The 57,671-nt window shown below is 33.7% G+C and carries 55 protein-coding genes (1 of these 55 running past the window's edge); 21 read left to right on the plus strand and 34 right to left on the minus strand.

The annotated features are described in order from the left end of the window. Positions 1-80: 80 nt before the first annotated feature. On the minus strand, positions 81-998 hold the full coding sequence (locus J0383_RS01200) for an EamA family transporter (protein WP_207296634.1): 918 nt from the start codon (positions 996-998) through the stop codon (positions 81-83). A 96-nt stretch (positions 999-1,094) separates the two neighbouring features. Between J0383_RS01200 and J0383_RS01205 the strand changes: the two genes are divergently transcribed. Next, entirely contained in the window at positions 1,095-2,519 is a 1,425-nt protein-coding gene (locus J0383_RS01205) for an aminotransferase-like domain-containing protein (protein WP_207296635.1), read from the plus strand. Between the two features lie 65 nt (positions 2,520-2,584). Here the strand turns inward: J0383_RS01205 and J0383_RS01210 are convergent, their stop codons facing one another. From J0383_RS01210 to aspA, 6 genes are all read right to left on the minus strand, one after another. Beyond that, positions 2,585-3,532 (minus strand): bestrophin family protein, encoded by a 948-nt coding sequence (locus J0383_RS01210; RefSeq protein WP_207296636.1) that lies wholly within the window; start codon positions 3,530-3,532, stop codon positions 2,585-2,587. A gap of 176 nt (positions 3,533-3,708) precedes the next feature. Beyond that, positions 3,709-4,431: an adenine nucleotide alpha hydrolase family protein gene (locus tag J0383_RS01215; protein ID WP_207296637.1), complete on the minus strand. Its 723-nt coding sequence runs from the start codon at positions 4,429-4,431 to the stop codon at positions 3,709-3,711. An 83-nt stretch (positions 4,432-4,514) separates the two neighbouring features. Then, on the minus strand, positions 4,515-5,912 hold the full coding sequence (locus J0383_RS01220) for a sensor histidine kinase (RefSeq protein WP_207296638.1): 1,398 nt from the start codon (positions 5,910-5,912) through the stop codon (positions 4,515-4,517). A gap of 1 nt (position 5,913) precedes the next feature. Continuing rightward, positions 5,914-6,588, minus strand: coding sequence for a response regulator transcription factor (locus tag J0383_RS01225; protein ID WP_207296639.1), 675 nt, complete (start codon positions 6,586-6,588; stop codon positions 5,914-5,916). A gap of 151 nt (positions 6,589-6,739) precedes the next feature. Further along, positions 6,740-7,357, minus strand: a complete 618-nt coding sequence (locus tag J0383_RS01230) for an outer membrane beta-barrel protein (protein ID WP_207296640.1) — start codon at positions 7,355-7,357, stop codon at positions 6,740-6,742. Positions 7,358-7,537: 180 nt separating this feature from the next. Continuing rightward, complete coding sequence (gene aspA / locus J0383_RS01235; RefSeq protein WP_207296641.1) at positions 7,538-8,947, minus strand: aspartate ammonia-lyase; 1,410 nt, start codon at positions 8,945-8,947, stop codon at positions 7,538-7,540. 156 nt (positions 8,948-9,103) lie between these two features. Here aspA and J0383_RS01240 point away from each other — a divergent pair, with 156 nt between their 5' ends. After that, on the plus strand, positions 9,104-9,682 hold the full coding sequence (locus J0383_RS01240) for a pentapeptide repeat-containing protein (protein ID WP_207296642.1): 579 nt from the start codon (positions 9,104-9,106) through the stop codon (positions 9,680-9,682). A gap of 13 nt (positions 9,683-9,695) precedes the next feature. On the opposite strand, the gene J0383_RS01245 is transcribed toward J0383_RS01240, so the two are convergent. The 4 genes from J0383_RS01245 to glyA form a co-directional block, all read right to left on the minus strand. Further along, on the minus strand, positions 9,696-10,193 hold the full coding sequence (locus J0383_RS01245; RefSeq protein WP_207296643.1) for a GNAT family N-acetyltransferase: 498 nt from the start codon (positions 10,191-10,193) through the stop codon (positions 9,696-9,698). A 1-nt stretch (position 10,194) separates the two neighbouring features. After that, a complete protein-coding gene (locus J0383_RS01250; RefSeq protein WP_207296644.1) occupies positions 10,195-11,235 on the minus strand; it encodes a GMP reductase in 1,041 nt (346 codons plus the stop codon). A gap of 321 nt (positions 11,236-11,556) precedes the next feature. Continuing rightward, on the minus strand, positions 11,557-12,150 hold the full coding sequence (gene miaE, locus J0383_RS01255; protein WP_207296645.1) for a tRNA-(ms[2]io[6]A)-hydroxylase: 594 nt from the start codon (positions 12,148-12,150) through the stop codon (positions 11,557-11,559). 138 nt (positions 12,151-12,288) lie between these two features. Further along, the gene (gene glyA / locus J0383_RS01260; RefSeq protein ID WP_207296646.1) at positions 12,289-13,563 is read right to left on the minus strand and encodes a serine hydroxymethyltransferase; all 1,275 of its coding nucleotides are present in this window, start codon (positions 13,561-13,563) and stop codon (positions 12,289-12,291) included. 109 nt (positions 13,564-13,672) lie between these two features. Between glyA and fahA the strand changes: the two genes are divergently transcribed. Beyond that, on the plus strand, positions 13,673-14,959 hold the full coding sequence (fahA, locus tag J0383_RS01265; RefSeq protein ID WP_207296647.1) for a fumarylacetoacetase: 1,287 nt from the start codon (positions 13,673-13,675) through the stop codon (positions 14,957-14,959). A 192-nt stretch (positions 14,960-15,151) separates the two neighbouring features. On the opposite strand, the gene J0383_RS01270 is transcribed toward fahA, so the two are convergent. After that, complete coding sequence (locus tag J0383_RS01270; protein ID WP_207296648.1) at positions 15,152-16,192, minus strand: agmatine deiminase family protein; 1,041 nt, start codon at positions 16,190-16,192, stop codon at positions 15,152-15,154. A 186-nt stretch (positions 16,193-16,378) separates the two neighbouring features. Between J0383_RS01270 and J0383_RS01275 the strand changes: the two genes are divergently transcribed. Continuing rightward, entirely contained in the window at positions 16,379-17,905 is a 1,527-nt protein-coding gene (locus J0383_RS01275; protein ID WP_207296649.1) for a choice-of-anchor I family protein, read from the plus strand. A 195-nt stretch (positions 17,906-18,100) separates the two neighbouring features. Further along, the gene (locus tag J0383_RS01280; RefSeq protein ID WP_207296650.1) at positions 18,101-19,363 is read left to right on the plus strand and encodes an OmpA family protein; all 1,263 of its coding nucleotides are present in this window, start codon (positions 18,101-18,103) and stop codon (positions 19,361-19,363) included. A gap of 290 nt (positions 19,364-19,653) precedes the next feature. Here J0383_RS01280 and J0383_RS01285 read toward each other — a convergent pair whose 3' ends face one another. From J0383_RS01285 to clpB, 5 genes are all read right to left on the minus strand, one after another. Beyond that, positions 19,654-20,544 carry a carbon-nitrogen hydrolase gene (locus tag J0383_RS01285; RefSeq protein ID WP_207296651.1) on the minus strand — a complete coding sequence of 297 codons (891 nt, stop codon included), beginning with the start codon at positions 20,542-20,544 and terminating at the stop codon, positions 19,654-19,656. A gap of 207 nt (positions 20,545-20,751) precedes the next feature. Then, positions 20,752-21,162 carry an adaptor complexes medium subunit family protein gene (locus J0383_RS01290; protein ID WP_207296652.1) on the minus strand — a complete coding sequence of 137 codons (411 nt, stop codon included), beginning with the start codon at positions 21,160-21,162 and terminating at the stop codon, positions 20,752-20,754. A gap of 173 nt (positions 21,163-21,335) precedes the next feature. After that, the gene (locus J0383_RS01295) at positions 21,336-21,746 is read right to left on the minus strand and encodes a hypothetical protein (RefSeq protein ID WP_207296653.1); all 411 of its coding nucleotides are present in this window, start codon (positions 21,744-21,746) and stop codon (positions 21,336-21,338) included. 345 nt (positions 21,747-22,091) lie between these two features. After that, entirely contained in the window at positions 22,092-22,976 is an 885-nt protein-coding gene (locus J0383_RS01300) for a DUF808 domain-containing protein (RefSeq protein ID WP_207296654.1), read from the minus strand. A 380-nt stretch (positions 22,977-23,356) separates the two neighbouring features. Further along, on the minus strand, positions 23,357-25,963 hold the full coding sequence (gene clpB / locus J0383_RS01305) for an ATP-dependent chaperone ClpB (protein WP_207296655.1): 2,607 nt from the start codon (positions 25,961-25,963) through the stop codon (positions 23,357-23,359). A 207-nt stretch (positions 25,964-26,170) separates the two neighbouring features. Here clpB and ytxJ point away from each other — a divergent pair, with 207 nt between their 5' ends. Both ytxJ and J0383_RS01315 read left to right on the plus strand, forming a co-directional pair. Next, complete coding sequence (gene ytxJ, locus J0383_RS01310) at positions 26,171-26,563, plus strand: bacillithiol system redox-active protein YtxJ (protein WP_207296656.1); 393 nt, start codon at positions 26,171-26,173, stop codon at positions 26,561-26,563. 14 nt (positions 26,564-26,577) lie between these two features. After that, entirely contained in the window at positions 26,578-27,120 is a 543-nt protein-coding gene (locus J0383_RS01315) for an HD domain-containing protein (RefSeq protein WP_207296657.1), read from the plus strand. A gap of 179 nt (positions 27,121-27,299) precedes the next feature. Here J0383_RS01315 and J0383_RS01320 read toward each other — a convergent pair whose 3' ends face one another. The 12 genes from J0383_RS01320 to J0383_RS01375 form a co-directional block, all read right to left on the minus strand. Beyond that, positions 27,300-28,487, minus strand: coding sequence for a hypothetical protein (locus J0383_RS01320; RefSeq protein ID WP_207296658.1), 1,188 nt, complete (start codon positions 28,485-28,487; stop codon positions 27,300-27,302). After that, positions 28,484-29,434: a DUF2157 domain-containing protein gene (locus tag J0383_RS01325; RefSeq protein WP_239023212.1), complete on the minus strand. Its 951-nt coding sequence runs from the start codon at positions 29,432-29,434 to the stop codon at positions 28,484-28,486. The genes J0383_RS01320 and J0383_RS01325 overlap by 4 nt, the downstream gene beginning before the upstream one ends. 195 nt (positions 29,435-29,629) lie before the next feature. Then, a complete protein-coding gene (gene argH / locus J0383_RS01330; RefSeq protein ID WP_207296660.1) occupies positions 29,630-30,910 on the minus strand; it encodes an argininosuccinate lyase in 1,281 nt (426 codons plus the stop codon). A gap of 162 nt (positions 30,911-31,072) precedes the next feature. Next, positions 31,073-32,143, minus strand: coding sequence for a M20 family metallo-hydrolase (locus J0383_RS01335; RefSeq protein WP_207296661.1), 1,071 nt, complete (start codon positions 32,141-32,143; stop codon positions 31,073-31,075). A gap of 246 nt (positions 32,144-32,389) precedes the next feature. Further along, the gene (gene argB / locus J0383_RS01340; protein WP_207296662.1) at positions 32,390-33,166 is read right to left on the minus strand and encodes an acetylglutamate kinase; all 777 of its coding nucleotides are present in this window, start codon (positions 33,164-33,166) and stop codon (positions 32,390-32,392) included. 95 nt (positions 33,167-33,261) lie between these two features. After that, positions 33,262-34,215, minus strand: a complete 954-nt coding sequence (locus tag J0383_RS01345; protein ID WP_207296663.1) for an N-acetylornithine carbamoyltransferase — start codon at positions 34,213-34,215, stop codon at positions 33,262-33,264. Positions 34,216-34,382: 167 nt separating this feature from the next. Continuing rightward, the gene (gene proB, locus J0383_RS01350) at positions 34,383-35,144 is read right to left on the minus strand and encodes a glutamate 5-kinase (protein ID WP_207296664.1); all 762 of its coding nucleotides are present in this window, start codon (positions 35,142-35,144) and stop codon (positions 34,383-34,385) included. A gap of 215 nt (positions 35,145-35,359) precedes the next feature. After that, the gene (locus J0383_RS01355) at positions 35,360-36,553 is read right to left on the minus strand and encodes a glutamate-5-semialdehyde dehydrogenase (protein ID WP_207296665.1); all 1,194 of its coding nucleotides are present in this window, start codon (positions 36,551-36,553) and stop codon (positions 35,360-35,362) included. A gap of 85 nt (positions 36,554-36,638) precedes the next feature. Beyond that, positions 36,639-37,778, minus strand: coding sequence for an aspartate aminotransferase family protein (locus J0383_RS01360; RefSeq protein ID WP_207296666.1), 1,140 nt, complete (start codon positions 37,776-37,778; stop codon positions 36,639-36,641). 156 nt (positions 37,779-37,934) lie between these two features. Further along, positions 37,935-38,912 (minus strand): N-acetyl-gamma-glutamyl-phosphate reductase, encoded by a 978-nt coding sequence (argC, locus tag J0383_RS01365; protein WP_207296667.1) that lies wholly within the window; start codon positions 38,910-38,912, stop codon positions 37,935-37,937. After that, on the minus strand, positions 38,905-40,098 hold the full coding sequence (locus tag J0383_RS01370; protein ID WP_207296668.1) for an argininosuccinate synthase: 1,194 nt from the start codon (positions 40,096-40,098) through the stop codon (positions 38,905-38,907). The genes argC and J0383_RS01370 overlap by 8 nt, the downstream gene beginning before the upstream one ends. 54 nt (positions 40,099-40,152) lie before the next feature. Next, the gene (locus J0383_RS01375; RefSeq protein ID WP_207296669.1) at positions 40,153-40,800 is read right to left on the minus strand and encodes a GNAT family N-acetyltransferase; all 648 of its coding nucleotides are present in this window, start codon (positions 40,798-40,800) and stop codon (positions 40,153-40,155) included. A 201-nt stretch (positions 40,801-41,001) separates the two neighbouring features. Here J0383_RS01375 and J0383_RS01380 point away from each other — a divergent pair, with 201 nt between their 5' ends. After that, complete coding sequence (locus J0383_RS01380; protein WP_207296670.1) at positions 41,002-41,169, plus strand: hypothetical protein; 168 nt, start codon at positions 41,002-41,004, stop codon at positions 41,167-41,169. Between the two features lie 211 nt (positions 41,170-41,380). Here J0383_RS01380 and J0383_RS01385 read toward each other — a convergent pair whose 3' ends face one another. After that, complete coding sequence (locus tag J0383_RS01385) at positions 41,381-43,651, minus strand: M1 family metallopeptidase (protein ID WP_207296671.1); 2,271 nt, start codon at positions 43,649-43,651, stop codon at positions 41,381-41,383. Positions 43,652-43,837: 186 nt separating this feature from the next. Between J0383_RS01385 and J0383_RS01390 the strand changes: the two genes are divergently transcribed. From J0383_RS01390 to J0383_RS01400, 3 genes are all read left to right on the plus strand, one after another. After that, complete coding sequence (locus J0383_RS01390) at positions 43,838-44,689, plus strand: aldose 1-epimerase family protein (protein WP_207296672.1); 852 nt, start codon at positions 43,838-43,840, stop codon at positions 44,687-44,689. Position 44,690: 1 nt separating this feature from the next. Continuing rightward, a complete protein-coding gene (locus J0383_RS01395) occupies positions 44,691-45,239 on the plus strand; it encodes a GNAT family N-acetyltransferase (protein ID WP_207296673.1) in 549 nt (182 codons plus the stop codon). 119 nt (positions 45,240-45,358) lie between these two features. Then, positions 45,359-45,916, plus strand: coding sequence for a DUF3575 domain-containing protein (locus tag J0383_RS01400; RefSeq protein WP_207296674.1), 558 nt, complete (start codon positions 45,359-45,361; stop codon positions 45,914-45,916). Here the strand turns inward: J0383_RS01400 and J0383_RS01405 are convergent. Then, entirely contained in the window at positions 45,913-46,143 is a 231-nt protein-coding gene (locus J0383_RS01405) for a VF530 family protein (RefSeq protein ID WP_207296675.1), read from the minus strand. The genes J0383_RS01400 and J0383_RS01405 overlap by 4 nt on opposite strands. A 105-nt stretch (positions 46,144-46,248) precedes the next feature. Next, entirely contained in the window at positions 46,249-46,905 is a 657-nt protein-coding gene (locus J0383_RS01410) for an outer membrane beta-barrel protein (protein ID WP_207296676.1), read from the minus strand. 139 nt (positions 46,906-47,044) lie between these two features. Between J0383_RS01410 and smpB the strand changes: the two genes are divergently transcribed. The 3 genes from smpB to J0383_RS01425 all read left to right on the plus strand — a co-directional run bounded on the left by smpB (position 47,045) and on the right by J0383_RS01425 (position 49,308). Continuing rightward, complete coding sequence (gene smpB, locus J0383_RS01415) at positions 47,045-47,500, plus strand: SsrA-binding protein SmpB (protein WP_207296677.1); 456 nt, start codon at positions 47,045-47,047, stop codon at positions 47,498-47,500. 74 nt (positions 47,501-47,574) lie between these two features. Next, a complete protein-coding gene (locus J0383_RS01420) occupies positions 47,575-48,213 on the plus strand; it encodes a hypothetical protein (protein ID WP_207296678.1) in 639 nt (212 codons plus the stop codon). Between the two features lie 87 nt (positions 48,214-48,300). Next, positions 48,301-49,308, plus strand: coding sequence for a helix-turn-helix domain-containing protein (locus J0383_RS01425; protein WP_207296679.1), 1,008 nt, complete (start codon positions 48,301-48,303; stop codon positions 49,306-49,308). Between the two features lie 28 nt (positions 49,309-49,336). On the opposite strand, the gene J0383_RS01430 is transcribed toward J0383_RS01425, so the two are convergent. Next, on the minus strand, positions 49,337-49,978 hold the full coding sequence (locus J0383_RS01430) for a protein-L-isoaspartate(D-aspartate) O-methyltransferase (RefSeq protein ID WP_207296680.1): 642 nt from the start codon (positions 49,976-49,978) through the stop codon (positions 49,337-49,339). A 338-nt stretch (positions 49,979-50,316) separates the two neighbouring features. Here J0383_RS01430 and J0383_RS01435 point away from each other — a divergent pair, with 338 nt between their 5' ends. From J0383_RS01435 to J0383_RS01465, 7 genes are all read left to right on the plus strand, one after another. After that, complete coding sequence (locus J0383_RS01435) at positions 50,317-51,282, plus strand: Gfo/Idh/MocA family protein (RefSeq protein WP_207296681.1); 966 nt, start codon at positions 50,317-50,319, stop codon at positions 51,280-51,282. 87 nt (positions 51,283-51,369) lie between these two features. Further along, positions 51,370-52,263, plus strand: a complete 894-nt coding sequence (locus tag J0383_RS01440) for a 3-hydroxyacyl-CoA dehydrogenase family protein (RefSeq protein WP_207296682.1) — start codon at positions 51,370-51,372, stop codon at positions 52,261-52,263. Positions 52,264-52,275: 12 nt separating this feature from the next. After that, a complete protein-coding gene (locus J0383_RS01445) occupies positions 52,276-52,929 on the plus strand; it encodes a YggS family pyridoxal phosphate-dependent enzyme (protein WP_207296683.1) in 654 nt (217 codons plus the stop codon). A 75-nt stretch (positions 52,930-53,004) separates the two neighbouring features. Beyond that, positions 53,005-54,366 carry an exonuclease domain-containing protein gene (locus tag J0383_RS01450; protein WP_207296684.1) on the plus strand — a complete coding sequence of 454 codons (1,362 nt, stop codon included), beginning with the start codon at positions 53,005-53,007 and terminating at the stop codon, positions 54,364-54,366. Positions 54,367-54,396: 30 nt separating this feature from the next. Then, entirely contained in the window at positions 54,397-55,236 is an 840-nt protein-coding gene (locus tag J0383_RS01455; RefSeq protein WP_207296685.1) for an ion transporter, read from the plus strand. A gap of 152 nt (positions 55,237-55,388) precedes the next feature. Then, the gene (miaA, locus tag J0383_RS01460; RefSeq protein WP_207296686.1) at positions 55,389-56,309 is read left to right on the plus strand and encodes a tRNA (adenosine(37)-N6)-dimethylallyltransferase MiaA; all 921 of its coding nucleotides are present in this window, start codon (positions 55,389-55,391) and stop codon (positions 56,307-56,309) included. 77 nt (positions 56,310-56,386) lie between these two features. Further along, entirely contained in the window at positions 56,387-57,133 is a 747-nt protein-coding gene (locus J0383_RS01465) for an acyl-[acyl-carrier-protein] thioesterase (RefSeq protein ID WP_207296687.1), read from the plus strand. Positions 57,134-57,304: 171 nt separating this feature from the next. Here the strand turns inward: J0383_RS01465 and J0383_RS01470 are convergent, their stop codons facing one another. Then, on the minus strand, positions 57,305-57,671 hold the 3' portion of the coding sequence (locus J0383_RS01470) for a hypothetical protein (protein WP_207296688.1). It continues 167 nt past the right edge of the window; the window shows 367 of its 534 coding nt (coding positions 168-534); the start codon falls outside the window, past its right edge — the gene reads right to left on this strand; its stop codon occupies positions 57,305-57,307.

Consider the following 57,671-nt stretch of genomic DNA (forward strand, 5'->3'; position numbering starts at 1 on the left):
AAAATACTCATTCCTGTTTTAAAACCCTGTTAAGATTCTCGTAATTTTATACCTTAAACCAATAAAAAATACAAGATTAGCTATTGAGAATCTTTAGACGACAGGATATATTTTTGCTTTATGGCAAAAAGATGATGTGAATTAAAAATTAACACGGCAATAAATACTAATGCGTAAGCTGCAATTTGTAACGGACTTATATTTTCTTTAAAGAAAAAAGCAGCCAGCATAAAAGCAATCATCGGATTGATATTCAACAACATTCCCACAGTTGAAGAATTGATTCCTGAAAGTGCATACAAATTGAGAAATAACGGAATTATAGTAAAGACAATGGCAATAGTTTCAATGAAGAAATAAAACCTGAATTCAGTTGGCACTGGTCCGCTGTATGTTGGATAAAAAGGCAATAAAACCAAAGCTGACAAGGTAATGTGAAAAGTCAGCATGATGAATTTATCAAAACCTTTATTTATACGCTGGCTCACCAAATAACACGCATATGTAAGTCCGATAATGATTCCGAAAAACATATCCATAATATCAGCATACGACAAAAGCAGAATCCCCAATATACTTAGACTTACCGCCAGCCATTGTGTTTTCACTAATTTTTCTTTTAATATAAAAAAGGCTAGTAAAGTGGTTAAAATCGGGCAGACCAAATACGCCAGCGATGCAGCTTTTACGGTTACGTGATTCATGGCATAAATAAACGTAAACCAGTTTGCCATCAAAAAGAAGCTTCCGCCAATGTTTAGCAAAACTGCTTTTTTCTTTTCGGGAGCAGAAAGTGATTTGAACAAAACTACTGTTTCTTTTATTTTGTTTCTTTTGAATAACAAAGCAATCAAGAGCATTAAAATACTGCAGCTAAAAACTCTGTAAAACAAAATATCAATTGACGCGTAATCATGAATTGGTCGTAAAACCAGACTGAAAAATCCCCAAGTTGTAAAGGCGGCAATAGCGGCTATATAGTATTTTGTTGTTTTCACGATTTGTATCTCTTTTTGATGTGACAAATTTCTAAAAAATAAAATAGCAATACAGATACAGTTTTTGTAAATTGCAGCGTAACAGTTTTATTTTTTATGAAGAATTCGACTTACTTGTATTTGCAGTTTGCTGATGTTATTGAGAAACAGATAAAATCAGGGCTTTTAAATGTTGGTGACAAACTGCCTTCTATTAGAGAAGTATGTGCCGAAACGGGTTACAGCATGAGTACTGTAAGCAAGGCTTATTATGAGGTAGAAAGCAGATCGCTGATAGAATCTCGTCCGCAATCTGGTTATTATGTGAGTAATATTTCGGCGCGAATTATTACAGAACCTTCTGCGAGTTCGCCTGTTTTGAGCGTTGAAAACATTGAAAGAGAAGACTTAATTGATTTGGTTTACGGCGATATGCGCGCCAAAGATGTTACAATGCTTTCGCTTGGTTTTCCTTCTAATGAATTACTTCCCATTGCAAAGTTGAATAAAGGAATGGTTCAAGCTATGCGTCAGCTGCCCAACAGCGGTACGAGTTATGAGGAAATTCAAGGAAATAGTAATCTTAGAAAAGAAATTGCGCGCTGGTCATTTACTTGGGGCGGTTCTTTAACGGAAGAAGATATTATCACTACTCCCGGCTGTATTTCTGCAATTTCCGATTGTCTGCTGACTTTAACCAAACCGGGAGATACGATTATTACCGAAAGTCCGGTGTATTTTGGTATTCTTCAATTGGCACGATCTCTCGGATTATATGTGATGGAACTACCAACCAATATGACCACAGGAATCGAACTGGAAGCGGTTAAAAAAACGCTGGCTTCTAACAAAGTAAAAGCCTGCGTTTTGATGAGTAATTTCAGTAATCCATCAGGAAGTATGCTGCCAAATGAGCATAAAAAGGAAATTGTACGATTGATGGAATTTTACAATGTTCCTTTAATTGAAGATGATATTCACGGGGATTTGTATTTTGGCACCAGCCGTCCGACGAATTGTAAAACGTATGATGAAAGCGGCATTGTACTTTGCTGTAGTTCGGTTTCTAAAACGCTGGCTCCGGGATATCGCGTGGGATGGGTTTCTGCGGGAAAATTTAAAAAAGAGATTTTGAGAACCAAATTGTATCATACGATCTCCTCTCCTACTATTACACATGAAGTTGTGGGTGATTTTTTGAAAAACGGACGTTACGAAAATCATCTCCGAAGAATCCGGCAGATTTTAAATCGAAATTGTAATAATTATATCAATACCGTTTTAGAATCTTTTCCGGCAGGAACAAAGGTAAGTCAGCCGCAGGGCGGTTTTTTCCTTTGGGTTGAATTAGATCAGAAAATCGATACGGCTTCATTGTATCATTTGGCTATGAAACACAATATTAGTATTGCGCCTGGAAGGATTTTTTCTTTTCAAAATCAATTTTCAAATTGTATGCGTTTGAGTTTTGGTCTTCCGTGGACAAACGAATTAAGAAAGTCCATTCAGACTTTAGGGAAACTGGCTGAAAAACAATTATAAATAAAAAAACTGGACAGTACAACTACTTACTGTCCAGCCAACAATTAAAGAGACCAAACTAACAATTATAAGACGAAATAGGCATCTTTTTCGACTTTTTTAGGTTCCTCTTTCAAATCAAATTCTTTCAGAATATCAAACTCACTTTGATACTCGTTAAGCATTTGTTTGATGTTTTTCTCTATTGTATTTGCTATAGCAGTTACAGGCGTATCGGTTGGTCGGTTTTCAAACGGATCTTGCAAATGAATCGCCATTCTCTCGATCAAAAAGAAAGCACCTCCAATGGCAGTAATCAATGGAATGGCAAACCAGCTCAACACACTTGTTAATCCAAAAGGCAGTAAAAGGATAAACAGACACAATGTTAATCGAATATACATGCTGTATGTGGTTGGAAAAATCGTGTTTTTAATTCGCTCACATTTTCCCATTTCATCACACAATCTTGATAGTGTATTGTCAATTTCTACCTGCTGGTAAGTATTGATGCGTTTATCATTTAATGCATTTCGTAAATCTCTGGCGTGCAGCATTAAAATAGCATTTGGCACGTTTTGATGATTTTTAATGTATTTGATTTCTTCTTCACTCATCAAACCATCTAGAGGTTCTACAGCATTTTTATTTCGAAGAGATTGACCTAAACTATAACACCATGCAATTTGTCTTTTGGCAAAATTTTCTTTGAATTCACTGGCTTCCACAGAAAAATCAGGGTCTTTATAAAAGGTCAATACCTGACGAATTAATGTTCTTGAATCGTTTACGACTGCTCCCCAAACAATTCGGGCTTCCCACCATCTGTCATAAGCCTGATTGGATTTAAAGGCTAACAATAGCGATATAATGGTTCCAATTATAGTGGGAATCGCAATTGGAATATCAACAGGAAGAGTGATAAAATAGTGATGAAAAATTTCAAACACTAAGGTATAAGCTAATACAAGTACTATTTCTACTTTAATTTTCCCGAGAACGTACTTCATTGGTATTCTTTTCTTTAATAACATATTATCGGTTTTAAATTAAATTAATATTGCTGTTTAAGTGTTAGTTGTTAGTGATTAGTTGTTAGTTAGTTTTTACTTAAAAAATCAAAAAACAGAATATCGCTATGCGGTATATTCACTTTTCCACTTTTACTAATTACTATTCACTTTTTACTTTTTACTATTCACTAAAAGACTTAAGCCATTTCTTCATACAATGAAAGAACCGGAAGTCCGAGTTTTTCATTGATATTTTCTTTTTTAACTTTTTTGAATTTGATTTTTTCTCCTTTACGGGTTTCTACTAAAAGGTCAATTTCATATTTAGAAATCGCTTCGGATAAATAAGGCGCTAAGGTTTCGTAATTATCATCAATTTTAGAAGTCTGGCTTACGATTTCGTATGAGAAATTCTCATTTAAAAACTGCTGAACATCTTTTACGTGCATATTGGCACTGCTGTTTTCGATGTAAAGTGCTTTTGTAAAGTGTTCTTTGAAATGTTCGCTTCCTAAATGCAGGATCGGACATTTTTGATTTCCAGCCAATTGCACTAAATATTGATGAATGCGCTTGGTTTCTTTTTTATAAGAATGCGTCAGGATTACCAATTTTACAGAGAAGTGTTCGATTATTCCTCTAAAAATAGGCGATGAAAGTCCGTATTGATTATGAATTTTAATTCTGCAGTTTTTAGTATGATTAATCATATATCTGCAGGTTTCTAACACTTCTTCTTGGCTTTTGGTAAGTCCTGTGCGCATTTCACGCAGGAAATTAGAAGCCGAAAAAGCATCTGGTGTTTCAGAAACCATCATTAAAACAATTTCGCAGTCCGATTCTTTGGATTGATTAATCGCTGATTTTACGGCAGAAATTGTATCATCTTTTAAAGTTGTAGGTATCAGGAAATTTTTCATATGTATAATCTTTTAGTTTATACATACAAAATAACTACCTGATTATTAGAAGGGTATTAATCTAAAATTAGAATTTTCTAAAATTAAACATTAGAATTTTTAATGTTGGCTTTCTTGGTACTGGTTTTCTTGAAAATAATGGTTACAATCGTTCCTTTATTTTGTTCGGATTGAACTTGTATTTCACCATCGTGCATGCGAATTATTTTAGAAGCCAATGGAAGTCCCAAACCATAACCAATATATTTGGCCGCAATTTTTCCTCTAAAGAAAGGTTCGTACAAATGCGGAATATCTTCTGGTGGAATCCCAATTCCGATATCATTAATAGAAATCTTAATCGCTTCCTGATTCGCCGAAAGTGTTACAAAGACTTCGTTGTTATCTGAATATTTTACGCCATTGGTAATAATATTATTGATGGCAAGTTCTAAAAGTGGTTTATTGCATGGAATTAAAAGCAGATTAGAATCGTTTGGCGCAAAATTCAATTTGATACTCACACGGTTATCAGGAAAAATTTTATCCAAATCTGATTTTACATCCAATAATAGTTCATCAATTCGGGCAATGTCGAGAACTTGTTTATTTCCATCATAACCGGTTTGGGTTAGTTTTAATAAACTTTCTGTCAAATTCCCTAATCTTGATGCTTGGCTGTAAATATTCTGAAGAGATTCTACATATTCTTCTTTTTCACGTTCTTTTAAAAGCATAATTTCAGCTTCGGCAATAATCGTGGTTATAGGCGTTTTTAACTCGTGTGAAGCATTATTGATAAAATTGGCCTGAATCTCAAATGAAGTTTCAAGTCGGTCAAGCATATCATTAAACGTCTCGGTTAAATCTGAAATTTCATCGGCATTTTTTACTTCTGGAAGTCGGTTATGCAGATTTGAAGCACTGATTCGGTTTACTTCTTTTGTAATTCTGGCAACTGGATTAATCACACGTTTGGCTAGAAAACGTCCTAAGAAGAAAGCGAGCAGTATAAATCCAATTCCTCCAAATAATAATATTTTTACAATATAAACGGTTGTCGTCTTCCCTCTTCGGTCTCGGGCACCAACAATTACAATATATTTCTGATTGCTTTCTGTAAAAACCTGGCCTAAATAATATTTGCTGTTGACTTCGAAATAATCCTTTCCAGTTTTTAGAATATTGGTATAGAATTCATTCGGAAGATTAAGTTTTGTATTGTAATCAAAACTATTGGCGCTGTTGATTTTCAGCACATATTCTTCTTCCTCGATAAGTTCTTCAAGTCCGTTTTTCTTAAGATTACTGTAGTATTTTATTTTTTCAGGATCATTCTGAAAATGTATAGAAGCAACAATTTTCGCTCGGTCTTCGAGTCTTTTTAAGAAATGGTAACGGTTATTTTCTCTAAATAAAACGAATACAATCACACTCAATAGCAAGGTACTAAAGGTAGATAATGCTACATAAGTGAAAGTAATTCTTTTTCTAATATCCATTTTATTGTTTTATAACATAACCTAAACCTTTCATGGTATGAATAAGTTTGGTGGTATACGGTTTATCTATTTTTTTTCTCAGGTAAGTGATATAAACATCGACCACATTGGTGTTCATATCAAAATTAATATCCCAGACATTATCCAAAATCTGATCTCTTGAAACAATTCTTCCGGCGTTTTTTCCGAGATAATACAGTAATTTGAACTCTTTTGCCGTTAAAATAATAGGTTCGCCGTCTCTTTTTACAGTTTTGGCACGTCCGTTTATTTCTAAATCACCAATAGTAATAACGTCAATTTTATCGGTTTCCTGATGTGCTCTTCGGTGTAAGGCATTAACTCTTGCGTCAAGTTCACCAAATTTAAAAGGCTTTACCAGATAATCATCAGCACCAGAATTAAGACCGGTTACAATATTTTCTGAAGTTCCTAAAGCAGTTAAAAGCAAAATAGGCACAAAATTCTTGCTGGCGCGAAGTCTTCTGCAAATTTCGATTCCGTTAATATCCGGTAACATAACGTCTAAAACGACAACATCAAAGTTATAATTGTGGATCATCTCAAGGGCAGTTTTGCCATCGAGTGCCACGCTTACTTCGTTATTATTTTCTGCAAATCCTTTACGTAAAATCGACAAAAGATTTGGCTCGTCTTCGACTATTAGTAACTTCATTTTAATTTGTATATACAACAAAAATAACGATTGACTAGAAAAATAGTATTCTAATTCGTTATAAATTATGATTTAATTATGAACAATTGCGACATCCACAATAAAAAAAGCAGCCAAATAGCTGCTTTCAAATATTATCTATGAAAAATTTCTAATTCTTAAAATTAAAGCTCAAAACAGCTCCTAAACCAAACTGAAAAGTTGACACATAATCTTCTACTCCAACCGGCCCAAAAGATGTCCAATAATAACTGTTTCCAACCGCAGCCGACATCGATTCGAGGTAAGCATTTATATTTACAGAAACTAATGAAGCGGTTTTGATTTTAACTCCGCCTTTTACATCCCAGGCAAAATAAGTTCCACTACCACTTTGAGGTGTTTCAACAATTCCGACACCCGCACCTGCACCTAAATAAGGAAGCAGATTTGATCCTGTATCAAAATAATGCGTATAATCAGCTAAAACATAATTAAAAGCACCTTTGTCATCACCTGCATTAAGCTGATTTCCAGCAGGACCATAAAAGGGTATTTTGGTATCTGCCCTTAGATATTTTACCTCAACCGAATTGTTTGTTGAAAAGAAGTACTCAAATCCTGCACCGTATTGAAAACCATCTTCTACTGTTGCACGATAACCATCATAATCAAGGTCGTCTGAAAAATTATATCCACCATACAAATTAAGTGAAAAAGACCTTGCATCCTGAGCCTGCATTCCCATCACCGATAGGAATAAAGCAACTAATAAACTGTACTGTTTCATAAATTGATTTGTTTGAAAGTTAAATGGTAAACCAAATTTAAGTATTTTCTTTCAAATAAATCATTTACTACAATATAATTTTCACATAATCAATAACTTATAAACAAAATAGAATCTCATAAAAACCTAAACAGGTTATCATGAGTGTATAGTGTGATATAATACAAATTATAGCATATTTTATTTTGTAATAAATTTAGGATGGATCAAATTTTCTAAAGAATATATTTCATCCCATTTTTCCTGAGTAATCAGTTTTCTTTCAACCACCGCAATTTGATGTACACTTTTGTTTGTTTTTAAAGCTTCTCCGGCTATGCTGGCACTTTCTTCATAACCAATAATTGGATTTAATTGGGTTACGATTCCAATACTATTCATAACCATATTGTAACAATGATCAACATTTGCTGTAATACCGTTGATGCACTTATCAATTAAAGTTTGAATGGCATTTGAAAGATAGTCCAATGAAGTGAACATGGCAAAAGCAATAACCGGCTCCATTACATTTAATTGCAATTGTCCTGCTTCCGCCGCCATTGTTACCGTTAAATCCTGACCTATTACATAAAAACAGGTTTGATTTACGACTTCTGGAATTACTGGATTTACTTTACCCGGCATAATAGATGAACCTGGCTGACGTGGTGGAAGGTTAATTTCATTAAATCCGGTTCTTGGTCCAGAACTTAACAATCGTAAATCGTTACAAATTTTCGAAATTTTAACCGCAGAACGTTTTAAAGTTCCCATAATCTGTACGTAAGCCCCAGTGTCGACTGTTGCTTCAATTAAATCTGGAGAAAGCGTTAACGGAATTCCAACTTCTTCAGCCAGATATTTTACACAAAGTTCGGGATAACCTTCAGGAGCATTTACTTTGGTCCCAATTGCAGTTGCGCCCATGTTAATTTCCAGCAATAATTCCTGAGCATTTTTTAAACGCTGAATATCTTCGCCAATTGTTGTGGCATACGCTTTAAATTCCTGTCCTAAAGTCATAGGAACTGCATCTTGCAATTGCGTTCTTCCCATTTTTAAAACTTCCTTAAACTCCTCGCCTTTTTTAGCAAAAGCTACTTCTAAGCCTGCAAAAGTTTTAATAAAGCTTTCCATTTTTAAATACAAAGCAATTCTAAATGCCGATGGATAAGCATCGTTTGTAGACTGAGAACAGTTTACATGATTATTAGGATGAAGAAAATTGTATTCTCCTTTTTTATGACCTAAATATTCCAGTCCGATATTGGCAATAACTTCATTGGCATTCATGTTTACAGAAGTCCCTGCGCCGCCTTGAATCAAATCGCTTACAAATTCCTGATCAAATTTACCTGCAATTACCTGATCGCTTCCGTAACAAATGGCTTCTGCCAATTTTGGATCAATCGCATTGCAATCTTTATTGGCTAGAGCAGCCGCTTTTTTCACATAACCTAAAGCCTTAATAAACAAAGGTTCTTTTGAAATGGGAATTCCGGTAATGTTGAAATTTTCTACCGCTCTAAAAGTTTGGATTCCGTAGTACAGATGATTGGGAATTTCTAGTTCTCCTAAAAAATCATGCTCCTTTCTTGTTGGTTCCATATCGATAATGATGTATTTTAAACTTAAAAATAAGTGTAAAGCTACAGCATTTTATGCATAAAAAATGTGAATGAAATCAAAATGATTTATGATTTAAGAGGAATATTTTATGGTAAAGTATTACCTTTTCGGTCTCAAATATTTATCATTTTAAACTTGAAGAAACAGCACGAATATTTTCTTGATAAAGAATACAATAGCATTATTTACGCAAAAGAAGATCTGAATTTTAAAGATTTTGAAGGCTGCGTTTTTAATCGTTGCAATTTCTCTGCGTGTACTTTTCTGGCGGTTACTTTTATTGATTGTGTTTTTAATGATTGTATTTTCAACGAAGCCAAAATTAATTACGTTGCTTTTAGAACTGCAGCTTTTAACCGATGCGAAATTAAAGACGTTAATTTTGCCATGTGCGATAAATTGATTTTTGAAATTGGTTTTAACGATTGTATTCTGGATTTTTCGAAGTTTTATACTTTAAAACTAAAAGGAACAATCTTTACCAATTGCAGTATTATTGCAGTCGATTTCATGGCTGCCGATCTTACAGGCGTCATATTCGACAATTGCGATTTGTACCGCTCCGAATTCTCGAAAGCCATTGCCAACAAAGCCAATTTTAAAACGAGTTATAATTATACTATTGATCCATCAAAAACTAAATTGAAGAAAGCCGTTTTTTCTTTGAATGAAGTGAAAGGATTGTTATTTAAGTATGATGTAATTGTAAAATAGCTTCCCCAATAAATTAAATCTGCTTCCCCATCACATAATCCTCCATCAAATAACCGTTTCCAATTTCTATATCAACTGTTTCTTTAATTTCGAAACCTAATTTTTTATAGAAGTTCAAAGCGGTATTGAAGCGATTCACGTTTAGTAAAAGCGTTGCAGAATTGTTTTCTAAAGCCATTTTACCGATTTCATCAAAAACCATTTTACCGAAACCCTTCCCTTGTGTTTCTGGCAGAAGATAGATTTTATGAATTTTAGTTATCGCTTCATTTTTATAATTGTGCTCAATCCCGATAAAACCAATTACGGAATCAACATCTGAGATTAAATAAAACAACTGCTCTTTATTCTGAATCTGCTTCGAAAGTGTTTCATCAGAATAAATTAAATCTAACATATACTCCAATTGTTCTTTCGTTAGGATTTCTCCGTACGTAATGGGCCATGTTATATGTGCAATCTCTTGAATTTTGGCAATATCTTTAAGAGCTGCTTCGGTAATTTGAATCATATTATTTTGTAAAAACTTGATTTTCTTGTTCGCTTACGCGGATGAAAGTGGTTCGTTTAGTTAATTCTTTTAATCTTGAAGCTCCAACATACGTACAAGTGCTTCTTATTCCGCCTAAAATATCCAAAACAGTATGAATGACGTCTCCTTTAAACGGAACTTGAACTGTTTTTCCTTCGCTTGCTCTGTATTCAGCAACGCCGCCAGCGTGTTTGTCCATAGCAGTTTTCGAACTCATTCCGTAAAATTGTTTGAATTTTTCTCCATTTACTTCAATCAGTTCTCCTCCGCTTTCGCTATGTCCTGCCAGCATTCCACCTAACATTACAAAATCGGCAGCAGCGCCAAAAGCTTTGGCAACATCGCCAGGAGTTGTACAGCCACCGTCGCTTATGATGTGACCGCCTAATCCGTGGGCGGCATCGGCACATTCTATAATAGCAGAAAGCTGCGGATAACCTACACCTGTTTTTACACGCGTTGTACAAACAGAACCTGGTCCAATTCCGACTTTTACGATATCAGCGCCAGCTAATAAAAGTTCTTCTGTCATTTCTCCTGTCACAACATTTCCGGCAATGATAATTTTATCTGGATATTGTTTTCGGGTTTGCTGTAAAAACTGCACAAAATGTTCTGAATAGCCGTTTGCTACATCAATACAAATAAATTTCAGTTTTGGATTTGCTGTAATAATCTGTCCGATTTTTTCAGAATCTTCTTTTCCGGTTCCAGTACTTACTGCAATATAATTATAGAAATCTGGATTAACATCTTTAAGGAAATTGTTCCATTCTTCTAAAGTGTAATGTTTATGAATCGCTGTAAAAAGCTTTTCTCCTGCCAAAACCTTAGCCATTTCAAAAGTTCCTACAGTATCCATATTGGCTGCCATAATCGGAATTCCTGTCCAACTTGCAGTGCTGTGCAAAAATTTGAAATTCTGTTCTAAGGACACTTCCGACCTGCTTTTAAGTGTTGATCTTTTAGGTCTAAACATTACATCTTTAAATCCTAATTTTAAATCCATTTCAATTCTCATAGTTCGAGATTTTGGTTACTCTCAAATTTACGGAATTTTAGGTTTTAGATTGTGGATTTTAGATTAACAAAAAGCTGAACTTTTAAACAATTTGAACGCTGATAAAAGTGACAAACTTGAAACTTCAGATTTTGAACGCTGATAATACCGATTCACTTTCGCGAAAGCGCGGATTAAAATGGATTTTTATTTTTAAAATTTGATATACTTTGTACGGGCTACGACTTGGCTAAGCCTGACAAACTTGAAACTTGAAACTTTAAACCTGAAACAGAACAATCAAAAAAACTGAAAACTGCGACTGCGACTGAACACTAAAAACTACCCGTGAATCGTCTCACCTTTTCCGTAATTAGTAATAATCGATTCTTCAAAAGTCAGCCATTCTCTCCAGCGTTTTTCAACGTCGATTCCTGTTCCGTATTTACGTGCGTACGTAATGAAGGTAGTATAATGCCCTGCTTCGCTTTCCATTAATTCTCTGTAGAAAAGTGCTAATTCTTCGTCTTTAATATTTTCAGAAAGTACTTTGAAACGTTCACAACTTCTGGCTTCAATCATTGCAGAAAAAAGCAATCGTTCAACCAGACCAGAAACACGGCTTCCGTCTCCGCTTCTTTTCATGTATTGGTATAGTTCGTTTACGTAATCGTCTTTACGTTCGCGTCCTAGTTTCAATCCTCTTTTGATAATGATATTGTGAACTTGCTCAAAATGATCGATTTCTTCTTTGGCGAGAGCCAATAAATCTTTTACCAAATCCTGATGTTCAGAGTTATTGGTAATAATTGTAATTGCGTTTGTTGCTGCTTTTTGCTCGCACCAAGCGTGATCTGTCAAGATTTCTTCGATGTTTTTCTCAACGATATTTACCCATCTTGGGTCGGTTGGCAATTGTAATCTTAATACGCCCATCTTTTAATTTTTTGTTTGTTTTGTTTCAGGTTTATTTTGTTTCAAGTTACTCTTAAAGCTAAAAAAGTTTAAAGTCTTGTAACACGTTTATTTTCGCGTTACAAAACTTTAAACTTGAAACCTTAAACTTTAAACTAATTAATATGCAAAAATTGGTCTTTCGCTCATTAATTCGTTTACTTCTTCAGCAACTTCTTCGATAATATCTTCATTTGTATGATTAGATAAAACTTTATCGATTAAAGCTACGATAGTTTCCATATCTTTTTCAACTAAACCACGAGTTGTGATTGCAGCTGTTCCAACACGAATTCCAGAAGTGATAAATGGAGATTTATCGTCAAAAGGAACCATGTTTTTGTTTACTGTAATTTCAGCTTTTACTAATGCATTTTCAGCTTCTTTACCAGAAATGTTTTTGTTTCTTAAGTCAATAAGCATCATATGGTTATCTGTTCCGCCAGAGATAATGTTGTAACCTCTTTTTACGAAAGCATCAGCCATTGCATTTGCATTTTTCTGCAATTGCATTGCGTAAGTAAAAAACTCATCTTTAAGCGCTTCACCAAAAGCAACTGCTTTAGCAGCAATAATATGCATTAAAGGTCCACCTTGATTTCCTGGGAAAACAGCTAAATCTAATAAAGATGACATCATTCTGATTTCTCCTTTTGGAGTTGTTAATCCTTGTGGGTTTGGGAAATCTTTCCCCATTAAAATAAGACCTCCACGTGGTCCTCTTAATGTTTTGTGAGTTGTGGTAGAAACAATATGGCAATGTGGAATTGGATCACTTAATAATCCTTTTGCGATAAGACCTGCTGGATGAGAAATATCAGCAAATAAGATCGCTCCTACACTGTCAGCAATTTGTCTGAAACGAGCAAAATCCATATCACGAGAATAAGCAGAAGCTCCTGCGATAATTAATTTTGGCTGTTCTTTAGTTGCAATTTCTTGAATTTTATCGTAATCTAAACGACCCGTTTCAGCATCTACACCGTAGAAAACTGGACGGTATAAACGTCCTGAAAAGTTTACTGGAGAACCGTGAGTTAAGTGCCCACCGTGAGATAAATCGAAACCTAAAATAGTATCACCAGGATTTAAACATGCATGGTAAACAGCAGTGTTTGCCTGAGAACCTGAGTGAGGCTGTACGTTTGCATATTCAGCACCAAACAATTCTTTTGCTCTATCAATAGCGATCTGTTCAATAACGTCAACTACTTCGCAGCCTCCGTAATATCTTTTGCCTGGATAACCTTCAGCATATTTATTAGTTAAAACAGAACCAGCTGCCTCCATTACCTCATCACTTACAAAGTTTTCTGAAGCAATAAGCTCTAATCCGTGAATTTGTCTTTCTTTTTCTTCTTGTATAAGATCAAAAATTTGTTCGTCGCGTTGCATTTTTTCGTTTTTCGTTAATTTCCTGCAAAAATACAAAAAAACGTTTGTCAAACTGCTAGATTATGATATATTTGACATGTAATTTTTCAACAAATAATTAACATTAAACATGCCAATAACCGCCAACGATACCAGTAGAAAATCATGGTTAGAAGTACCTCAAAATAGTGACTTCCCTATTCAAAATATTCCTTTCGGTGTATTTCTTACCAAAGAAAATGTCGTGACTGTAGGAACGAGAATTGGCGATTATGCTATAGATTTAGGGGCTTTACAGCAATTAAACTATTTTGAAGGAATCGAATTAACCGATGATATGTTTATGCAGGATACGCTGAATGATTTTATTTCTGACGGAAAAAAAACATGGCGTTTGGTTCGAAATCGTATCGCTGAGATTTTTGATGAGAACAATCCGCAGTTAAGAGATACAACAAAACACCGAGATATTGTGATATTTAAAATTGAAGATGTAGAAATGCAGCTTCCAGTTTTAATTGGTGATTATACGGACTTTTATTCTAGTAAAGAACACGCTACAAACGTAGGTAAAATGTTCCGCGATCCAGAAAATGCTTTATTGCCAAACTGGCTGCACATTCCGGTTGGATATCACGGAAGAAGTTCTACAATTGTGCCATCTGGAATTCCGGTTCACAGACCTATGGGACAAACTTTGCCTGCTGGACATGACACACCTGTTTTTGGTGCTTCACGTTTAGTAGATTTCGAATTGGAAACTGCTTTTATTACAACCGACGTAAATGTAATGGGAGAAAATATCCCAACTTACGAAGCTGAAGATTATATTTTCGGAATGGTTTTGTTAAATGACTGGAGCGCGCGTGATATTCAAAAATGGGAATATGTGCCTCTTGGTCCATTCTTAGCTAAAAACTTTGCCACTTCAATTTCTCCTTGGATCGTAACTATGGATGCTCTAGAGCCTTTTAGAACAAAAGGACCTAAACAGGATCCATCCCCACTGCCTTATTTACAGACAAAAGGAAAGAAAGCTTTTGATATTCACTTAGAAGTTTCATTAAAACCGGAAAATCAAGATGAAGAAACTGTGATTTCACGATCCAACTTCAAATACTTATATTGGTCAATGAGCCAGCAATTGGCACATCATACTTCAAATGGATGCCGTGTGAATTCTGGTGATATGATGGGATCAGGAACTATTTCAGGACCGACTCCAGATAGCTTTGGTTCTATGCTGGAATTAACGTGGGGCGGAAAAAATCCTATTACGTTAAAAGATGGAAGTGAACGTAAATTTATTGAAGATAACGACACTGTTATAATTCGCGGTTTCTGCGAAAATGCCGAAGTAAGAATTGGTTTTGGAGAAGTTTCAAGTCAATTATTACCTCCTTTTATCAGACAATGAAGTGAAGATAAATCTTCTGAAGAGATATAGAAATAAAAAAACCTTGGTCATCGCCAAGGTTTTTTTATATTTTATTTGAATCTCGCAAAGTCGCAGAGACGCATTTCTTTTAAACCATATAAGTGATACAAGAAAATTTAAGTTTGAATTAAATGAACTCATATCACTTATATATGGTTTTATTTTTTTTAATTATGCAGGAATCTGCTGACTCAAACAGTGTAAAGTCCCAAATCCCCAGATAAAATCAATACAGCTTATTCCAATTACTTCACGATCAGGGAAACATTCTGCTAAAATATTTAAAGCCACACGATCATTACTGTCATTAAATGTTGGTACTAGAACACAATTATTCAAAATCAAGAAATTAGCATAACTTGCTGGTAAACGTAAATCTTCAAAATCAACACGCTTAGGCATTGGCAATGCTACAATTACAGGAGATTTTCCATTTTCTAATTTTGCATTTTGCAAGCGTTTCAAATTGTCTTGTAAAGGTTTGTAGTTTGAATCGTTTTTATCAGTTTCAACAATCGTAACAATTGTATCTTCGTTTACGAATCGGCATAAATCGTCGATATGTCCGTGTGTATCATCACCTTCAATTCCGTCTCCTAACCAAATTACATTGGTAACTCCAAGATATTCTTTAAAAACAGCTTCGTAATCTTCTTTGGTAAAACCTTGATTTCTTACCTGAATGGTTGGGTGCATCAAGCATTCTTCAGAAGTCAATAATGTACCTTTTCCGTTTACATCAATCGCTCCACCTTCTACAATTACCGGTTTTCCTTTATACGTTACCTGAGTTAAAGGAACATCAATAAAATCAGCTACTTTACCTGGAACAAATTTATCTAATTGATAGTTTTTATATTTTGCCCATCCGTTGAAGTTAAAATTTAAAGCTTCTCTTTTTGTACCATTTTTTACAATAATTGGTCCAGAGTCGCGCATCCAGCTTCTGTTGGTTTTATGAATGATATAAGAAACATTTTTAAGATTTACACGAGCTCTTTCAAGCATATCGTTTACTTTCTCTTTTAGTTTTTCATCGGCAACTACCAAGAAAACAGTTTCAAAAGTAGCTACTTTTTTTATGAACTCTACAAAAGCCCATTGAACGGCTTCGTATTTTCCAGGCCAGTCGTTACCATTGTGCGGAAAACACAAAACAATTCCTTGCTGCTTTTCCCATTCTGCTGGAAATCTTCTATTATTTGTTGACATAAATACGTTCTGATTTAGAAAGTGCAAAGATAGTCATTCGGCAGGATTATAAAACAGCTCAATAAAAAGATATCACATTTCACCCAAAATATCTTATAAAATTTAAGTTAAAGATTAAATAATACAGCCTTAATATTACACCCAAATCCCATAATTACTTTTGGCAAAAACTAAAACACAATCAAAATGAAGAAATTAAGCATTTCATTATTTGCCGCATTATTAATTATGGCAAGCTGTAATAATGATGACAATTCTAAAAATGACGAACAACCAGAAGCAGTTGTAAACGAAAATCCGGGAACTTTTAAAGAAATCGGTTCTATTACAATTGGTGGTGAAGCTGCCGCCGAAATTTCGGCTTACTGTGAAAAAACAAAAAGATTATTTACAGTAAATAACAGCGGTGTAAACCAAATTGATGTTATTGATATTGCTGATCCCACAAAACCAATGAAAATTGGTAAAATTGATTTAGCAGCTTATGAAGGTGCCGCAAACAGTGTTTCAGTTTTTGACGGAAAACTCGCGGTTGCATTAGAATCTACTAGTAACAAACAAGGAAACGGTAAAGTATTAGTTTTTAACACTTCAGACTACAGTTTGATTAAGCAGGTAACCGTAGGTGCGTTGCCAGATATGGTTACTTTTTCTCCAGATGGAAAATACATCATGACTGCTAATGAAGGTGAACCAAATACCGATTATTCACAAGATCCAAATGGAACAATTTCAATCATTGAAACAAGCACTTACAGCGTTACAACTTTAGATTTTAGTTCGTTTGCAAGTCAAGCAGAAGCGTTAAAAAAAGATGGGTTCAGAATTTCAAAATTTGCCAAAACTAGTTTTGCTCAAGATATCGAGCCAGAATATATTACTATTTCTGATGATTCTAAAACAGCTTGGGTAACTTTACAAGAAAATAACGGTGTCGCAAAAGTTGATTTGACTTCCAAAACGATTACTGCTATTTATCCTTTAGGTCTAAAAGATTACAATACGGCTGAAAATGCTATTGATGTAAGCGACAGCGATAACAAAATTGCATTTAATCCTTGGAAAGTAAAAGGTCTTTATATGCCAGATGCTATCAGTCATTTTACAGTAAACAATACTCCTTATTTTGTTACTGCTAACGAAGGTGATGCAAGAGAATACAACGCTTATTCTGATGTAAAACGTATGAAAAACATGACTCTTGATGCAACTGTTTTTCCTGATGCGGCAACTTTAAAATTAGATGGTAATTTGGGAAGATTAAATCTTGTTGCCGATATGGGAGATACTGATGGAGATGGAGATTTAGACCAAATAGTAAGCTTTGGAGGAAGATCATTCTCAATCTGGAATGGAAACACAGGAAAAATTGTTTACGACAGTAAAAATGATGTTGACAAAAAAACTAATGAATTAGGAACTTATGATGATAAGAGAAGTGATGATAAAGGTTCTGAACCAGAAGCCGTAGTTTCTGTAAAAATGGGCAATCAGAATATTTTATTTGTAGGACTTGAAAGATCCGATGCTTTTATGGTTTATGATGTCACGAATCCAATTTCTCCACAATATTTACAAACTGTTAAAACGGGTGATGCGCCAGAAGGAGTTTTATTTATTCCAGCTTCAAAAAGCCCAACTAAAAGAAGTTTATTAGTAGTAAGCAGCGAAGGTGACGGCTCTGTAAAAATTTATCAGCCAGATTTGAAATAACCAAATTTCACAAATTCAAAAAGGGTAAGATTTAAATTTTACCCTTTTTTTATGCAAAAAATCAAATTTTAATCACCACATTTTCAGAATTATAAGCAAAATAGTGGAAATTATGTAAACGAGGTTACAACACATTTCCAAAATACGGGGTCTACTTTTGTCTGAGTTAAATAAAAATGAATAAATTTTGATATCATGAAAAAGAAATTAGTATCAGTATCCCTTCTTCTATTAGCGCTTACTGCAGGTGCTCAAAATATGGCGACTACATCAGCAAAAACAATTGTTGATCAACCTGAATATAATAAATGGTCTATTGAATTAAATGGAGGTGTAAACAAACCAACTAGAGCAATGACTGCAGGTTATGCTACAGAATCTTTAAATTTCTTTCACGGAGATTTAGGTGTTCGATATATGTTTAATCCAAAATTTGGGGTAAAATTAGATGTAGGTTACGACCAGTTTAAAGAGAAAAAAAATACTCCTGATTTTGAAAGCCGTTATGTTAGAGCCAGCTTACAAGGAGTTATTAACGTAGGACGTGCCTTAAATTTTGAAACTTGGACAAACACTATCGGTATTTTAGCACATGGTGGTTTTGGAGTTTCACAAATTAGTACTGAAACTGGTTTTGGAGGTCAAGATTACATGGCACACGGAATCGCTGGTATTACCGGACAGATTAAATTAAGCAACCGAGTAGCTTTGACTGGTGACCTTACGGGAATTATTAACGGAAGACAAAACTGGAATTTTGACGGAATGGGTAATACTACTACAGGTTCTTTTGATGGTATTCTTTTAAATGCTTCTGTTGGTTTAACCTTCTACTTAGGTAAACACGAAAAACATGCTGACTGGGTTGGCGAAGAAGATAGAATTGGTGAATTGGAAAAAAGAGTGGACTTAATCGAAACTGGTCTTATTGATTCAGATAAAGATGGTGTTGCTGATTTATACGATTTAGAACCAAACACAATTGCAGGTGTTGCAGTTAATACAAAAGGACAATCAATTGATAACAATCAAAATGGTGTGCCAGATGAGTTAGAAAGCTATTTGGATAAAACATATGAAAAGAAAGGCGCTGGATCAGCTACAAACAATACTGTTGAAGAATTAATCAACGGAGGTTATGTAAATGTGTACTTTGATTTCAATTCTTCTAAACCAACAAACGCTTCTTTATCTGGGGTTGATTTCTTAGTAAAATACCTAAAAAATAACCCAGGAAAATCTGCTGACATTATTGGATATGCTGATGAAATTGGAAGTTCAAACTACAATGCTGAATTGTCAAGAAAAAGAGCTGAAGCTGTGAAAAAAGTAGCAATAAATGCGGGAATTGATGCATCGAGACTGAATGTAATTGCTAACGGAGAGGATACTTCGGTTAACAAAAATTCTAAAGAGGCACGTCAAATCGTGAGAAGAGTTACTTTCCAAGTGAAGTAATATAGATATAAAGCTAAAAATAATAAGAAGAACTGTTTCAATAATGAGGCAGTTCTTTTTTTTGTTTCAATAAAACTACTAAAGAGCTTCAGAGAAGCGGAATATTTATAGAAAATATTTGCGTATATATTAAAAAAGCTCTAGCGGAGCGACATGTTTAGATATATCGCTCCGCTGGAGCTTTTCATGTGTATTTATTGAAATTCTATAAATATTTCGCTTTTCTAAAGCGTACAAAAAAAGAGCTGTCTTTTTCAGACAGCTCTTTTAAAAATTATGATAAATCTAAATTATTTATCGATTGCTCTTTTTGTAATATCACCAAAGGCATCAATTCTTCTGTCTCTGAAGAATGGCCAGTTTTGACGAACATTTTCTTGTAAATCCAAATCAACCTCAGCGATTAGAATTTCTTCTTTATCATGAGAAGCTTGAGCTAAAATTTCACCTTGTGGGCCAGCGATGAAAGAGGCTCCCCAGAATTGAATTCCTTCGGTTCCATCGATGTATTTTTCAAGACCAATTCTGTTAGCTGCCGCTACGAAAACTCCATTTGCTACAGCATGACCTTTCATAACGTTCATCCAAGCTCCATATTGGTTTTCTCCGTATTGTTCTTTTTCTTTTGGATGCCATCCAATTGCTGTTGGGTAGAATAAAACTTCTGCACCTTTAAGCGCTGTAATACGAGCTGCTTCTGGATACCATTGATCCCAACAGATTAAAGTTCCAACCGTTCCTTTTTTAGTTTCAATTGCCTGAAAACCTAAATCACCTGGAGTAAAATAGAATTTTTCATAGAAATGCGGATCGTCTGGAATATGCATTTTACGGTATAAACCAGCTTCAGTTCCATCAGCATCAATAATATAAGCACTATTATGATAGATTCCTGCCATTCTTTTTTCGAAGAAAGGAACGATAATAACTACTCCTAATTCTTTTGCCAATTCACTGAATGCAATAAATGAAGTACTATAAAGCGGTTCTGCTAATGCAAAATTATCTACATCCTCGCTTTGGCAGAAATAATGACTGCTATATAATTCAGGAAGTAAGATCACTTCTGCCCCTTGACTTGCAGCATCTCTTACCCAGCTGATACATTTTTTAAGATTATTTTCGGCAACATCATTCAGGTTTAACTGAATAACCGATATTTTATATTTTCTTTTCGCCATGACATAAAATTTAGAGTGCAAAAATAGTAAATTTTAAAGGAATGGCAAAGCCAACACTCTTCAATCCAGATAACTTTAAAAACATAGTTACAAAAAGTTTGTAAAGAATTTATGCTACTAAAAGCTAGTCAAATATCTTTCAAAACAAAAAAACATTTTACAGAAATAAGTTCTATAAAATGTTTTATAAAGTATGTCTTAAAAAAATTACTGAATAACAAGTTTCTTTACTAAAAATTCAGTTTCAGATTTTTTAAATTTAATTTCAAAAGTTCCTTTTGACTGTGGTGAAAATGTATAAACTGTATGTAGAGCCGTTGGTGTCTCATTACCACAAGTTGTAGGATAAGTTACTTCTATCTGAAATCCTTCTTCTTTTCCAATTGATATATTTCCAATTCTATCAAATTTACCACATGCATTGTCTACAATAAACGATATGTCATAATTAATATCAACTCCTACTTTTCCAGTTTCTGGTCCGCTGATTGCTGTAACATTTGCCGCTCTTGAAATGGTTTGAGGTGTTTCTTTTCCATTGTCATCACTACTGCATGAAAGCAAAGAAACTGCTAAAAACAGTATTGTCAAAACTGATTGTAATCTAAAGGTTTTCATATAAATTTATTAAGTTCATTATTATAAAGATGAGGCTAAATTACAAAGGTTGCGTAACAAAACACAAATAATTTCATATATTTTTTTCACTTTGCTTTTAAAATCAAAACCATTTTACATCAATTAAAATCTCTGTAAAATGGTTTATAAAAAACAAATCAACTCAATAAACTTTATTCAATCACTACTTTTTGAGTAAGGAATTCTGTTTCTGATTTTTTGAATTTAATGTCATAAGTTCCTTTTGCTGTCGCTTTAAATTTGTAAACGGTCTTTTTTGGATCTGGAACTTGTTGTATACAAACTTCGCTTGGGTATTTTGCTATTACTTGTAATCCTTTTACGGCACCAATGGTTACTTCAGAAATTTTGTCAAATTCTCCACATGCATTGTCAACCACAAAAGTTACTTCATAACTTAATTCATCGTTCACTTTTCCAGTTGCTGGTCCTTTAATTTCGGTTACTAAAGCAGCTTTTACATTTGGAACAACTGGCTTCTCATCATCGTCATTACTACATGACACAATTGAAATTGATAAAAATAATACTACCAAAATTGATTTTAATTTAAAACTTTTCATATAAAATAATAATTAATTGTTAATTACTATGAAGATGCAGTCAATTTGCAAAGGTTGCTTTTATGAAATGTTAAATGATTTTACAAAAATCTCAACCAATTGTAAATCAAAAGTTTATTTTTCAAAATAAATTTCATAAATAACGATATTTCTTACAAGAAAATAAATTTCCTTACTTAGCCCAGATAGAAACGGCATCCTTTTGCGGCCTATAGATTACTGCGAGAAAGCCGCAAAAGATATAGTGAATAGCGGGACAAATGGTAATTTTGGAAACAATTAAATCCTGCAAAAAAAAACACCAGCCTCTCGACTAGTGTTTTGTATTATTATACGGCTAAAGTTTTATAGTGCCGATTCTTTCTTTTTGAAAATCTTTTTAAAGAGATTAACCAACGCTAAGACAATAAATCCAATGATAAGTCCTATTGCAAACTCTTTGATAATCGAAGGAAAATTTGGTAAAAGATGATGGAAAAATTCTATGTTGTGAACGAATAATCCGCCGGCAACTAAAATTAAAGCAATAGTTCCAATAACAGTTAAAGCTTTAATCACTTTTGGAAGTGCTTGAACTAATACATTTCCAATACTTTTCAAAAGGCTTTTCTCTTTTTTACTGCGTTGGATCATCTTAAAACCAACTTCATCCATACGCACAATAAGCGCTACAATTCCGTAAACTCCAATTGTCGCAATGATGGCAATGATTGAAACAGTAATTATTTGAGAAACTAATGGCTTTCCGATAACGGTTCCTAAAGCGATGATCACAATCTCTACAGAAAGAATAAAATCGGTTACGATTGCAGATTTTACTTTTTCTTTCTCTACAAGCAAAATTTCTTCTTCTGTAAGAACTTCTTCTGTAATCCCTTCAGATTCTTCGTGTGCATGAGGAAAAAAGAACTCGTAGATTTTTTCAGCTCCTTCGTAGGCTAAAAACAATCCTCCTAAAACCAAAATTACCATAATAGCAATAGGAAAAAATGCACTTAACAAAAATGCAATGGGCAGGATAATGATTTTATTTAATAAAGAACCTTTACTAATTGCCCATAAAACCGGCAATTCTCTTGAAGAAGCAAAACCTGAAGCTTTTTCGGCATTTACTGCTAAGTCATCGCCCAAAATTCCGGCTGTCTTTTTTGCAGCAACTTTACTCATTACTGCAACATCATCCATAATTGCTGCGATATCGTCTAATAGAGCGAAAAAACCTGAACCCATTTTTTATTTTTTTTTAGTGATGCGAATCTAGACATTTTGCGTTAATCTTCCCAATAATATCATGGCTAAATTTGCTCTTTTATCTCTAATTCTAGAAATGAGGTTTCTAATTACATTGTCCTAAAAGAACCCATAAAATAATAAAAACGATAATCGTTCCGAAACATCCTCCTCCTAATTTTTTAGCACCGTAACCGGCCAGTAATCCTCTAAATATATTATTCATAATAGTTTGTTTTAATGTTACTGTAAATTTGAGAATTAAGCCGATAATTTGATTTATAATACTTTTCGAAAATCTTTCATTATTCACGGGTATACATAAAAAAACACCGGCATTTCTGCCAGTGTTTCTTTTTTTAAATAAGATGTATATCAGTTTATTCCCCTACTATTTGTGTTTGATTTCTAAAAACCAATTTTCCATCAAAAGCATCTAACAAAATAATGCTGTCTGTTGTGATGTTTCCCGCCAAAATTTCTTTTGACAACTGATTTAGAACTTCTCTCTGCACTACACGTTTTACAGGTCTTGCACCAAACTGAGGATCAAATCCTTTATCAGACAAATAGGCAATTGCTTCTGGAGTTGCATCCATTGTTATGCCTTGCTGTGCCAGCATTTTGGTAACACCTTTTAACTGTAAGCCTACAATTCTTGAAATATTATCTACTGTAAGCGGTGTAAACATTACAATCTCGTCGATACGGTTTATGAATTCCGGACGAACTGTTTGTTTCAACAATCCTAAAACTTCGTTTTTCGCTGCTTCTGTTGCCGCTTCCACACCACCTTTTAGGTTTTCGAATTTCTCCTGAATTATCTGGCTTCCCATATTAGAAGTCATAATGATAATCGTGTTTTTGAAATCCGCCAAACGTCCTTTATTATCTGTTAAACGTCCTTCATCTAACACTTGCAATAAAATATTAAATGTATCTGGATGCGCTTTTTCTATCTCGTCTAACAAAATCACAGAATATGGTTTTCTACGAACCGCTTCCGTTAATTGTCCGCCTTCATCATAACCTACATATCCAGGAGGCGCACCCACTAAACGGCTCACACTATGGCGTTCTTGGTACTCACTCATATCGATACGAGTCATGGCATTTTCATCATCAAAAAGATATTCTGCCAATGCTTTTGCCAATTCGGTTTTACCCACTCCGGTTGTTCCTAAGAATAAGAATGTTCCAACAGGTTTTTTCATATCTTGCAAACCGGCACGGCTTCTGCGAACGGCGTCACTCACTGCTTCTATCGCTTCTTCCTGACCCACTACACGTTTGTGCAATTCGTCTTCCAGATGCAATAGTTTTTCTCTTTCTGTCTGAAGCATTTTGGTTACTGGAATTCCAGTCCATTTTGCAACCACTTCTGCAATGTCTTCTCTAGTTACTTCTTCTTTTATTAAAGAGTTTCCAGATTGGAATTCCTGCAATTGTTTTTGCAATGTTTCCTGACGTTCCTGCGCTTCTTTTATTTTTCCGTAACGAATTTCGGCTACTTTTCCATAATCACCATCACGTTCTGCACGTTCTGCTTCATACTTAAAGTCTTCAATTTCATGTTTTACTGCTTGAATTCCGTCAACAATATCTTTTTCAGATTTCCATTTGGCAAAGATTTCGTTGCGTTCTTCTTTCAGGTTGGCCAATTCCATACCTAAAATCTTAAGCTTGCTTTCTTCTTTCTCACGTTTAATGGCTTCGATTTCGATTTCCAACTGCATAATTTTACGATCCAAAACATCTAATTCTTCTGGTTTTGAATTGATTTCCATACGAAGTTTAGAAGCCGCTTCGTCCATTAAGTCAATCGCTTTATCTGGTAAGAAACGATTCGTAATATATCTTTGCGAAAGTTCAACTGCAGCAATAATGGCTTCGTCTTTAATTTGAACTTTATGATGTGTTTCGTATTTTTCCTTGATTCCACGAAGAATCGAAATAGCACTTTCAGTATCTGGCTCGTCGATTAAAACTTTTTGGAAACGTCTTTCAAGCGCTTTATCTTTCTCAAAATATTTTTGATATTCATCTAAAGTTGTTGCTCCAATCGCTCTTAATTCTCCACGAGCCAAAGCTGGTTTTAAAATGTTCGCCGCGTCCATTGCGCCTTCGCCTCCACCCGCTCCAACAAGCGTATGAATCTCATCAATGAACAAAACGATATCACCTTCTGCAGCTGTAACTTCTTTGACAACCGATTTTAAACGCTCCTCAAATTCTCCTTTGTATTTTGCCCCAGCAATCAAAGCTCCCATATCTAATGAGAAAACAATCTTTTCTTTTAAATTTTCTGGAACGTCACCATCTACAATTCTATGTGCTAAACCTTCTGCGATCGCCGTTTTACCTACTCCAGGTTCACCAATAAGCATTGGATTATTTTTCGTTCTACGAGTTAAGATTTGCAGCACACGACGGATTTCTTCATCACGGCCGATAACTGGATCTAATTTTCCTGTACGCGCTAATTCGTTTAAGTTTTTAGCATATTTATTTAACGAATTGTATGTTTCTTCTGCAGAAGCTGAAGTTACTCTTTCTCCTTTACGTAATTCTTCAATTGCCGCTTTAAGACCTTTTCCTGTAACTCCTTGATCTTTTAAGATTTGAGAAACTTTACTTTTTGATTCAAAAATGGCTAAAATTAAATGTTCGATCGAAACGTATTCATCGTTCATTTTTTGTGCAATAATTTCAGCTTCATTTAAAGCTTTATTAGCGTCTCTTGAAAGCATAATTTCACCACCAGAAACTTTTGGAAAATTCTGAATTGTGGCATCTAAAAGCTGTAAAAACAACGGCACATTTACGTTTAATTTTTTCAAAATAAATGGCGCGACGTTTTCATCAACTTCAAAAATAGCTTTGAAAATGTGTTCATTTTCAATTTGCTGTTGTCCATTTCGCTGTGCTAATTGTTGCGACAACTGAATGGCTTCCTGCGATTTAATAGTAAATTTATTTATATTCATATTTTTTCGATTTATGATTGATCTTGTTCTTTGTTGTTTTATAAGATTAAAGTTAGGATTTATTGAGATACATTTTTAACCCAAATCATTTAACTTTGTATTGCAATAAGACAAATTATATTCCACAGTATAAAATCAGACAAAACGGCATTAAAAACAGTTTTCTAGCTATTTAGAAATGCCAAAAAGTCACAAAACAAGCCAAATATGAGTTTTTTAAATTCAATCTTCGGAAGTTCAGAGAACTCAGAAGCATCAAAAAATAAGGTAAACTGGACAGAATTAACAGATATTCTTCAGTTAATGGAAATTGAAGCTATTTCCAACGAAAAGCCAGTTGTAATCTTTAAGCACAGTACAAGATGCAGTATCAGTCGTATGGCTTTAAAACAATTTGAAAGAGAATATGACCTTGAAGGTGTTGTAGATGCTTATTTTTTAGATTTGATTCAGCATCGCGATATTTCTAACGAAATTGCCAATCGTTTTAATGTACATCATGAATCACCTCAATTGATCTTGATTAAAAATGGAAAAGCCGTTTATAATGTTTCGCACAGTGATATTGATGCTGAAGCATTAAAAGAAAAAGTAGCGTAATTAAAAAAAACTTTATGGATGTTCAAACGGCTTATCAAAAAACAATCATTTTTGCGACTCTTAAGCATTTAGAAAATAATCAGACCATTGCAGATTCAGAACTTCCTTATGTTATTCATTTGAGTAATGTTGCTATGGAAATTTTGATTGCATCGCACAATACAACACACTTTGATTTGCTTTTTGCTACTCAGGTTGCTTTGTTGCATGATACTTTGGAAGACACCAATACTTCTTTTGAAGAGTTAGAGCGTGAATTTGGAATTGAAATCGCTGAAGGTGTTTCGGCTTTAACCAAAAGAGAAGATTTACCGAAAGAGGAAAAAATGATCGACAGTTTAAACCGAATTTCAAAACTTAGAAAAGAAGTCTGGGCCGTTAAATTAGCGGACCGAATTACCAATCTTCAAAAACCACCTAAAAGCTGGGATGATCTCAAAAGAAGAAAATACAAAGAAGAAGCTAAAGTTATTCTTGAAAAATTAAAAGGCGGCAACGACTATTTAGAAAACCGACTAAAAGCAAAAATTGAAGAATACGAACAATATCTAGACTAATTTATTTTTGTGAAATGTGAAATGTGAAAAGTAAGATGTGAAATGTGGTTTTTAATCACTCAAACTTTCATCTTACTTTTCACTTTTTACCTCTTTCTTCTTTTATCTCTCCTCTTTCTTCTTTCCTCTTTCTTCTTTCCTCTTTCTTCTTTTATCTCTCTTCTCAAAATCTCAATCGTCTAATAACTTCCTCCAGAACCACCACCACTAAATCCGCCATCGCCAAACTCCATTGGAGAATTTGTTTTAATTTCTGGTTTTAAACCTAATGTTGAGGCAACAATTAGTGTTTCTGCATTTAAGAAAGTATTCGAATGATGTATTCTATCTGGTTTGAAAGTTAATCCGCTTTCTTTGTTTTTTAATTTTTGAATGGATACATAAGCAATTCCAAACATTACAAGTCCACCAATGGTCAAAGCTGCTTCAGCCGGTAAAACAGAATAATAAAAACGGATGGTAAAAACCGTAAATGCAAACGCACCAAAACTAATCCAAAGCATTATTCTATCTTTTGTCTTAATAGCTTGAACTAAATAAAGCACAGGAACAATACATGTAAAAGCATAAAAGAAATAAGCAAACGGGATATCTTGTCCCGGTTTAATATCAACACTCAAAAGTTCTGCTGAAAGTTCTCTCACTACCAAATAATTACAAGAAAGATAAAATAAAACCAGGCAGAAACTGTTAGCTAATACAAATGCGTTATAATGATAAATTTCAGTCAGATTTTTAATTTTCTTTTTAGTAAAAAAATAAAATCCTCCGGAAAAGAGCATTAATGCGAAAGGCATAATCGTTTTTCCTATATCACCAATTTCATATAAACCGAAGAACAATACTGCAGTTGAGGCCAAACAAAAAACAAGTATCGACATTAAATGCAAATATCTGTAATAAACCAAAAAAGAAGTAACAGCTACTACAACAGCCAGCCCAAGCGGTATGGAATTATAACTTTCGGTAAGAATCATGTAAGCTCCACCAGCATTTAAAATAATACCGAGAATAAAAGCATCATCTAATCCATGGCGGTAATATTTATTCTTGGCTAACATTTCTGCTCCTGCAATACCAATTCCTAAAAAAATAAAACAAGAAATACTAAAGAAAAATCTTTCTGAAAAGGAAGTGCTGCCAATTAGTCCAATCATGGAAACTGTTCCACAAATTGAAGAATACAAAAATGATCCTAGTAGAAAGAAGCCCAAACGCACCAATATATTATTCTGAACTTTAAAAGAAGGGAGTTCTTTTTTAATTATTTTCTTTTGCTCTTTACTTATAAAACCTGCACTTTCAAGAGAATAAGCTTCTTCGATTAAAGCCAGATTATTCAATAAATTTTTATCGTGTACTATCATTTGGCTATTTCTTTATTGAAGTTTTTAATCAGTTTAATAAACATTACAATCGATCCTATAAAATAAATTGGCAGCAGCATGAAGAACAGCACCCATATCTCATCAAAATCGGCATGCTCGAAAATTCTAAACAAGAAAATATTAATTCCGATATACGCATAAATAATCATAAAAACGTATAAAGAAATTGCTTTAAGCTGATAACTTATTTTATAAAAATAATAAGATGATCCCGCTAAAATGAGAGCAAAAAGAATCCATATCAATTCGTCTCTGTACATATTACTTATCGAAGCAATACTTATAATATGCAAAGCAAAAGTGAGATAGACTAAGGTAAAATGTGTTTTTAGCTCAATTTTAAAACTATAAACCGTCCATAAAATAAGCAAAACTCCCAGCATTATGGCTGAATAACTTAAACTTGGATTGGCATAGAAATCATTATTTCCTTGAAATATTTCCTGAGGCGTTACAGAAAAACCTATATAGGCCGCCAAACCGGTTATGGCAATAGTCAAAACGCTTCTGTTATCGAAATAATAAGCACAAAAGAAACTAACTAAAGTAGGCACCAAAGTTGCCAGACCGTAATGCGTTCCAAAAACCTCGTATTGAACCTGTAAGTATCCAATAAAAATACACGTTAAAACATTGGCAATTAAAACCAGATATTCTAAAAACGGACTTTCAAATTTGGTTTCTGTTTTTTGAAAACCCTGCGAATTTTTAAAACAGTAATAAAAACAACCACAGGTTATTACAAACAAAATAGCAAGTAAAGCGATGTGCCCAATACTGTCAATATTATCGTAAATAAGAATTCCGACTCCCGAAGTAAACATCAAAACCGAAATCGAGAGCAATAGTTTTAATTCTACATTTAATGAAAAGATATTTAAACTTCGATAATTTTTAATTTCCTGAAGTTGATTTTCAGTAATCATTTTTTTATCGAAAAGATCTTGAGTTAGCTGTTCGTCAAATTGCGTCATATTTTCTTAACTTAAAAATAACCATTTCTCAAATGTATAGAATTAGGTCGAATTTTCTTAAAGTATAAATACTTATTTTAGAGAAATAAAAAAACCGATTTGCATCATCTGTACAAATCGGTTTTATAAAATTGAATGTAAAAAGCTTTAAAAAGCAGCTTTCATTTTATCTTTAATTGCATCAAGGCATAAATTATTAATACTGCCTTCGTGCGTGTGTTTGGTTTCTTTTGGAGATTTGTATGTTCCTGCTTCCAATTGTTCTGCAACGGCTTTATACGCATCTCTAAACGGCATTCCAGCCACTACCATTTCGTTCAATGTATCAACTGTAAATAGATAATCGTATTTTTTATCTTCTAAAATATGATCTTTTACGGTGATGTCTTTTATGGAGAAAATCGCAATATCCAGACAAGCTTTCAAGTTTTGAATCGCTGGAAACAAACCTTCTTTTAAAAGCTGTAAATCTCTATGATACCCGCTTGGCAGGTTATTGGTAATTAAAGTGATTTCGTAAGGAAGCGCCTGAATCTTATTGCATTTTCCTCTGATTAATTCGAAAACATCTGGATTTTTCTTATGAGGCATAATGCTTGAACCTGTTGTAAGATGTGCTGGAAGTCCAATAAAATCAAAGTTCTGGCTCATATACAAACAAACATCCATTGCAAATTTTGATAATGTTCCCGCAACGCTTGTCATCGCAAAAGCAACTGTTTTTTCTGCTTTTCCACGGCTCATTTGTGCTGCAACGGCATTGTATTTTAAAGTTTCAAAACCTAATTCCTGAGTGGTAAAAGTTCTGTTGATTGGAAATGAACTTCCGTAACCCGCAGCAGACCCTAACGGATTCTGATCTACAATTTTTGAAGCTGCGTTTAGCATTGTAATATCATCAATCAGACTTTCTGCATAAGCCGAAAACCACATTCCGAATGAAGACGGCATTGCGATTTGCAAATGTGTGTAACCTGGCAACAATACATTTTGATGTTTCTCTGCTGATTCCATCAACAAATCAAAAAGTGTTTTTACCTGTTCTTTTATTGCTTTTAATTCGTCTTTTAAATACAAATGAACATCTACTAAAACTTGATCATTACGAGAACGCGCCGTGTGGATTTTCTTTCCGGCATCGCCCAATTTTACGGTCAGCAAATATTCGATTTTAGAGTGAACATCTTCAAAACTGTCTTCGATTTCGAAATTACCCACTACGATATCCGCAATGATTTCGTTTAACGCATCAACTAAAGAAGTCGTTTCTTCTGAAGTCAATAAACCAATTTGCCCAAGCATTTTAGCGTGAGCGATTGAACCTAAAGCATCGTATTTTGCTAAAACCAAATCCAGTTCACGATCGTTTCCAACGGTGAATTGCTCGATTTGCTTATCTGTTGGTATTCCTTTTTCCCAAAGTTTCATAGTTCTATTTTTTTTGCCACGACACGAGCGACAGCGAACTGGCGAAGCAATTCACGAATTATTTTGTTACTATCTAGACGAAATATTAATTCGAATTAATTCGAAAAAATGATCGCAAAGATTTGAAAAAACAATTCGTGAATTCGTGGCAGTTTTCTTTTCTTATAATTTGAAGAAACCGGTTAGTATTTTAATATACAAATCAACTCCTTCTACAATTTCGTTTACAAAAATAAATTCGTCTGCTGAATGCGAACGTAATGTTTCTCCTGGTCCTAATTTTAAAGACTGACAACTTAAAACCGATTGATCTGAAAGCGTTGGAGATCCGTAAGTCGTTCTTCCTAAAGCAATTCCTGCTTGCACTAAACCGTGTTCGATTGGAATAGACGAAGCATTTAAGTGCATTGATCTTGGGGTAACTTCGGCATTTACATTTGCTTTTACTACCTCTAAAATTTCAGCATTTGAATAACGATCTGTTACACGAATATCAACAACCAAATCACATTCTGACGGAACCACATTATGTTGTTTTCCTGCATTTATTTGCGTTACGGTCATCTTTACAGGACCTAAAACATCTGAGATTTTGTCGAATTTATAGTTTTTAAACCATTCCATTACTGGAATTGATTTATATAAAGCATTATCATCGTTTTGATGCGCCGCATGGCTTGCAGTTCCTTTTACTTTTACATCTAAAACCAAAAGACCTTTTTCTGCAACCGCTAATTGCATTAAAGTGGGTTCGCCTACAATTGCACAATCTAGTTCTGGCAAGTGTTTTAAAACGCTGTTTAAACCATTTTTTCCGCTGCTTTCTTCTTCTGCCGAAGCAACGATAACAATATTATGTGATAAGTTTTGGTTTTCGTAAAAATGTACAAATGTAGCCAATAGCGACACTAGACATCCTCCTGCATCATTACTTCCTAAACCGAATAATTTCCCGTCTTTTTCAATTGCCTTAAACGGATCGTTGGTGTAAGCTTGATTTGGTCTTACGGTATCGTGATGTGAGTTTAATAAAAGTGTTGGTTTGTTTTCGTCGAAATATTTATTGAAAGCCCACACATTGTTGTTTTCTCTCTTGAATGGAATTTCATTCTGATTGAACCAATTTTCTATTAAAAGAGCTGTTTGATCTTCTTCGCTTGAAAATGAAGGGGTTTCAATAAGGCTCTTTAATAAACTAATTGCTTCTTGGGTAAGCGTATCTATATTTTTCATTTTAATAAGGTTCAAAGGCTCAAAGGGACAAAGCAACAAAGTTTTTGAGCTTTCCTATGACCATTTTTACTTGCGCAAATTTATTTAAAATACCTTGTGCGCTCTATTTTTTTGCCACTAATTACACGACTTTTCTCAAATTGTTTTTTTTGTCTCAGATTTAAAATCAAAATAACTTTTTAATGCGTTACTAAAATTATTTTCTCTTTTAACAGCAGAAATTAATGTCAATTTTGGCAACATTTTTTATAGTGTAATCGTTGTATGCGGAACATCTGAGTTCTGAAGCATTCTATGATGCCCAATTTTGATTTTCTGAACACCTCGAGATAAGCTATTGAAACAGTTATCCAATTTTGGGATCATTCCAGAATGGATTACTTTTTCTTCTTTTAGTTTATTGTATAATACTTCGTTGATTTCTGTAATCACAGAAGAATCATCTTCTGAATCCATCAAAACACCTTGTTTTTCAAAACAATATGTTAGCGTTACATCAAAAACTTCAGATAATGCAATTGACAATTCGCTTGCAATAGTATCGGCGTTTGTGTTTAATAATTGTCCGTTTTTGTCGTGTGTAATTGCACAGAAAACGGGTACAATTCCAGCTTCTAATAAAGTAGCCAGTAATTTGGTGTTGACTTGTTTTACATCGCCAACAAATCCGTAATCAATTGTTGGGTGATTTCTTTTTGTTGACTGAATTAGATTCCCATCAGCTCCAGAAAAACCAACTGCATTATTATCTTTTGACTGCAATTGCGCCACAATATGCTTGTTGATCTGACCTGCATAAATCATTACCACAACATCCAGCATTGGAGCATCTGTAATTCGGCGTCCGTCAATCATCTGCGGAACCAATCCAATACTCTGCGCCATCTTTGTAGCCGATTTTCCACCGCCGTGAACTAAAACTTTGTATCCTTCGATTTTAGAAAAATCAGTTAAAAATTGTTCTAATTCTGCCGGATTGTCAATGATGTTTCCACCAATTTTTATTACAGTAACTTGCTTCATGAGGTTCAAAGGTTCAGAGGAACAAAGGGACAAAGTTTAAGTTCAGCATGAAAACCTCTGAACCTTTACAACTTTGAACCTTTGCACCCATAAAATTATATTTTTTTAAGAATCTTCTGCAACACTAATTGTGCAGAATACGTTCTATTATTTGCTTGTTCGATTACGATTGAATTTTCTCCGTCTAAAACTTCATCTGTTACGATTACGTTACGACGAACTGGAAGACAGTGCATAAATTTTCCGTTATTCGTTAAAGCCATTTTTTCGGCAGTAACCGTCCAATTTGGATCGCTGTTGGTTACTTTTCCGTAATCGTTGAAATTACTCCAGTTTTTAACGTAAACGAAATCAGCGTTTTCGAAAGCTTTATTTTGGTCGTATTCGATTTTGCAGCCTTTTGTAATCTCTGGACTTAGTTCATATCCTTCTGGATGTGTGATCACAAAATCCATATCTTTTTGCATCTGCATCATTTCTACAAATGAATTGGCAACTGCCTGCGGCAAAGCTTTTGGATGCGGCGCCCACGAAAGCACTACTTTTTGTTTGTTTTTATGTCTAGGTTTGAACTCTTCCATTGTAATTGCATCTGCCAGCGATTGTAATGGGTGACGAATAGCGCTTTCCATGTTTACAATTGGCACTGTAGCATATTTCAAAAATCCTGAAATTAATGTTTCAGCATAATCTTTTTCTTTATCTACCAATCCGGCAAAAGCACGGATTGCGATAATATCACAATATTGAGAAACGACTTCTGCCGCTTCTTTAATATGTTCTGAAGCGCCAGAATTCATTACCGCTCCGTCTTCAAATTCTAATGTCCAGCCTTCGTTAGTAAAATTCATTACCATAACGTTCATTCCTAAGTTCATAGCCGCTTTTTGAGTACTCAAACGCGTTCTTAAACTCGGATTGAAGAATAGCATTCCTAAAGTTTTGTTTTTTCCTAAATCTTGATTTTTAAGCGGATTCTTTTTGATTTTGATCGCTTGTTTTACCCATTTTGATAATGAGTTGATTTCTTTTATTGAGATATAGTTCATTTGTTTTTTGCTTTTTTAGTTGTTTTTTCCGCCACGAATTCACGAATTATTTTTTTCAATCTTTGCGATTATTTTTTTTCGAATGAATTCGAATTAATATTTCGTTTAGATAATAAAAAGAACAATTCGTGAATTACTTCGTCTATTCGCTATCGCTCGAGTCGTGGCTATAAAATTTTAGTAAATGGAATTTCGTCTTTTAATGCATTCAAAATAAAATTGTCATTTAATCCGTTCACAATCCAGGTTTCTATGTTCGCTGCTTTTGCAATTCCTGCTGCTTCAATTTTGGATTGCATTCCTCCTGTTCCGTGTGATGATTTTGACTCTCCGATTTCTTTTTCGAGCGATTTTAAATCATTTACCAATTTTATGGTTTCCGGAACTTCATCATGAATCGATTCTTTGGTATAAATTCCATTTGTATTGGTTGCAATTATCAGAATGTCAACATTTAAAAGAACTGCCGTTAAAGCTGCTAATTTGTCATTATCTCCGAATCGAATCTCATCTGTCGCAACGGTATCATTTTCATTGATAATCGGAATGTAATTGTTTTTAACCAATACATTAATGGTATTTACAATGTTTTTTTTGGTCTGTTCTTTTTCAAAATCAGAATAAGAAAGCAAACACTGTGAGGTATTTAATCCTAAATCTTTGAAATTCTCATTGTAAATCCGCATTAAATGAGGTTGTCCGATAGAAGCTAAAGCCTGCTTTACAAAAACATCTTTATCTTGATTATCCAGTTTTACAAATTGCTTTGCTGCCGCAATTGCTCCTGAACTTACGATTATAAATTCATATTCGTCGTTTAAAGCCGCAATCTGCACTCCAAGATCTTCAATCTTTCCCCGCGAAATATGATTGGTTTCTTTGGTTAAAGTATTACTTCCTATTTTTAATAAAATTCTCTTTTTACCCATGTTTTGTTTTTTAACCGCAAAGGGCGCAAGGTTTTTTGATTTTGTTTGTCTATATAAACGCTAAGTTCGCAAAGCTAAATGTTGAAAAAATTCCAAAAATTAAATCCCAAATTCCAATTGAATATCAATGACAATATCAAATTCAAAAATCACTAATTCACAATCTAAAATCTGAAATCTACAATCTAAAATTATCTAATTGACACATTATCTAATTATCTAATCTGCCCCTCTCCGTACACGTACCATTTATTGGTTACCAAATGCTGTAAACCGATTGGTCCTCTTTGATGAAGTTTATCTGTACTGATTGCTAATTCTCCGCCAAGTCCGAATTGTCCGCCGTCTGTGAATCTTGTTGATGCATTTTGGTAAACCGCCGCTGCATCTATCGATTCCATAAACTGCTGCGCGGCTTCACTATCTCTTGTAATAATTGCTGCAGAATGACCTCCACAGTATTTATTAATCATATCAATAGCATGATCTTGAGAATCAATAGTTCCGATTACGATTTTATAATCTAAAAATTCTTCGTACCAAATATCTTCATTCTGAATTGTTTTGGTATTCTCAAAATTCTCTAACGATTTATCGACAATTACTTCCACTTTTGATTCAATCAAAGCTTCGATTAACATTGCTGTAAAACCTTCAAAATTTGGAAGTTTAGAACAGATCAAAACTTTATCTAAAGCATTACAAGCCGAAATTTTAGCCGTTTTTGCATTTAAAATTACTTTTAAAGCCAAATCGGTATCGGCATCTTCATGAACGTAAACAAAATTGTTTCCGCGTCCGCTTACAATTACCGGACAAGTCGCATGTGCTTTTACAAACTCGATTAATTTTTCTCCTCCTCTCGGAACAATTAAATCTACTTTTTGAGTTGGTTTTTCTAAAAATGCCTGAGTTTCAGTTCTGTTATAATTCAGATATTCTACCCAGTCTTTTGAAACTCCGTTTTCTTCCAGAGCTTTATGCCAAAGGCTTACAATCTTTAAATTTGATTTTAGAGATTCTTTTCCCCCCTTTAATAAAATCTTGTTTCCAGATTTAAAAGCGATTCCACCTGCTTCGATTGTAACATCTGGGCGAGATTCGTAAATAATTAAAATGGTTCCGAAAGCTGCGGTTTTATTCACTACTTTGATTCCATTATCATGAGTAAAATGAAAACGCTCAATACCAATGGGATCTTCCTGTGAAGCTAACTGATTCAATGACAAAATCATTTCATCAACTTTTTTATCATCTACTTTCAGGCGTTCTTCCATCGCTAAATCTGAACCGTCGTAATCGCTAAGATCTTCTTGATTGGTCAAAATAATCTGATTCCGCTCCTGTTCGACTAGCTTTGCCATAGTCCGCAAAACCGCATTGCGTATTTCAATTGATAATGGTTTCATTTTTTGGGTTTAATTGGTTAATCGTCAATTCGTTTAATCGATTAACCAGTTAAACGATTAAACGAATTAACAGTGTAAGTCAAACTTAGTTTTTAAGCTCTTCTAAACTTTCTTTCAACGCTTTTACAAACGTATCAATATCCGCTTTTTTCACTGTAAGAGGCGGTAAAATTCTCAATAGATTTTTATTGTTTGCGCTTCCTGTAAAAATGTGCTTTTCGATAATTAATTTCTTTCTCAAAGCAGCTACGTCAAAATCAAACTCCACTCCAAGCATTAAGCCTTTTCCTTTTACTTGTTTGATTCCGTCAACTTCTTTGATTTTTTCTAAGAAATATTCGTAAACTTCATTTACATTCTTTTGTAAATCAAGCTTTTCAATTACATCTAAAACTGCAATTCCTGCTGCACAAGACAAGTGGCTTCCGCCGAAAGTAGTTCCTAATAATCCGAAACTTGCTTCGAATTTTGGAGAAATCAAAATTGCTCCAACTGGAAAACCATTCCCCATTCCTTTTGCAACTGAAATAATATCAGCGTTGATTCCGTGGTGTTGGAAAGCGAAAAATTTCCCGCTTCTTCCATATCCTGACTGTACTTCGTCTAAGATTAAAACCACATCGTGTTTTTTACATGCTTGTTCTAAAGCCTGAAAAAATTCAGTTGTTCCTTGGTCTAAACCTCCAACTCCTTGGATTCCTTCAATAATTACAGCAGCAACATCTCCTTTTGCTAATTCTGCTTCAACCAATTCGATTTGGTTTAAAGGTAAAAATGTTACTTCTTGCTGTGCATTTATTGGTGCAACAATCTTTTTGTTATCTGTAACCGCAACGGCTGCAGAAGTTCTTCCGTGGAAAGAATTATGAAAAGCTACAACTCTTGATTTTCCATTATGGAAAGAAGCTAGTTTTAAAGCATTTTCATTCGCCTCAGCACCAGAACTGCATAAAAACAACTCATAATCTTCTAATCCTGAAAGCTTTCCTAATTTCTGCGCTAATTCAACCTGCAAAGGATTCTGAATTGCATTTGAATAAAAACCTAAATGATCAAGTTGATTTTTAAGTTTTGCTACATAATCCGGCTGCGTGTGTCCGATAGAAATCACACCATGTCCGCTGTATAAATCTAAATATTCTACTCCTTTTTCATCGATAATAGTACAATCAATTGCTTTTACTGGAGTGATGTCGTATAATGGGTAAACGTTGAATAAGTTCATTTTTTGAAAAAAGTTAAATGTTATTTGTTAAAAGTTAGAAGTTCAAATACAATGCGATAAATGTCAACTAAAAACTTTAACTTAAAATTATTTGTAAAAGTTTTATGAAGTGTAGATCTAGACGTTTAACATCTAACTTTTAACTTCATACTTCCACTAAAATCCGCTTGGTTTCAAATGTAAACCTGTGGTTTCTTCCAATCCGAACATTAAATTCATGTTTTGGATTGCTTGTCCTGAAGCACCTTTGGTTAAGTTATCTATAATTGATGTTATGAGAACCCGGTTTCCTTTTTTCAATAAACTAATAATACATTTGTTCGTTTGCACAACCTGTTTCATGTTGATGTTGGTTGTTGTAACGGTTACGAAAGGCTCATTTTTATAGAATTCTTCGTATTTTTCAACTAATTGCTCCAAACTATCATCGCATAATGTGTAAAGCGTTGCAAAAATTCCTCTTGGAAAATCTCCTCTATTCGGAATAAAAAGCAATTCGCTGTCAAAATCATCCTGCAACTGAACCAAACTTTCTGAAATTTCGCCTAAATGCTGGTGTTCAAAAGCTTTATAATGCGAAAAATTGTTATTTCTCCAACTGAAATGAGAAGTTTCTGAAAGACCTACGCCTGCTCCTGTGCTTCCTGTTGTTGCATTAATATGAACATCGTTATTCAACAAATTGTGTTCTGCTAAAGGCAACAAAGCCAACTGAATAGCTGTTGCAAAACAACCTGGATTGGCAATATAATTTGCTTTTTTAATTTCTGCTTTGTTGATTTCTGGCAATCCGTAAATGAAATCCTTTCCTTCGAAATGAGCATCTTTATTCAATCTAAAATCATTTCCTAAATCGATAATTTTAGTATGACTCGCAAACTGATTTTCTTTCAAAAATGATATCGATTTTCCGTGACCTAAACACAAGAAAACAACATTCACATTCGGGTTGATTTCGGCTGTGAAATTCATTTCAATATCGCCCATCAAATCGTGGTGCGCTACAGAAAGTGGTTTCCCAGCGTTTGTTGTACTGTAAACAAAATCGATGTTTACTTTTGGATGATACATTAAAATTCTGATGAGTTCTCCGGCCGTATAGCCCGAACCACCAATAATTCCGACATTAATCATGGTCTAATTTGTTTACAGATGAGAAAATATTTTGAGCATTTCCTAAAATCTTAATAAATCCTTTTGCATCTTCAGATGTCCAAGCATTGTTCATTTCGCCATACTGACCGAAACCAGTGTTCATCAAATCATTTTCAGATTCGATTCCGTCAAGCGAAAAATGATATGGTTTTAATGAAACTGTAACCGTTCCATTTACTGTTTTTTGAGTGTCTTGCAAGAAAGTCTCAATGTTTCTCATTACAGGATCTAAAAACTGACCTTCATGAAATAACATTCCGTACCAGTTTCCTAACTGTTCTTTCCAATATTGCTGCCATTTTCCTAAAGTATGTTTCTCTAATAAATGGTGTGCTTTGATGATGATTAATGGTGCAGCAGCCTCAAAACCAACTCTTCCTTTAATTCCGATAATCGTATCGCCAACGTGAATATCTCTTCCAATTGCGTAAGCGTTTGCTAATTTTTCAAGCGCTACAATATTATTTGATGGTTTATCTGTTTTTCCGTTTAAACCAACTAATTCTCCTTGCTCAAAATGAAGCGTTACTTTTTCTTCACCTTCTTTTTGCAATTGCGAAGGATAAGCTTCGCTTGGCAATGGCTGTCCTGAAGTTAAAGTTTCTTTTCCTCCAACACTTGTTCCCCAAAGTCCTTTATTAATAGAATATTGCGCTTTTTCCCAAGAATAGCTAACACCATTTTTTTGAAGGTATTCTACTTCTTCTTGTCTTGACAATTTTAAATCTCTAATTGGTGTAATGATTTCGATTTCTGGAGCAATAGTTTGGAAAATCAAATCAAAACGAATTTGGTCGTTTCCTGCACCTGTGCTTCCGTGTGCGATTGCGCTTGCTCCAACTTTTTTAGCATATTTTATGGCTTCAATAGCTTGAAAAACACGCTCTGCACTTACTGATAATGGGTACGTATTGTTTTTTAATACGTTTCCGAAAATCAAATATTTTATAGCTTTATCATAATATTTATCTACGATTGTCAAGTTTGCGTGTTGCGCACTTCCTAACTCGTAAGCTCTTTTTTCAATAGCTGTTAATTCTTCAGCAGAAAATCCTCCTGTGTCAACAAGAACAGTGTGAACTTCGTATCCTTTTTCATTTTTTAAATATTTCAAACAATACGAGGTATCTAATCCTCCGCTATAAGCTAATACTACTTTTTTCATTTTTTATAATTTAGGCTAATACTTTCGTATGTAGCAGTTTGAGATTTCTTTTGATTAAATTTTGAATAAAAAAACAAATGACAATATTTTGTTTAAGAATAAAGCTTGTTTGATTTTCTTCAATCTGCTTAAAACAGCCTCGTTAAAAGGATGTCTCGGCGGATTTTTTTGTTTTTCCTTTGGATCGTATAACATCCCTGTACAAAGGCACATTTTATTTTCTTTGCTTTGCAAAATTGGGAAATTGGTACACGTTTTACAGCCAGCCCAAAAACTTGGATCGGTTGTCAATTCTGAGAAAGGAACTGGTTTGTAACCTAATTCAGAGTTGATTTTCATAACCGCTAAACCAGTTGTAATTCCGAATATTTTAGCATCTGGATATCTCTTCAACGAGTATTCAAAAACTTTCGATTTTATCTTTTTTGCCAAACCTAGACTTCTATAATCTGGGTGTACAATTAAACCAGAATGTGCCACGAATTTTCCGTGTTCCCAGCTTTCGATATAACAAAAACCTGCAAATTTTCCATCGGCCAGAGCAATCATCGCATCACCATTCGACATTTTTTTCTGAATGTACTCAGGAGTTCTTTTAGCAATCCCCGTACCTCTTAGTAAGGCAGATGATTCTATCGTATCGCAGATTTCTTGTGCGAATTTGAAGTGTTCTTCCTGGGTAACAACAATAGATATCTTCATTTCAATTATTGAAGTTAGAGTTAAAAATTAAAGAATGTTGTTTAGTTTGAAATCCAGAATTGAATCCAATAAAATGTAGTACAAAAAAAGTAACATTCTTAAAATCAAATAATTGATAAAGAAAAATTACAAAATAATAAATACTTTTAGGATATGTTTGTCCAATGGACAAATTATGTGATTTCAAAATGAAAAATGGATATGAATAAATATACGGTTATAAAACTCAGTGGATACTATAGAGATAGTGTCCGTACTTCGGGAGAAGTAATCGGTGAGTTTGTCCGTGACAAAGAAGTTATATGTAAACTTATTTTATTCATCGGTGCAAAAGTACACCTTTTTTTAATTTACAAAACAAAAAAATAAAATTCTAACATTTTTTTAATGGAATGTTTGTTTTTGAAGAGGCTAAGATTCTAAGTATCTAAGGTTCTAAGGTTTGTGTATGACTAAAAAATGTAAACCTAAAAACCTAAAACATGAAACTTGAAACCTGAAACTTAAAATATAAACAAAAAAAAATCCCAAACCCAACAAAAGTTGGAATTTGGGATTTTCAATATTGTATTTTTAATTCTTATTTCTTAGTGAATGGAATTGTTTGTCCATTTCCTAAAATAATCATATCGAAACCAGTTTTAGCTTCATTGTATTTGAATTTCAAACCAGCTCCTTTAGATTCAAAAGTATCTTTTTCATTTGGAACTGCTTTTACAGCAAACTTAGGAAAATCAGTAATTTCAACACTTAAAGTACTGTTTTTCTCTGTAACTTCAATGGTTAATGGTGCTCTGTTGGTTACAAATGTTCCCACATAACCATCTAAAATAACGTCTTTTTCAATTTTACCTTTTCCAGCTGTCCAAACATTATTTGATTCGTTATTATCTGGGAAAGCATGATCTGGATCTAATGTAATACTTTCAATTTCTTCAGTTGAATTATGCTTGAAAGACCATTCTGTATTGCGCTGCCAGATTTCTACAGGAAGATTAACTCTTGTAACTTTTCCGCTTTTTGTTTTTACATCCAAGACAATCGGCATAGGCATTTTATCAAAATTTTCAACAGTAATAATAACTCCTTTTGCTGGGTCATTTTTCACATATTTAATAGAATTGATTCCTTGGTCAAAACGCCAGTTGTTTACAAACCAGCTTCTCCAGAACCAGCTTAAATCTTCTCCAGCAACGTTTTCCATACTTCTGAAAAAGTCATCTGGTTGTGGATGTTTGTATGCCCAACGCTGAATATAAGTTCTAAAAGCATTATCAAAACGCTCTTTTCCTAAAATTTGTTCTCTTAAAATGATTAAACCTGCACTTGGTTTAAAGTAACATAACATACCAATATTAGCTTCCTTCATATTATCAGGAGAACTCATAATGGTTTCTAAGTCAGGTCTTGTAAATGGTTCTGCCTGCTCATGTAAATTTGTTGGTTCTTCTTTATATTCACCATTATTAAATGCCGCAGTACTTAATGAGTTGATGAAAGTATTAAATCCTTCATCCATCCAGCCAAATAATCTTTCGTTTGAACCCACAATCATTGGGAACCAGATATGTCCAAATTCATGATCTGTAACTCCCCAAAGGTCTTGTCCTTTAGATTTCCATCCGCAGAAAACAATTCCAGGATATTCCATTCCGCCTTCATTTCCTGCTACGTTTGTTGCTACAGGATAAGGATATTCGAACCATTGTTTAGAATAATGCTCGATTGAAGCTTTTACGTATTCAGTAGAACGCCCATAAGCGCCGCGTCCAGCACTTTCAACTGGATAAGCTGACAAGGCTAATGCTTTTTTACCGCTTGGAAGGTTAATTTTGGCTCCATCTAAGATAAAAGCAGCTGATGAGGCCCAAGAAAAATCACGTGCGTTTTTAATTTTATAATGCCATGTTTTCTCTGTCCCTGAATTTGCGTTAGCGGTTGAAGCAACTTCTTGTTCAGAACGAATTGTCACCGTTTGATCACTATTAGAAGCCTCTTTATATTTTTTGAAATGATCTGCAGAAAGCACTTCCTGACCATTTACCAATTCACCTGAAGCTACTACAAATTGATTAGCAGGAACGGTTAATTTTACATCAAAATCACCATATTCTAAATAAAACTCAGAAGCTCCTAAATACGGTGGAGTATTCCAGCCTCTTACATCATCATACACGCACATACGCGGGTACCATTGTGCAATTGTGAAGATTTTTCCATTTTTAGTTTCCAAAACTCCCATTCTGTCTGATCCTTCAAACGGCGCTATGAAAGAGAATTCGATTTTAACTTTTACCGAACCTCCTTTTGCCGCTAATTCCTGTGGAAGGAAAATCTGCATTCTAGTATCTGTAATAATATATTTTGCTTCAACTTCTGTTTTGTTTTTTGCACCAGAAATAACTTTTACAGACTTTATTTTGTTTCCACCATCAAAAACTTGTCCTTGCGCTCCATTACGGCTTCCTGTCAAAGGCACAACCGCATTTCCTCTTGAATCGTCTTTAAACAGGTTTTGATCTAAATTCAGCCAAAGGAAACCTAATTTATCTGGACTGTTATTGGTATAGGTAATTTCGTCTGTCCCCACAATTTCATTTGTTACAGCATTTAATTTTGCCGTAATCTGATAATCAGCTCTGTTCTGCCAGTATTCTACTCCTGGCTGACCGCTTGCTGTGCGCGTAGAAGTTCCGTTTTTAGTGTAAAAATGCGGACCAAATGCATCATGGTAATTGTAATTATTAACTGGATTTGATGCTGTAGCCGACGGAGTTTGCTGCGCCGAAACAGATAAAATCCCAAAAAATAAAGCCACGGTTAAAATGGCTTTTACAGAATGCTTTTTCATATTTTTTAGCTATTTATGTAGCAAATTAATGAAAAAAAAAGCTATCAGCAGAGAAATATCTAAGCTTAAATTTAATTTTAGCAAAATTTTACCAATAAAATAAATTAAGCGTTTTTCTTAAAAAATTAAAAATTATTAAAATATCTTTACATCACTTAAAAAACAATTCTCTTCAATTCTATTATTTTGAACACAACAATATCAAATTCAACACTTAAAGCTTCAATCAAATCGGCAGGAGCTGAATTATTTTCTTTAAAAGACAATCAAAACAAGGAATATATTTGGGAAGGAAATCCCGATTTTTGGGGCAAACACTCTCCTATTCTTTTTCCTATTGTGGGTACTTTAAAAAACAATACCTACACCGCTAATGGCAATGAATATGAGCTGTCAAGACATGGTTTTGCAAGGGATATGGAATTTCAATTGGTTGAAAAAACAGAAAACAGCGCTGTTTTTTCTTTACAATCAAATGAAGAAACATTAAAAAAATATCCATTCAAATTTGAATTGCAGCTTATTTATACTTTAGAAAATACTTCATTAAAAATAGAATACGTAGTAATTAATAAAGGTGATAGTAAAATACCTTTTTCAATTGGTGCGCATCCGGCAATAGCACTTCCGGAAAGTTTTGAAAGCTATTCTTTTAAATTCGAAAAAGAGGAATCTTTAAAATATAATTTACTGGAAAATGATTTGATTTCGAATAAGACCGAAACGCTGAAAACAACCGAAAATGTAGTTCCCTTACATTATAAACTTTTCGAAAATGATGCTCTTGTTTTTAAAACATTAGAATCGAATTCATTGACAATTCTTGAAAATTCAAAACCGTATGTTCAAATTGATTTTGAAGATTTTCCGAGTTTAGGAATCTGGACAAAAGATCAGGCTCCTTTTATTTGTATAGAACCTTGGTTTGGATATTCTGACACTGCTGATAATTCAGGAGATTTATTTCAAAAAGAAGGTATTCTTACTCTAGAAGCAGATCAAACATTTAACTCACAATTCAGTATCAAAATTTTATAAAATGCTAGAATTCAACTTTCACCCATTTCCTGTCATCGAATCAGAAAGATTGCTTTTAAGAAGAATTACGAATGATGATGTAAATGAAGTTTTCGAATTACGTTCGAATCCTGAAACCATGAAATACATTCCAAGACCATTAGTCAAAAACAACGATGATGCCTTAGCGCATATTGAAATGATTGAAGAAAAAATAAATTCAAACATTGGTATCAACTGGGGAATTACACTAAAAGGCGATTCGAAACTTTTGGGCATTATTGGTTTTTACAGAATGCAGCCAGAGAATTACCGTGCCGAAATTGGATATATGCTTAATCCTGATTTTCATGGAAAAGGTATTATTCCTGAAGCTGTTCACTTATTGATACAATATGGTTTTAAAGATTTAAAATTGCATTCTATTGAAGCTGTAATCGATCCCGAAAACCAGGCCTCAGAAAAGGTTTTACAAAAATGTGGATTTGTGAAAGAATCGCATTTTAAAGAATCTGAGTTTTGGGAAGGAAAATTTCTCGACAAAGTAGTTTACTCGCTATTAAATAGTTAGATTAATTATTTTATTTAAAAATATTTTTTTTCCTGTTAAAAGAAGTATTGAACAATAGTAAAAGGCTTCGTTGCGTTATATTTGCAACCGAAATAAATTATCCTCAGCATAAAAATACCATGAAAAAACTATCCGCCTTAATTGTTCTTTTTATATCGATTCAATTACAAAGCCAGACTTTCGTAAAATTTAATGGCGCTACTGCTGCAATTTTAATTCCTAATATTGGAATAGAAACGAGTATTGGTGAAAAAACAACTTTTAGTGCAGATGTAATGGTTTCATTCTGGGAAAGCTTTAATGGAAATAATCCAATGAAATTCATCACTGTGACTCCTGAAATCCGTTACCATTTTAAAGAAAAATACAATGGATTTTATGCTGGAGCACACATTGGTGCTGATAAATATGAAATTCAAAAATGGAACTATTGGGACACCAACAAATACGAAGACGGTTTTGGATACAGAATTGGTGCCACTGTGGGTTATAATTTAAAAATAAACGATAAATTTTTACTTGATATTTTTGTTGGCGGTGGCTGGCACCAAGGCTTCTATCATGGCAAATATAATGATGGAACACCAGGAAGATATGAAACAGCACCAAACTGGAACAAAAGCGGTGAATGGCTTCCGTATCGTGGCGGGGTAATGCTTTCTTATAAATTGAATTAATTAGTATTCAGTTTAGGAAGTGTTTTAATATACAGATTTTCAACTTTTTTGCGCGCCCAGTCTGTTTTTCTTAGAAACGTTAAACTTGATTTCACACTCGGATTTGAATTAAAACATTTTATTGGAATTAATTCTCCCAAAGTATCAAATCCATAATATTCAACGAGAGTTTCTACAATTTTCTGAAGTGTAATTCCATGTAAGGGATCTTTCGATTGATTTTGCATATTTTTATTTTTTAAATAATAGTAAAAGACCGTATTTTTCAATACGGTCTTCTTTTTCGCAAAATTACTAAAATAGAATTTTACTGTAATCAAATAAAAAATGAATTAGAATATAAACTTAAATCCAACTGAAATTGGAGAAGTTAAGTTTGGATTGCTTCCACCTAATGCTGTATTATAATAAGAATCCACATTAGCAACGTGCGCTAATCCAAAATTTGTAACAGTTGTTTTCTCACCATTCTCTGGCTTTAAAGTTGTAGATGTGAAGTTTGCTAAATCATAAGAAAACTCAACAGAGAAATTCTTTGTAACAAAATAATCAAGACCACCAGAAACAGATAAACCAACTTGGTTTACTTTTAAGTTACTTTCCTTTTCTTTTCCAGTTATAACTGGTATTGCTGCCTGTCCGAAGAAATACAATGAACCAGCCACATTCCAATATTTCCTAACTAAAGGTTGAAAAACAAATAAATCTGTTTTTGCTAGTGTTTTAATATCTGGACTTCCTGTTGAATACCCATCTGATTTAATATTAATATAACCAATTCCGGCTCCAACGGCAACGGATGGCGTAACAAACGTACCAACTATTGGCAATACCGATATGCTTGTTCCTTTAATCTCTCCGCTTTTGGTCTGCTGATAACCGAATTGAGAAGTGGCGAACCAAGCTCCTTTTAGTCCTTGTGCTGAATCTTGGGCTTTAGCGGTTAAACCCATTAATACAATGCTGACTAATGTTACAATTTTTTTCATTATAAATTTGTTTTTGAAATTATACGACAAACTTATGAGGAAGCTTTTCCGGCGAGGATGATTAAAATCATAGATTAAAAAAAATCTTTAATTATATTTAAGCACGTTAAAGTTTTGCAATTTTCCTTACTTTTGTAACATGTTAAAATCAGTCAATATACTTAATAAGAGAGCTCGTTTTGATTACGAGATTATCGACACCTATACTGCCGGTATTGTTTTGGCAGGAACCGAAATTAAATCTATCCGTTTAGGAAAAGCGAATATTACCGAAAGTTTCTGCGAGTTTAGTAACAATGAACTTTTTGCTATTAACACTTACATAGAAGAATATTCTTTTGGAAATCAATTCAATCACAGTTCACGAAGCGAACGTAAATTGCTTTTAAACAAAAGAGAATTAAAAACTCTTGCCAGAAGTGTTCAGGCAAAAGGTCTTACGATTATTCCTCTAAAGTTATTTACTAACGAAAAAGGTCTTGCCAAACTTCAGATTGGTCTTTGTAAAGGAAAGAAAAACTACGATAAACGTGAATCTTTGAAAGAACAAGACACGAAACGTGATTTGGACCGAATTAAAAAAGCATATAATTAAGTTTATTTAAATCTTACAAATTTCTGTTAATCAATATTTTATAGTTATTTTTACTACAAATAATAACTGTAAATATGAAAAAGTACTTAATTTCCTTACTTGTAATTCTGTCATTTTCAAATTGTGGCAGTAATACCGCTATAGTTAACAGCTGGCGAGATCCAAAATTAACCGTAGCTCAAGAACACTTCAAAAAAGTTTTAGTGGTAGTGCTGGTTAAAGACGAAGCTTCACGTAGAATTGCCGAAAACAGAATTGCAGCCAGTAATCCTGTATTTAAAACTTCCTATCAGTATCTAAACGAAGCTAAGCAGCTTACAAAAGAGCAGAAATTAAAAATCCTGCAGGATGAAAATTTTGATGGAGTCGTTACTATGCGTTTAGTAAGCACCGAAAAAGAAACCACATACGTTCCTGGTACTTACACAGGAATGTATTACGGAGGCTTCGACGGACTAGATACAGGTGTGTATGGATATGGTTTTGGAAATTGGTATGGAATGTATGCTCCTAATTTCTACGATCCGGGATACTATCAGGAAACCACCTATTATATGGTTGAAACCAATGTTTTTTCATTGAAAGAAAACAAACTAATCTGGACAGGAACTACAAAATCCGATTATGTAACAGATATAGGCCAAACTGTTGATGCCATAATGCAAGCCGTTGTTAAAGAAATGAGAAAAGACGGTTCACTTCCTCCAAAATAAAAATATCAAAAAGCAGTATTTCAAAAATACTGCTTTTCTTTCGCTTAAAAAATTGACTAAATTTGTCAAGACTAAATATTTCATAAAATGAAATCACTTTTAAAAAATGCTAGAGAACAAAAAGGTTTAAAAACTCGTGAATTGGCTCAACTTACTGGAATTGATCAGGCTTTGATCAGTAAATTTGAATCAGGTACTCGAAAACCAACTAAAGATCAGGTTACGAAACTTTCGCAGCTTTTAGAAATTGATTATGAAACTTTGATGGTAGTCTGGCTTAAAGAAAAGATTCTTTATGAAATTGGTGATAATGAATTTGCTTTGAAAGCTTTACTTCTTGTAGAACAAGAAATTCAGAAAAACAAAAAGGAAATTGATTTTGCAATACTATCTTCTAATCAAATCATTTTAGATGAAATCGAAGCATTAAAAAATCAACTTCAATCTTTTAATCATTTTGAATTACGTCAAATCTCCAAAACCTTAGAATTGGAATTTATTTTTAAAAGTATTCATTCAAATGGAAATTCTCTAACATTAGAAGAAACAAAATCAGTCATTAATGAAGGAACTACCATTTCTGGAAAAAACATGCAAGAACATCTCGAAGCAATTAATTTTCAAGAAATAACGACTTATATAAAAGATTTAAGTCAAAAGAAAACTGGTTTAAGTGAAAAAGAGTTTCTTTCGATTCATAATTTAATTTTCAAAGGAATTAAATTCGAAAATGCAGGAAAATACAAAAATGATCCGCTGGTTTCACGAGAAATGAATTTACTTTTTAATTGGTACGAGACACATAAAAACAATCTTAACCCAATAATTCTGGCGTCTGAAATATATTTAAAAATCCTAGACATTAATCCTTTCGAAAAAGGAAATCTTCAAATTGCAAACATAATAATGAACTGGATTTTACTTCAAAATAATTATATTTATTCTGTGGCTCAAAATGATAAAAATAGACCCAATGAATATTTTTCTGCCTTAGATGAATACCAAATCAAAAATGACAAATCTGTTTTCATAAATTATATTCTTAAAATCGAAAAAGAAAACCTTATAAATGCAATACAATTGAATGCAAAATAAAAAAGCCCGTATGAACGGACTTTTTTATTTAATTTTTATCTTCTAATAAAGGAACAAATCTAAATTCTCCAAACTCATGTTTTTCAAATTGAGTTTCATTCTTTCTGATTAATAAAGTCATAATCTGAACATCTTCTCCTAATGGAATAACCAACCTTCCTCCTATTTTCAATTGCGCCATTAAAGGCTGCGGAATGAAAGGCGCCCCTGCTGTAACTATAATGCTATCAAAAGGAGCAAAATTTGGAAGTCCTTTATATCCATCCCCAAAAGTAACGTGCTTTGGACGAATGTTTAATTTTGGAAAAAGATTTGACGTTGTTTTAAATAATTCATTTTGTCTTTCAACTGTATATACTTTAGCACCTAAAGCAAACAAAACAGCCGTTTGATAGCCAGAACCCGTTCCAATTTCCAAAACTTTATGATCTTTCTTAACCTCAAGCAATTGTGATTGAAAGGCAACCGTATAGGGTTGTGAAATCGTCTGCCCTGCGCCAATAGGAAATGCTTTGTCCTGATAAGCGAAATCTTCAAAACTTGAATTCAAAAAAAGGTGTCTCGGGATTTTTTTTATCGCATCCAAAACCGCTCTATCAGTAATTCCTTTCTGCTCTAAAGTGGTTACTAATTGATTACGAAGTCCTTGATGTTTGGCAGTATCTTTCAAAATAAGTAGGTTTTATTTTCGCAAAAATAAGAAACAAAACAGGATTTCAAATATTGATTTTTAAATAATAAAGTGTAAAGTCCGAAGTCAAAAGTCAAAAGCCATAAATTGTCAGGCTGAGCGAAGTCGAAGCCCTTTGTGTTTTAACTATACGCCCTTCGACTTCGCTCAGGGTGACAAGTCTTAAGATGAAGATAAAATTTACGACCAACGACAAACAAATAACGATCAATAACACACAACTAACAACTAACATTTCACAAATCACAATTCACAATTACCTAAATTCATTTTCACGTTAAACAAATAAATTATATTTTTGTTTAAAATACATTCTCATGTTAAAAGTAGGAGTTTTAGGTGCTGGTCATCTTGGTAAAATACATTTACGCTTATTACAACAATCTGACAAATACGAACTAGTTGGATTTTACGACGAAAATCAAGAAAATGCCGAAAGAATCTCAAAAGAGTTTGGCTATAAAAACTTCAGCACAATTGCAAAACTCATTCACGCTGTTGACGTGATTGACATTGTTACTCCAACACTTTCACATTATAAATGTGCAAAAGTGGCAATCAAATCTGGAAAACATATCTTTATTGAAAAACCAATTGCCAACACTGTAGAAGAAGCTGAAGAAATCATTGCTTTGGCCAAAGAATACAATGTAAAAGGACAAGTAGGTCACGTAGAGCGCTTTAATCCTGCTTTTATTGCTACAAAAAACATGATCGAAAATCCGATGTTTATAGAAACACATCGTTTGGCCGAATTTAATCCGCGTGGTACAGACGTTCCAGTGGTTTTAGATTTAATGATTCATGATATTGATGCCATTTTGAGTGTTGTAAATTCAAAAGTAAAAGACATTCACGCTAGTGGTGTATCCGTAATTAGTGATACTCCGGATATTGCCAACGCTAGAATAGAATTCGAAAACGGATGTGTAGCCAATTTAACTGCAAGCAGAATTTCATTAAAAAACATGCGTAAGTCACGTTTCTTTCAAAAAGACGCTTACATTTCTGTTGACTTTTTAGAAAAGAAATGTGAAGTCGTACGTATGAAAGATGCACCAGAAGTACCTGGAGATTTTGATATGATTCTTCAAAATGCCGAAGGTGTAAAAAAACAAATCTATTTTACTAATCCAGATGTAGAGCAAAATAATGCTATTTTGGACGAGTTAAATTCATTTGCCGACGCAATCAATAATAACACAACTCCTGTTGTAACGCTTGAACAGGCAACTGACGCATTGCGAGTGGCCTATCAAATTATTGATTGTTTTAATAAATAAGTAATTTTCAAAAAAATAAGTTAGCCACGAATTCACAAATTAATTAGTGAATTCGTGGCTAAATCATAAAAAAAATATCTCTCAAATATGAAAACAATAGCTGTAATTGGAGCAGGAACTATGGGTAACGGAATTGCGCATACTTTTGCACAAAGCGGATTTACTGTAAAATTAATCGACGTTTCTGAAAAATCATTAGATAAAGGAATGGCAACTATTGCTGCCAATTTAGATAGAATGTTATCTAAAGGTACCATTACTCAAGAAGATGTTACCAAAACAATTACCAATATTATTACGTATACCGATATAAAAGATGGTGTTGTTGGAGTTGATTTAGTTGTTGAAGCAGCAACTGAAAATGTAGAGCTAAAACTAAATATCTTTAAACAATTAAACGAATATTGCTCGCACAATACCATTTTAGCAACTAACACTTCTTCTATTTCAATTACACAAATTGGAGCTGTTGTAGCACATCCTGAACGTGTTATCGGAATGCACTTTATGAATCCGGTGCCAATTATGAAATTAGTTGAAATCATTCGCGGGTACAATACAAGCGACGAAGTAACTAAAATCATCATGAACTTATCTGAAAAATTAGGTAAAGTTCCAGTTGAAGTAAACGATTATCCTGGATTTGTAGCAAACAGAATTTTAATGCCTATGCTAAATGAGGCAATCGAAACGTTATATAATAAAGTTGCAGGCGTTTACGAAATTGACACGGTTATGAAACTAGGAATGGGACACCCAATGGGACCTCTTCAATTAGCTGATTTTATCGGTCTTGACGTTTGTCTAGCTATTTTAAACGTAATGTACGACGGATTTAAAAACCCAAAATATGCTCCTTGCCCACTTTTAGTAAATATGGTTAGAGCTGGAAAATTAGGCGTTAAATCTGGAGAAGGTTTTTATGATTATAGCGAAAGCAAAAAAGCAGAGAAAATTTCGAAGCAGTTTATTCTTTCATAAAAGAGAAATATCATGTCGATTCAATCGAATTTAAATACAATTCAAGCAACTTTACCTGAACACGTAACTCTTGTGGCCGTTTCAAAAACAAAACCTGTTTCCGACTTGATGCAGGCTTACGAAGCGGGTCAGCGAATATTTGGAGAAAACAAAATTCAGGAAATGACTGAAAAATGGGAACAAATGCCAAAAGACATTCAATGGCATATGATTGGACATGTTCAGTCGAATAAAGTAAAATTTATGGCACCGTATGTCAGTTTGATTCATGGTGTTGATAGTTTGAAATTATTACAGGAAATCAACAAGCAAGCTTTAAAAAACAAGAGAGTTATAGATTGTCTTCTTCAAATTTACATCGCTGAAGAAGAAAGCAAATTTGGTTTGGACGAAAAAGAACTGAATGAACTTTTAACTTCTCTGGAATTTAAAGAATTAAAAAATATTCGTATCTTAGGTTTAATGGGAATGGCTACTTTTACCGAAGATCAAAACCAAATAAAAAAAGAATTCACACATTTAAAATCTATTTTTGACTCTATCCAAAAACTACAGATTGTTGATTTAAAAACAATTTCAATGGGAATGTCTGGAGATTATCAATTAGCCATAGAATGCGGAAGCACAATGGTGAGAATTGGAAGCAGCATTTTTGGCGGGCGCTAAAATTCAAAAATAGTTAGACGCACTGCAGTGCGCCTCTACACCAAAAACTGAATACTAAAAACTGAGCACTAAAATTTGTACGCGATACTAGACATAGAAACCACTGGAGGACAATTTAATGAAGAAGGAATTACCGAAATCGCCATCTATAAATTTGATGGACATGAAGTAATTGACCAATTCATCAGCCTTGTTAATCCTGAAATTCCGATTCAGCCTTTCGTAGTAAAACTAACCGGAATCAATAATGCTATGTTACGTTCTGCTCCCAAATTTTACGAAGTCGCAAAACGCATTATCGAAATCACTTCAGATTGTGTAATTGTCGCTCACAATGCCTCTTTTGATTACCGAATACTTCGTACAGAATTCAGACGTTTAGGCTACGACTTCGAAGCTAAAACACTTTGTACCGTAGAATTAGCAAAAAAACTAATTCCAGAACAACCTTCATATAGTTTAGGAAAACTAGTGCGCGCACTTGGAATTCCAATGGCAGATAGACATCGCGCCAGCGGAGATGCTATGGCTACTACAAAGCTTTTTAAAATGCTTTTAGAAAAAGATACCGAGAAAACTATCGTAAAAGATTTTATAAAACTCGAAGTTGAAAAAGGAATCGCTCCTAAATTTTTAGACATTTTAACTCAAATGCCAACTAGAACCGGCGTTTATTACATTTATAACGAAAGTGGTACTTTAATTTATATTGGCAAAAGCCAAAACATCAAAAAAAGAATCAATCAGCATTTTACCGGCATAACCACTAAAAGTAAAAGAATTCAAGCCGAAGTTTTTACCATAACTTATGATGAAACTGGAAGCGAATTAATTGCACTTTTAAAAGAAAGTCAAGAAGTAAAAATCAACCGCCCGAGATACAATCGTTCACAAAAGAAAACCGTTTTTCCTTTCGCCTTATATGCCGAAAAGGATACAAATGGATACATTAATCTAAGGCTTGAAAAAGCAGATGGACGTAGAAAAGAAATCGCATCGTTTGTTTCTTTACAGGAAGGCAAAAATACCCTTTTCCGATTTACGGCAAAATATCATTTGTGCCAAAAATTAACGGGTTTGTATGAAACCAAAAAAGAATGTTTTCAATATAAAATTAAAGAATGTGACGGAGCCTGCATTGGCGAAATCACACCAGAAGTTTACAATTTAAGAGTACAGCAATTCATAGCCGAAAATAGTTTCGAAAACAAAAATATGGTCTTAATCGACAGAGGCCGAAATGTGAACGAAAGAAGCGCAATTTTAATTGAAGACGGAACTTATAAAGGATACGCTTATTACGATTTAAATTATCAAATCACCAATATCGATATTTTAAAAAACATCTTGATTCCAATGCAGCACAATCGTGATGTAAAAAATATCATTCAAAATTATATCCGCAAAAGCAAGTCTTTAAAAATACTTCACTTTTAACAAAACAAAACTTTCATTATCTTTAAGGATATGAAAAAGAAAAAATCACAATACGAACTCTTCAGAGAAAAGGTCAAAATTATTCTATATGGAACCAATACTATATTAGGACGAATGTTCGATTTGGTTCTTTTAGGTTTAATATTACTGAGCGTTTTATTAATAATGCTTGACACTGTTCAGGGGATCAGTTCCAAATATCATTATCAATTGTGGATATGCGAATGGGTAATTACGATATTTTTCACTATCGAATATATTTTGCGAATAATTTCCATCCAAAAACCCGTTAAATACATTTTCAGCTTTTACGGAATAATCGATTTACTAGCGGTTTTACCCATGTATTTATCGATATTTTTTCCAGGAGCGAGTATTTTATCAATTGTCAGAGCATTGCGTTTCCTTCGATTATTCAAAATTTTGCATCTTCCTCAAATTTCACATCAATCACTACAATTAAAAGAAGCTATTGATGCCAGCAAAGAAAAAATTCTCGTTTTTATTTACTTCGTTTTAATCAGTACCATTATCATTGGATCAATAATGTATTTAGTGGAAGGTAAAGAATCAGGATTTACAAGTATCCCTATGGCAATTTATTGGACAATTGTAACCTTAACAACAGTTGGTTACGGAGACATTTCACCTCAAACTCCACAAGGACAATTTATTGCAGCATTGGTGATGATTTTAGGTTACGGAATTATCGCAGTACCAACCGGAATCGTAACTGCCGAATTTGCCAAAAAAAGTCTCAATAACAATTCCGTAAACACTAAAAAAACTTGTAAAAAATGTCAGGCACAAGTTCACTTCGATAGTGCTAAATATTGCCACGAATGCGGAACAGAATTGTCTAATAATTAATTTATGAAGCTAATCCAGCTGTACATTGCAACTCCTCCTTATCTTTGTTGTTTTTTAAAGTCATAAAAGGAGCTTCCGCTGGTCGCTCTTTTATTTCAAAAAAACAAACAAATATAAGTCCGGGGTTTCCATTTCCATCTGGGCTAAAAAATATGAAATACCTAATAACAATCGTCGGACCTACAGCTATCGGGAAAACAGCCCTGAGCATTGCTTTGGCACAACATTTTAAATGCGAAATTATTTCCTGCGACAGCCGTCAGTTTTTTAAAGAAATGACAATTGGAACCGCTGTTCCAAGTCAAGAAGAATTAAACGCTGCAAAACATCATTTCATTCAAAATAAATCCATTTTCGAAAACTATACGGTAGGTGATTACGAAAAAGAAGCACTTTCAAAACTAGAAGAATTATATCAAAACGATGATTTTGTAATTCTAATTGGCGGATCAGGTTTGTATGTTGATGCCGTTTTAAAAGGTTTTGACGAATTCCCTGAAATCGCACCAGAAGTTCGCTTAGAAGTAAATTCCAATTACGAAAAATTCGGAATCGAATATCTTCAGGAACAATTACAAAGTTTAGATCCAGATTATTATCAAAAAATAACCATTGAAAATCCGCAGACATTACAAAACCCGCAGCGAATGATGCGTTTTGTAGAAGTTTGCATTGGATCGCAAAAACCTTATTCTTCATTTTTAAACTTAAAGAAAAACAACCGAAACTTCACTCCTATTTTAATTGGTTTAGACGCCGAAAGAGAAATAATTTACAACAGAATCAACCAGCGCGTAGATATCATGATGAATGAAGGTTTGCTAAAAGAAGCAGAAACGCTTTATCCTAACAAAGAGCTAAATGCTTTACAAACTGTCGGTTATAGAGAATTATTTAGTTATTTTGACGGAGAATTCACTTTGCCTTTTGCAATTGAAGAAATAAAAAAGAACACACGAAGATTTTCAAAAAGACAATTAACTTGGTTCAAACGAAACGAAAACACCAAATGGTTTGATTATGCGTTAGATAGAAAACAAATCATAAATTACATTGAAGATAAAACAAAATAATATTTTCTCTTTGTTCTATATTCTTTGTTCTCTCCTCCAAAAATCTAAAATCAACAATCTAAAATCTAAATTTAGAAATGCCAATATCACCAAATTTCACATCCGTTTTAAGTAAAGACTGGGAAATCAATTTCACACAGTGTACACCAAACGGTTACTTAAAATACACCGATTTATGCAATCTTTTACAATTAACCGCAGCAGCGCATTCTGAAGTTGGCGGAATCAGTTTTACAGATATGCAGGAATTTGATCAGGCTTGGGTTTTAAGCAGAATGCGTGTCGAAATAACGGCTTTACCAAAATGGCAGGATGTTGTAACGGTAAAAACATGGATTAACAGTCTTGAAAATTCACGTTCTGTTCGTGCACTAGAAATGTATGTAAACGGCAAAAAGATTGTGGGAAGCGAAACGTATTGGGCTGTTTTCAATACCAAAGCACGTCGTCCAGAAGCTTTGGCTTTACCTTTTGAACATTTTGAACTTTTCCCAGATCAAAGAGCAACTATTGAAGGTTTTTCTCGAATCAACATCAATCCTGAAAAAGAATCTGTTTTTGAAAAAACCGTTTATTTATCTGATTTAGATATTGTAAATCATGCTAATAACGTAAAATACTTAGAATGGTGTCTCGATCATGTTGATGCAAAAAGAATTTTGAAACAAGAAGTAAAAAGTTTTGAAATGAACTTTTTAAAAGAGCTTTCTCTAAACGATCAAGTCGTTATTCACGAAAGTGATAATGAAGATCATTCTGCAACAACTTTCAGTATTACAAAAGGAGATAAAAATTGCTTTGCATTAGAATTGCACTGGAAATAAATTACGTGATTCCTGCAAGATTTTTAAAACCTTGTATGTCTATTATTTTATAGTGATCTTCAAATTTAATTTTTAATATTAAAACTAAAAATACCTACAAGGTTTTAAAAACCTTGCAGGAAATTGGACCCAATAAAAAACGATGCAAATTGCATCGTTTTTTATTAAAAATCATTTCGATTTCTTTTTAGAGTCTTTCTTCTCTTTTTTAGGCTTCTTCTTTTTCAACAAATCAACTTTGTCTTTAATTCGTTTTTCAACATCGCTAATTCCAGTGTCATAATCGTGCTGAATAGAATATAACTTTGCTTGTTTAATTACTTTCAAAGCTTCTTTAAATTTATGCTGAACCTCTAAAAGAATGGCTTTCTTTACAAAAATTACCGACTTATTAATTCCTTTAATAGTTAAAGCAAAGTCAATTAATTTTTGAGCTTCTTCGTAATCTTCGTTTAAAATTAAAGTCTGCAAATAATGTGGATAAACTTCAAAAGCATGAATATTAATCGCTAAAGCTTCCTGAAAATAGGATTTAGCT

The sequence above is a fragment of the Flavobacterium endoglycinae genome (assembly GCF_017352115.1).
GTDB lineage: Bacteria > Bacteroidota > Bacteroidia > Flavobacteriales > Flavobacteriaceae > Flavobacterium > Flavobacterium endoglycinae.

Coding starts and splice junctions, on each gene's coding strand:
- J0383_RS01435 (WP_207296681.1), top strand. CDS start 50,317: ATGTTAAAAGTAGGAGTTTTAGGTGCTGGTCATCTTGGTAAAATACAT.
- miaA (WP_207296686.1), top strand. CDS start 55,389: ATGAAATACCTAATAACAATCGTCGGACCTACAGCTATCGGGAAAACA.
- J0383_RS01220 (WP_207296638.1), bottom strand. CDS start 5,912: ATGGATATTAGAAAAAGAATTACTTTCACTTATGTAGCATTATCTACC.
- ytxJ (WP_207296656.1), top strand. CDS start 26,171: ATGAGTTTTTTAAATTCAATCTTCGGAAGTTCAGAGAACTCAGAAGCA.
- J0383_RS01440 (WP_207296682.1), top strand. CDS start 51,370: ATGAAAACAATAGCTGTAATTGGAGCAGGAACTATGGGTAACGGAATT.
- glyA (WP_207296646.1), bottom strand. CDS start 13,563: ATGCAACGCGACGAACAAATTTTTGATCTTATACAAGAAGAAAAAGAA.
- J0383_RS01410 (WP_207296676.1), bottom strand. CDS start 46,905: ATGAAAAAAATTGTAACATTAGTCAGCATTGTATTAATGGGTTTAACC.
- J0383_RS01230 (WP_207296640.1), bottom strand. CDS start 7,357: ATGAAACAGTACAGTTTATTAGTTGCTTTATTCCTATCGGTGATGGGA.
- argB (WP_207296662.1), bottom strand. CDS start 33,166: ATGAAGCAAGTTACTGTAATAAAAATTGGTGGAAACATCATTGACAAT.
- J0383_RS01465 (WP_207296687.1), top strand. CDS start 56,387: ATGCCAATATCACCAAATTTCACATCCGTTTTAAGTAAAGACTGGGAA.
- J0383_RS01205 (WP_207296635.1), top strand. CDS start 1,095: ATGAAGAATTCGACTTACTTGTATTTGCAGTTTGCTGATGTTATTGAG.
- argH (WP_207296660.1), bottom strand. CDS start 30,910: ATGAAACTTTGGGAAAAAGGAATACCAACAGATAAGCAAATCGAGCAA.
- J0383_RS01320 (WP_207296658.1), bottom strand. CDS start 28,487: ATGATAGTACACGATAAAAATTTATTGAATAATCTGGCTTTAATCGAA.
- aspA (WP_207296641.1), bottom strand. CDS start 8,947: ATGGAACCAACAAGAAAGGAGCATGATTTTTTAGGAGAACTAGAAATT.
- J0383_RS01385 (WP_207296671.1), bottom strand. CDS start 43,651: ATGAAAAAGCATTCTGTAAAAGCCATTTTAACCGTGGCTTTATTTTTT.
- J0383_RS01270 (WP_207296648.1), bottom strand. CDS start 16,192: ATGTCAACAAATAATAGAAGATTTCCAGCAGAATGGGAAAAGCAGCAA.
- J0383_RS01315 (WP_207296657.1), top strand. CDS start 26,578: ATGGATGTTCAAACGGCTTATCAAAAAACAATCATTTTTGCGACTCTT.
- J0383_RS01300 (WP_207296654.1), bottom strand. CDS start 22,976: ATGGGTTCAGGTTTTTTCGCTCTATTAGACGATATCGCAGCAATTATG.
- J0383_RS01290 (WP_207296652.1), bottom strand. CDS start 21,162: ATGAAAACCTTTAGATTACAATCAGTTTTGACAATACTGTTTTTAGCA.
- J0383_RS01420 (WP_207296678.1), top strand. CDS start 47,575: ATGAAAAAGTACTTAATTTCCTTACTTGTAATTCTGTCATTTTCAAAT.
- J0383_RS01245 (WP_207296643.1), bottom strand. CDS start 10,193: ATGATTCAAATTACCGAAGCAGCTCTTAAAGATATTGCCAAAATTCAA.
- J0383_RS01280 (WP_207296650.1), top strand. CDS start 18,101: ATGAAAAAGAAATTAGTATCAGTATCCCTTCTTCTATTAGCGCTTACT.
- J0383_RS01370 (WP_207296668.1), bottom strand. CDS start 40,098: ATGAAAAAAGTAGTATTAGCTTATAGCGGAGGATTAGATACCTCGTAT.
- J0383_RS01210 (WP_207296636.1), bottom strand. CDS start 3,532: ATGTTATTAAAGAAAAGAATACCAATGAAGTACGTTCTCGGGAAAATT.
- miaE (WP_207296645.1), bottom strand. CDS start 12,150: ATGGGCGTATTAAGATTACAATTGCCAACCGACCCAAGATGGGTAAAT.
- J0383_RS01375 (WP_207296669.1), bottom strand. CDS start 40,800: ATGAAGATATCTATTGTTGTTACCCAGGAAGAACACTTCAAATTCGCA.
- J0383_RS01335 (WP_207296661.1), bottom strand. CDS start 32,143: ATGAAAAATATAGATACGCTTACCCAAGAAGCAATTAGTTTATTAAAG.
- J0383_RS01405 (WP_207296675.1), bottom strand. CDS start 46,143: ATGCAAAATCAATCGAAAGATCCCTTACATGGAATTACACTTCAGAAA.
- J0383_RS01380 (WP_207296670.1), top strand. CDS start 41,002: ATGAATAAATATACGGTTATAAAACTCAGTGGATACTATAGAGATAGT.
- J0383_RS01360 (WP_207296666.1), bottom strand. CDS start 37,778: ATGAACTTATTCAACGTTTACCCATTATACGACATCACTCCAGTAAAA.
- J0383_RS01250 (WP_207296644.1), bottom strand. CDS start 11,235: ATGAGAATTGAAATGGATTTAAAATTAGGATTTAAAGATGTAATGTTT.
- argC (WP_207296667.1), bottom strand. CDS start 38,912: ATGATTAATGTCGGAATTATTGGTGGTTCGGGCTATACGGCCGGAGAA.
- clpB (WP_207296655.1), bottom strand. CDS start 25,963: ATGAATATAAATAAATTTACTATTAAATCGCAGGAAGCCATTCAGTTG.
- J0383_RS01325 (WP_239023212.1), bottom strand. CDS start 29,434: ATGATTACTGAAAATCAACTTCAGGAAATTAAAAATTATCGAAGTTTA.
- J0383_RS01395 (WP_207296673.1), top strand. CDS start 44,691: ATGCTAGAATTCAACTTTCACCCATTTCCTGTCATCGAATCAGAAAGA.
- J0383_RS01215 (WP_207296637.1), bottom strand. CDS start 4,431: ATGAAAAATTTCCTGATACCTACAACTTTAAAAGATGATACAATTTCT.
- J0383_RS01275 (WP_207296649.1), top strand. CDS start 16,379: ATGAAGAAATTAAGCATTTCATTATTTGCCGCATTATTAATTATGGCA.
- J0383_RS01425 (WP_207296679.1), top strand. CDS start 48,301: ATGAAATCACTTTTAAAAAATGCTAGAGAACAAAAAGGTTTAAAAACT.
- J0383_RS01455 (WP_207296685.1), top strand. CDS start 54,397: ATGAAAAAGAAAAAATCACAATACGAACTCTTCAGAGAAAAGGTCAAA.
- J0383_RS01345 (WP_207296663.1), bottom strand. CDS start 34,215: ATGAACTATATCTCAATAAAAGAAATCAACTCATTATCAAAATGGGTA.
- J0383_RS01400 (WP_207296674.1), top strand. CDS start 45,359: ATGAAAAAACTATCCGCCTTAATTGTTCTTTTTATATCGATTCAATTA.
- J0383_RS01355 (WP_207296665.1), bottom strand. CDS start 36,553: ATGAAACCATTATCAATTGAAATACGCAATGCGGTTTTGCGGACTATG.
- J0383_RS01295 (WP_207296653.1), bottom strand. CDS start 21,746: ATGAAAAGTTTTAAATTAAAATCAATTTTGGTAGTATTATTTTTATCA.
- J0383_RS01225 (WP_207296639.1), bottom strand. CDS start 6,588: ATGAAGTTACTAATAGTCGAAGACGAGCCAAATCTTTTGTCGATTTTA.
- J0383_RS01445 (WP_207296683.1), top strand. CDS start 52,276: ATGTCGATTCAATCGAATTTAAATACAATTCAAGCAACTTTACCTGAA.
- proB (WP_207296664.1), bottom strand. CDS start 35,144: ATGGGTAAAAAGAGAATTTTATTAAAAATAGGAAGTAATACTTTAACC.
- J0383_RS01285 (WP_207296651.1), bottom strand. CDS start 20,544: ATGGCGAAAAGAAAATATAAAATATCGGTTATTCAGTTAAACCTGAAT.
- smpB (WP_207296677.1), top strand. CDS start 47,045: ATGTTAAAATCAGTCAATATACTTAATAAGAGAGCTCGTTTTGATTAC.
- fahA (WP_207296647.1), top strand. CDS start 13,673: ATGCCAATAACCGCCAACGATACCAGTAGAAAATCATGGTTAGAAGTA.